This is a genomic window from Leptolyngbya sp. GGD (assembly GCF_026735145.1).
Lineage (GTDB): Bacteria > Cyanobacteriota > Cyanobacteriia > Leptolyngbyales > Leptolyngbyaceae > Leptolyngbya > Leptolyngbya boryana.
This window is the reverse complement of sequence record NZ_JAPQKE010000002.1, coordinates 977,246-1,034,916: the sequence shown is the minus strand read 5'-3', so window position 1 is coordinate 1,034,916 and position 57,671 is coordinate 977,246. Positions and strand designations below refer to the sequence as shown.

Here is a 57,671-nt window from a genome sequence, read left to right as displayed (position 1 = left end):
GGCTGTGGATACTCTGTTCTCAATCCATCAAATTGAAGCTCAACCCTTGGGTATGGTTGGAGAACAAGCATACCATCTCAGTCTGATGGCTCAAAAAGGCTATCCAGTCATCCCAACGGTTGTGATAATTGCAACTCGGTTTCGTAACTTTCTCGAAACCATTCACTGGCTGCAACCGCTCTTTGCCGATTTGCCTTCTTCCTCGCTCCGTCTCAATCTGAAAGACTCTCAGCAACTGCAATCGATCGCTCGTCAAATCCGTCAAACGATTCAACATGCTGAACTGCCGGAGGCTTGGCTCACCGAGCTTCAAAGCGCGATCGCTCAATTTCCAGTGCTCAGCAATCCCCCGGCTGTGATTCTGCGCCCCTCGATTTTTATTCAAGATTTTGAGGCGACAACTGATGAACTATCCCGCCTACTGGAACCCCAAATCTGCTGGACAGATCAACAGAGCTTAGGTGCTGGCTTAAAAGCGCTCTGGGCAGAACTGTTTCGGGCGCGAAACTTAGTCTACTGGCAAAGCGCCAAACTTGAACTGCACCAGATTCAGTTTGCGGTCATGATGCAGCCAATCGGAGACGCGATCGCGTCTGGATCATTGCAGCCGCATTCGATGAATTGGGAACTCACCGCAACTCGCGGGTTAGAAACTGCGATCGCACGAGGCGAAGCATCACCAGAAATCTATCAGATTCAGGGCGATCAAATGCGGCTGCAACAGGCAGGACGGCAAACGGTTTCCTATCAGATTCAAGCGGGCAAAGAAGAACCGTTGGCTCGACTCACCATTCACGAGGCGGCTTCAATCTTACAGCCGCCTCAGCAATTCGCTTTGCTTTCATTAGCTCAAACCTTGCATACTCCTGCTGTTCTGGAGTGGCAATTCTATCCATCACAGCTTTACATCACCCAAGTGCATGACCGTGACCCCATCGTGAATCAACTGCCTTCCCCACAACCTGCTGAAAATACTCTCTCATCTGGGCTTGCTGCCGCTCCTGGAGTCGCGATCGCGCCTGCTTATGTCCTCACCGATCTCCAACTTCCCGAATTTTCGCTGCCTGAGGGATCGATTTTAGTCACTCCTATGATTTTGCCAAGTTGGGTTCCCTGCCTCAAATCTGCGGCGGCTATCGTCTCTGAGCAAGGCGGAATGACCAGTCACGGAGCGATTTTGGCACGCGAATTGGGGATTCCCGCAGTTGTAGGCGCAACTGATGCGACGCAGCGCATTCACACGGGAGACCTAATTTTAGTCAATGGTGATACAGGGGGCGTTGAGCGGGCGACTCAGCCACAAGCAGTAATCAAGCCGATTTCATCGAGGTCACGATGGAATCTCAATGCGACTTCATTAATGTTGAATCTCAGCCAAACGGATTCTATTGAGCGAGCGATCGACCTTGAAATTGACGGGGTAGGACTGTTGCGATCGGAATTGCTGCTCGGCGGAAAGTTGGACGCTCAACTGTCGGATCAGATCCAGCACTTTGCTCGATCGTTTGCGCCACGTCCCGTTTTCTATCGCAGTTTAGATCTGCGATCGCATGAATTTCAGTCTGCGGCTGAAGTCAATCCGATGCTAGGGATGCACGGCACACTCAGCTATCTTCAAAATTCAGAATCATTTGATTTTGAACTCGCTGCGTTAAAACAAGCGGTTGATGCAGGATGTTCTAATTTGCGGTTAATTTTGCCGTTTGTGCGAACCGTGGAAGAATTTATCTTTTGCCGCCGTCGAATTGAGCAAGCGGGTTTGTTTGATCTGCCGACGTGGATTATGGCAGAAGTTCCTTCGGTTCTCTTTTTGCTGCCGGATTATGTCCGAGCAGGGGTGCAGGGAATTTGTATTGGAACGAGCGATCTGACGCAGTTAATGTTGGCAGTCGATCGCGATCACAGTGCAATGGCAAAGAGTTTCGATGAGTCTCATCCTGCTGTGCTGGCTGCGATCGCTCAATTAATCCAAACGGCGCATCAGCTCAACATTCCTTGTACGATTTCAACACAAGCAGCGCTCACGCCTCAATTCGTCGATTGCCTGATCGAGTCGGGAATAGATGCGATTTCGGTCAATCTTTCTGCGGTTGAAACCGCTAATCGTGAGATCGCACGGGCTGAACAGCGATTGATGTTACGAAAAATTCGCGATCGCAAATCAATCTAAGCGCGAGCCGCTCGATTTCATCAACTATTCAACCGAGCAGGTATGATCAGCGAATCAATTTATCGATCGTGTTGCTCATGACTTCGATTCGCCTGCCCCGGTTTCTCAATGCAACAGAACGCCCGTCCCTCTCTCGCCAAATGATGCGAATTGGGGCTGCAATTGTTCTGGTCTTTGTCGCGATCGCGCTGCTTGCACCGATACTACAAGCGATCGGACTGCTGCAAAGCCCAACCGAATTTTTGGATAATCCTCCCCATGCGGCTCCGAGTTCTGCGCATTGGTTTGGAACCTCAAACCTCGGCTATGACGTGTTTTCACGAACGTTATTTGGCACTCAAGCCGCGATTCAAGTCGTGATTTTAGCAACGGCGTTGAGCTTAATTATCGGTGTGCCGTTGGGCATGGTGAGCGGATATCGAGGGGGATGGCTCGATCGCGCTTTATTATTTCTCATGGATACCATCTACACCTTGCCTGGATTGCTCTTATCGGTCACGCTGGCATTTGTAGTTGGGCGAGGCGTATTCAACGCAGCGATCGCGTTAAGTATTGCCTATGTTCCTCAGTATTATCGAGTCGTTCGCAACCAGACGGTCAGCGTCAAGACTGAACTCTTCATCGAAGCAGCACAAGCGATGGGCGCTTCAACCTGGCGTGTGCTCTCTAAATATCTATTTGCCAACGTGATTCAGAGCGTTCCCGTCTTATTTACTTTGAATGCGGCAGATGCGATTCTCACTCTCGGTGGCTTAGGATTTCTGGGATTAGGCTTGCCCGCCGAAGTGCCAGAATGGGGGCATGATTTAAGAGAATCGTTAGATGCTTTAGCCACCGGAGGAATTTGGTGGACTGCCCTATTTCCTGGACTCGCGATGACGATCATGGTCGTGGGACTTTCACTCTTTGGCGAAGGGTTGAATGAATTTGTCGATCGTAAAACGCGCTAAACTCAAAATCCCCCAACTCCTCAGAGCTAGGGGATTTTATGGATGAATCATAAAAATTCAATCGATCTTAAACGTCCGCTGCCCCTTCAGACACGCGGGTATCGCCTTCAGCATTACCATCACTCTCATCGCGGTTTCCATCCCGTCTGCCCCGATTCCCGAAGCGACCTGTATTCGTGCGCTTACGGAACTTCCGCGCGTAAGCTTGGTTACGCAGAGCTTTTTCTTTCTTTTGGTTACGGCGCTTAGCCATTGTTTACCCCTTAACTTGACACGTTCTTAGCTGTAAATTAGACGCAGTTGACGATTATATTGCATTAGGTGAGGCTTTTTCTAGTCCCCTTAACGTTTTCCTAAATCGAAAACGTAATCCAGATTACAGCTTAGCTCGAATCTCGCGATCGCGAAGATGAAAAATTTATAGCAATGTCTGCGCAAAAGCTAATGCTTCTTCACGGTTCGTGATTTTGCCCTCTGCCCGCGCTAACTGCAATGCCGCCAATAATCGACCAATCTGAGGACTCGGCGGAATGCGTAGTCCGGTCATCAAATCTTGACCTGTCAAAATAGGATGCGGATGTGCAACCGGATCAGTCGGATCTAAAAAGCGATCGACCAATCGTCGCACTGTCTCGACCGGAATTCGCATCGCGAGACCGAGCAGTGCGATCGCTGGAAAAACCGCGCCAATCGACTGAAAGAATTGATACTGTTCGGCTCGTGACCAATTGGAAATCTCCGGCGATCGCAAGTGCGGCAACGCCTTCACAACAGTACTGACCGCTTGAATTTCAGCCCGACTGTACTTGAGTCGCCACAACTGCGCTTCGGCGAGCGCGGGATCTTCAGGCAGGAGGCTCGCAAGTTTCGCGATCGTCACCCACGTCCGAACAGAGCCTTTCGCCTCAGAAGCCTGCGGCGTTCCGCGCACGGTTCGGCTCAATTCTGACCAGAATTCTGTCCAATTTTCCTGAATATGAACTGTGACATCATCGATCGCCCCCACCTGCGTTAAATGCTCGATCGTGGCACTCGGCAACCAATCTTGCAGCAATCCATCCTCGCACGCAGTTTTAATCCAGCCCGTTCCCCGCGCTGATCCCAGAAGATAATTAAGCTCAGACTGCACCCGTTCTGCCGCAATTTTGCTCAAATTTGGAGCCAGTTGACGAATTGCCTGTTGCGTCTCCGGTTCCAGTGAAAATCCAAGCTGCGCTGCCTGACGATAAGCTCGCAACAACCGCAGCGGGTCTTCTGCTAAATTCTCGATCGACACCATTCTCAACCGCTTGCGCTGCAAATCCTCATAACCATGCAGCGGATCGAGCAAATCTTTCGTATGCGGGTTATAAGCGATCGCATTCACTGTAAAATCGCGCCGTCGCAAATCATCCTCAAGCGTCGCTCCCACCTGCTGAGCAAAATCAGCTGTGCCTTGTTCAAACACTACTCGGGCGATCTGTCGTTCCGCATCCAGCACCACAAACCCCGCCCGATAATGTCGCGCGATCGCCTGCGCCGTCTCGACCGCACCACTCGGAAGCACAAAATCCAAATCGAGATACTCAGAATGCCGATCCAGCAGCGCATCGCGTACCGTTCCGCCAACCAAACAGGCAGAATCGGGTAGCCACTTGAGACTGAAAGGCCACGTCTCCGGAGAGAGTGCCGAGGAAACCAATGCCACGTTGCGATAATGTTCTAACTGCAAATTCACTGCGTTCAGCCAACCCTAGATCGAAGTCGTAATTTAACAAAAAACCAGTCAGAGAAAACTTTTCAGCTTCCGATGCGCAACATAACTCAACCTAAAATGAGATGAAGAATTGAATGCGCCTGAGTTAGAGTAACAGAAAATCCTGCTCGAAATGCCGTCCACTCTATCCTGAAGCAGAGTTATGTGTATTTGCGTCAATTGCCATTACGTCGATCGCTGCACAACCTACAATGCAGTCGAAACTCAACACGAACAGCCTCATTTAACCGAAACGCCTGATTTTGAAGCAACCGAACCCACGATTAACGTCAATATTCGCGATCGTGGCGATCACATTGAGATGGAATGGGATGTTGTCGGATGTCTCAGTTTCAAAGAAGAAACAGGCAAATGGGCAAAACTTCGACCCGGAGAGTTAATCCCAACTTAATCAAAAGTTCCGTAAATTCCGAATTGCACTGGCAATTTGAATGTAATTTGAACCCTGGTTCGAGGGAATCATAAGTCTAAAGACCTTACTCCGCGAGAACCAGGGTTCAAGCTTATGCGTTTCATTCGTCGTCCTTCATTTCATGTGACTGCTGCAATTGCCGCATTCGGGTTAGTGGCTTGTCCGGCTTTTGCGCAGGACACAAAGCCCGATGTGCCGAAGCCCTCCCCTGAAGTGGCAAAACAGCTTCAGGACGCGCAAAATTTCTTTAGCCAAGGGGAAGGTCGTGCCCGCGATGCCAAATACCGCGAGGCATTGGAGTCATTCAATCAAGCGATTCAAATGAATCCGACTTGGGGCAGTCCCTATGTCAGTCGGGGGGCTGTGAGATCGAAGCTAGGGGATCATCTTGGGGCGTTGCAAGACTTCGATCAAGCTGCCACGCTCAATCCCACGGATGCGATGATTTATGCGCATCGTGGCAGTGCTCGATTTAGCCTCGGAGATACCGCAGCCGCTTTGAATGATTTGGATCAGGCGATTACGTTGAACCCAAATCTAGCTGCTGCTTATGTGAATCGCGGTTATATCCGGACTCAAACTCAAAACTGGGATTCGGCGATCGCAGATTTCGATCAGGCGTTACGGTCTGAACCCAAATTTGTTCCGGCGCTCGTGAACCGTGGTTTTGCAAAATTGCAGAAAGGCGATCGTCAATCCGCCTTGAATGATCTAAATGAAGCGATTAAAATTCAGCCTAATTCAGCAGAAGCATTGATTGCACGCGGCGCGATCAACTACGAAATTGGTGAATCAGAGGCTGCGATCGCCGATTTCTCCCAAGCGATTCGGATTAAACCGACTGCGGCAGAAGCGTTTTATAATCGCGCGCAAGTCAATGCAAAACTAGGCTATCTCGAAGCCGCAGAAGCCGACCTGACGCAAATGGCAAAGCTGACTCCCGATCGCGCAAGTGTATTTCATCAACGGGGTAAAATCCGCGCTGCTTTAGAGAATATTGAAGGAGCGGCGGCTGATTATAATCAAGCCCTCAAACTCGATCCAAACTTTGCAGAAGCCATCAAGAGCCGAGGCGATCTCCGGGCAACGGCGGGTGATAAACAAGGCGCGATCGCCGATTATTCTCAAGCCGTGCAAATGCAGCCAAGCTTTGCAGGTGCATTATCTCAAAGAGCAGTCGTGCGATCGCAACTTGGCGATCGTGCTGGCGCAACTCAAGATCTCACAGCAGCCATTAGCGCTGATAGCAATAATCCTGCTCTTTACGAAGAACGGGGCATGGCACGTATAGAATCGGGCGATTTACAAGGCGCGATCGATGATTTTACCCAAGCGATTCGGCTTGATTCGAGCCGAGCTAATGCGTTTTACCAACGTGCGATTTTAATTGGTGGGCTAGGCGATTTGCAGAGTGCAATCGCTGATTTACAACGTGCATCTGATTTATATCTTCAGAAAGGGGATGCAGAAGGTTATCGCAACACCTTAAGCGAATTAAATCAACTGTAAGGTGCCGTTTTATCGCATTTTCCCAAATCGGGTTTTGGCTTTGCTCAACTTGTACATAGAGACTGTTATCCAATGGGCACGATCGCTAAATTCAATTTAGCGATCGTATTTTTTTACCAATCGACTTGCTTGCGTTCATGTAAAACTCGACCAAACACAGCCTCAGTCTGTTGCGCGAGCTTCGCCCAATCAAATCGCCGCGCTAAATCCTCATACGCATTATTCACCAGCGATCTCGCAAACTCTGGTCGTCTCAATATTTCCAAAATCCCCCACGCGATCGATTCGGGATTATTCACCCAAGTCACAATTCCCGTCCGCCCATGTCGAACCACTTCGGGAAATCCACCCGCATCCGAGACTACAACCGGAACCCGTGCGGCAAAACTCTCTAACGCCACAATTCCAAATGGTTCATACAAACTAGGAAACACCGCGCAATCTGCGATCGTCTGAAATCGATCCAAATCCTGATCGGGCATAAATCCCGCAAAATAACAGCGATCCCAAATGCCGAGCGCTTTTGCCTGCTGCTTCAAATGCTCTGTATGTCCGCCCCCGATAAAAATCAACTTCACCCGCTGATTCATCTCATGCAAAATTTTGGGAGCCGCAGCAATTAAACCTGCAACTCCCTTCTCATGCGTCATCCTGCCTACGTAATAGACAATCTTTTCGTCATCTAAGGCAAATCGCCGCCGAAACTGCCAATAATCAAACTCCGGATCAAGCTTCTTCTTTTCGCGCCGAATGCCGTTATAAACCACATCAATCTTGTCCCATGGCGTATTCAGGGTTTGTTCAACCTCTCGCCGCATAAAATTTGTACAGACAATGACTCGCCAAGCTTCATGAGTCAATACTTTCTCTTTGTCGTGCACATGCTGCTGAACCGCATTAAAAATTCCGCTATGCCGTCCATGTTCCGTCGCATGAATCGTGGCAACCATCGGGGTCTTGAAATGATGTTTCAGCGCGATCGCGGCATCGCTAACGAGCCAATCATGCGCATGAATTACATCAAATCCCCCTTCCTCTAGCATCAACTTACCCCCATGCTGACCCATGCTTTCATTCATCGCCCCGACCCACTGAAAGAAGTCATCATGTTTCGCAACGGCAACCCGATGAACCTGCACCCCATCGACGACTTCAAAATGCGGAGCCTGCCCAAACTCAACCGTAATCAGATGAATCTCATGCCCCAAATTCACCAACTCCGGGTAAAGTTCTGCAACATGGCGAGCGATCCCGCCCACAAGACGCGGTGGAAATTCCCAAGTCAGCACCAAAATCTTCATCTCTCAACGCCCTTTACCGCGTGGTATGTTCCAATTTACTAGCTTTGAGTACCTACGTTCACCCTTGCCGTCAACTCGAAAAATCTTGTATTTTCACGGATAACTTCCTGGATTTCCTCTAGTTAAATGCCATAAAACAGACTCCGTGTGTTACAACATTGACGCGGTTAGTGCTCAAGCAAAGCGTGCTGTCCTATTAATGTACAAAGCATACCGTCTGAAAAACCCAACTTCAGCATTCCCTTGATGAAGGTTTAATCAAAGTGTTCTTCGACACCGAAACTAGGGCAAAATGAGTGCGGGGTTATCTATAAACAATCTGCTGCGATGGAGTTGAAAGAGGCGATATGAGCATTGAAAAGATCGTTGATCAAGCCCTTCAAGATGGCTATTTAACACCGGCAATGGAAGCTGAAGTCGGGCGCATCTGCGATACTGCCTCAGAATTGTCGATCGAAGAATACATGGCACTTGATCGCTTGATGGGCGCATTGCTAACCGGGGAAGTCGTTGCCGTTCCTCGCAAGCAATTCATCAACGTGATGGAAGAACTGGTTTTGACTGAGGCAATTGCGCGGGTAGCAGAAATCGAAGCAACCAGCGATCGCACCTTAGATTTGGGCGATATCGCAGCATATGCGTTGAACCGACTTCCCCCGCTTTACGCTACAACCGAAGAAGGGGCAAATTATCAACGACAGCATGCGAAAGAAGGATTACAAGGCGTAATTTCTCAGCGAGTAGGAGAAGCGATAGCGAAAAACCTTGACAAGCCAGACTTCTTCCCAGAACGGCAAGTGATTGGTAAGAGTTCTAAAGATGAAATTCTGAACCAAGTCAGTACGTTATTACAAGCCTATGCACCGAGCTTTGAGCCAGAAATGCATCACTAAATTACTGAATAGTTACGTTACTTAGTGGAAAGAGGGGCAATTGCCCCTCTTTTTTTATCGTTCTTCCACCCACTCGGGAGTTTGAGAACTTTGAGAAGTCGCAGCCTGGGGGACATAGAAACTTGCAATCAAGGCAATACTCATCCACCACAGGACGCTGACTTCGGGGCGATACAAAACGGTATCGACCGAGCCATGAACGAACATCCCGACCACGGTGGCGATCGCGCCCATCAGCCAAAATCCTTCACGATCTCCCAAATCCCGCACCCGACGCAGTTGGTAATAGCCTTGCGAGAAAATCGTGGTCAACAGCCACAGAAATGCCGTCAATCCGATCAAGCCAGATTCAACCGTAATCTCCAGCAATACAGAATAAGCGCTCAATCCGCTAAATCGCGCCTGCGAATAAAGTGGATAGATTTGCTTAAAGACTAAATCTCCTGGACCAAATCCTAAAATCGGGCGATCGCGAATCATCATGATCACCGCTCTCCAGACATTGAGCCGAAACGCATTACTGCTATCTCTGCTTCCGACAAACATACTCGCGATCCGATAACGGAACGGTGTGACAAACAGATACCCGAGCACTAAAGCACCTGCTAGCCCCCCAAACGCCAGAATTAAGCCCCACTTTCGCCAGAAGTGCGGCAGGATTGGACTCCACCAATACCGGAGCAAGACCAGCATGACCAAAGCCGACACCATCAACCCAACCCACGAGCCTCGGCTCTGCGTCAGGAGCAGACAAGCGGTGTTGATTCCGAACATGACGATCGCTAAAATTTTCGGGACTCGATGCTTCCACATAAAAATGGCGCTAAACGAGAGCCAAATTGCAGGCATCAAATAGCCCGCCAGTAAATTTGGATTGCCGAGGAAGCTATAGACCCGAGTAGATTGTGCCAGAGGAGATTCGGGATCAACCCAGGTCGCCAGAGAATCTGCCCCATAAATTGCCTGATGAATGCCGTAACCACTGACCACGAGAGCAACATGCAGAAAAATCGTGATGCAGAACGATCGCAATTTGGGCGATCGAAACACTCGCGCTGCCAAGATAAAGAACATCAAATACAGCGACAATTTTCCAAATCCTGTGAATGCAGCTCGCTTCAGTGGAGAAAGCGCGGCTGCAGTGGCTGAAATGCTCCAAAATAGCATCACCAGCAAGTGAATCGGAGTCAGCCCTGCCCGTTTATCCGTATCTGAAACCGTGAGCAGAATCCAAAACAAAATACAAGCGCTCAGCAATACCCCGATTAAATTCGTGGCAACGAAGGGTGAGAGCGCAAACACAAGGCTGATCAAAAGAGCAGCGATCGCATCGCCATGCTGCATCAGCCAAGACCCGTTGCGCCAATTTTGCAACGATCCCACAATGCGATAGACGTAACTGACCTGCCGCCACTGCTGAAGCGGGAGTGTCGCCAAGGTTACTTGTTGCCAAACCGAATTCATAAGCGGATTTTCCATGCTTTCAAGCAAAATAGCCCTAGCAAATTTAGGCTAGGGCTATTATCCGCGATATTGGCACTTTGGCAAGACTACTGGGTGAGCCGAGGTAAGGTAATCACATAGCGATATCCAGGCTCAGCAACGCCTTGAATTAAGATCTGTCCACCGTGCATTTCAGCCAGTTGGCGACTGAGCAGCAAGCCGAGATTCTTGCGAACTGCATCAGCATCAGGAATCTCTGCGACTTCGTCGAGGTCAGCAAGTCTGACACTACTCATCGGCATTGCCACAGGGATGAGTCCGGTGCGATTTCCATTCGTGGAATGCTCGTACTCGAACGTTGAGATCGGACTCGTCTGCGGAGTCAACATTTCGTTGTATCCAATCCCATCTCCTAAGCAAGGATGAGATGCCCACACGCTGAGCCTTAATCCACTGCTCTTGTGAGACACATGGAGCCGGACAATACTGCCTGCGTTCGAGGCTTGAATAACGCTAAACATGAGGTGATAAAGCATCTGGCGGATCTTCTCTTTGTCGAGAAGCCAGATGCGATTGCCTGGTTCAACGGAGAGACGAATTTGCTGTTCTCGACGGCTGGCAGCTTGCTCTAATGTGCTAATCGCCTGCTGGCAGAGCATCTCAATATCAATTGAAGCCAGGTTTAGCGCTCGGCTGCTGTCATCAAGCTGTGAAAGCTCTAAAATCTCTTTCACCAGCGACAGCAAATACTGTCCACTGTGATGAATGATGTCGAGATATTCTTTCTGTTTGCTTGTGAGTGGGCCATAAATCTCACGATTTAACACACTTGCCATTCCCATCACAGACGTTAAAGGTGTCCGGAGTTCTTGGGTAAGTTGCGCCAGGAGTTCAAATTTGACCGGATTCGCAGATACCGGTTGGGAGTGAACGACTGGCATCGGTGTGCCGATCGCTTGCGATTTGATCAAATGTAAGCGCTCATACTCGCTCATGCTTAGGCGGGCAGCTAGCATCAAAAATTCTGCATCTCTCTCCGTGAAATTACGGGGTCGAGAATCCATGATGCACAGGGTGCCAATACAGTCACCGCTCACTGTGATTAAAGGCGCACCGAGATACGCACGGATACCGTACTGTTGACACAGTAAGGAATTTGCGAATACAGGATGCTCTAAGGTGTCGTCGATCGCAAGCACTTGCTGACTGTCAACGACATGGACGCAAAAAGCTTCTTCGCGAGGCAATTGGCGCGTCATCGCGAGATCATTCATCAAACCTAAGCGTGACAAACCCTGAGCAGATTTGAACCACTGGCGTGACTGATCCATTAACCCGATTAGGCAGATCGGCGCATCTAGAGAGTGAGCAGCCGTTTGGGTCGTTTCTTCAAAGATCGGTACACTTTCGGAGTCGAGTAAGCCGAGTTCCGTGAGTACCAACATTCGCTGCTGCTCACGGGCAGCAGTCGTTAACCCATCTAATCGACAAAAGAGCCTGTTGTCGGGGATTCCCATTCCAACCCCTATCCTCGATTTAAAGAACTTTTCAGACTGATCCAGCGGTAAAGCCGGCAAGCAGTCTGCAACTATACCAAGATTGCCCTGAGTTGCGATCGGATCAACGTTCTCTCCAACGCGAGATCACGGAAGTTTAAGCGTTCTGTACCGATGGAACCTGGAATATTACGGATAGGAAAGATGTGAGAAATTACAGAATTACTTTGTCCAAGCAGGATGGGCAAATAAAGCGGCGATGACTCTCACACCCCGGAGTTGATTCGAGAGCGGTAGATGACCCTTAGGAGCAGCTAAACTCCATGTAAATCCGTCTGGATAGCGAGTCCAGTTATACCCGGATTTCCAACCAATCTTATCCCAAAGCTTGTCCCATTTTTTCCCAACGCTGAGCCAAATTTGTCGCTGAACTGAAAAACCGTACTGATAATCGGAATGGGCAAGCCAGAGCGCATCAATCGTTTGCAAATCGGAAATCGGAAAATTCTCGACTTCAGTAAAGTAGAGCCATTTGCGGAGAACGGCAGATTCTCCAGCAAGTTCACAGAGTTTTTCGATCGTCAGTTTGTCGGCGGCTTGGAATTTTTGCTCGACCAGCAGCTTTTGGAGTTCGGTGTAGTCGATGTTGCGCTCGGATTTGAGCGGTACGATTCCTGTGGGAAAGTGTTGCTGAAGAAAGTCTAGGACTTTGGTTGCTTGGGTGTTAAAAAGGGTCTGGTAAACTTTAGCTTCGGTTCTGCCGGGCGTGTCGCGACGTTCGAGTAGAAATTCCATCAGTACGGGCAATCCATCTTCGCCAAGCGCGTTGAGGGCATCGATCGCGTTCAACTGATTTTTTTCAGAGTCGGATCGCAGCTTTAACTGGAGCGCCGCGAGGCTATTGGGAAGATCGAGAGCTGAAGAAGTTTCTAAATTAGTCATGTAAACGGGTGGAGATTAGGGAGATTAGGGAGTGTCCCCTTATCTAGAATAAGTCCCAGGGTGTAGTGCTTCAACCCGTTGATCAGCAGTTTTTTGAGAAAAATTACGCACTCTCGTCGGGTAGAACCGTTTCAGGAGTGGGCGGACGATAGCCTTTCTCAAAGGCATAACGAACGAGCTGCGATCGATTTTCGAGGTGCAATTTGCTCAAAATATTGCTGAGATGGGTTTGCACCGTCCGGGGACTGACGAAAAGATGGTCGCCAATTTGCTTGTTGGTATGTCCTTGGATCACTTCCCAAAACACTTTTTCTTCGGCAGGGGTCAGGGGAAGCGGAGTCAGTGCAGGTGCAGCAGGCTCGACGACGGCTCCAGATTGCTGCATTAAGCGCACTATCTCAGAATGCATCCGGCGCGATCGCTCTAATTGGGCTTCGATTTTGGCGAGCAGTTCTCGTGGCTCGAACGGCTTAATCAAATAATCGTCTGCCCCGATTAAGTGTCCTTGGACGCGATCTTCGACTTCGCTCCGACTCGATAGAAAAATAAAGGGGACTAATTGACCCGTTCTCAGCGATCGTAATCGACGGCAAAATTCCAGACCATCCATTTCTGGCATGATCACATCGGAAACGACTAAATCGGGTTGGTCTTCTTCAAATTGAGCCAAGCCTTCTAAACCGGATGCTGCCTGCCGAACCGAATAGCTACGTTTTTCGAGATATCGAATCAGAGCCGTTCTCAGTGCCGTATCATCATCCACAATCAAAATCTTCTTCATACCTGCGTCTCCAGCACCTCAAGACGGTAGATTGCAATCTGGGGGTTCAATATTCTCACATGTAGACTTGCGAACTTGACTAACTGGAAGGCTCACTTCAATAAGGTCAACTTTTTAACCAAAAATTTCCCCTTAACATGGTATCCCAGTGATCGAGAGTTCTGGAGTTTCAGAATTATCTTTATGTCCTAATTTCCTCTGTTTATCTTCTGTTCATGTTGAGTCGCCAAATTTGCAAAGAAATTTGGTAGCCTACTAGCCGTTGCCCAACTTATCCTAACTTGAGAATTGCGGGATCATATGTACGAAAAAATTACCCCTCCGACGACTGGCTCAAAGATCACATTTGCCAATGGAGAACCGATCGTTCCTGATAATCCAATTATTCCGTTTATTCGAGGAGATGGGACGGGAATTGACTTGTGGCCTGCTTCTCAGAAGGTTTTTGATGCCGCAGTTCAAGCTGCGTATGGTGGAAAACGCAAGATCACTTGGTTCAAAATCTATGTCGGTGATGAAGCGTGTGAACAGTACGGAACCTATCAATATTTACCAGAAGATTCACTCGAAGCCATTCGCGAATTTGGGGTAGCAATTAAGGGCCCGTTAACGACCCCGATCGGCGGCGGTATTCGATCGCTGAACGTTGCGCTGCGTCAGATTTTCGATCTCTATGCTTGTGTTCGCCCTTGCAAATACTATACGGGTACGCCTTCACCCCATCGTTATCCCGAAAAGCTGGACGTGATTATCTATCGGGAGAACACCGAGGATATTTATTTGGGAATTGAATGGAAACAAGGCAGTGAAATTGCCGATCGTTTAATCAAATATCTCAATGAAGATCTGATTCCGAGTACGCCTGAGCATGGGAAAAAGCAGTTGCCCCTCGATTCTGGAATTGGTATCAAACCTATTAGCAAAAAAGGATCGCAGCGTCTCGTTCGTCGTGCGATTCAACATGCGTTACGGTTGCCTAAAAACAAGCAAACGGTGACTTTAGTTCATAAGGGCAACATTATGAAATACACCGAAGGCGCGTTTCGAGATTGGGGCTATGAGTTAGCGACGACAGAATTCCGATCCGACTGTGTGACCGAGCGAGAGTCTTGGATTCTCAGTAATAAAGAGAAGAATCCTGATATCTCGATCGAAGAAAACGCCCGTCAGATTGATCCAGGCTATGACTCAATGCCACCGGATAAGCAGGAAAAGATCTGTGCTGAAGTGAAATCTGTACTCGATGCGATTTGGGAAACGCATGGCAATGGCAAGTGGAAAGAGAAAGTCATGGTCAACGATCGCATCGCCGATAGTATTTTCCAGCAAATTCAAACTCGCCCCGATGAGTATTCGATTTTGGCGACGATGAATTTGAACGGCGACTATATTTCCGATGCGGCAGCGGCGATCGCGGGTGGCTTAGGCATGGCTCCGGGTGCCAATATTGGGGATTCGGCGGCAATTTTTGAGGCAACGCATGGCACGGCTCCGAAACATGCAGGACTCGATCGCGTTAATCCCGGATCGGTGATTTTATCCGGGGTGATGATGTTGGAGTATATGGGCTGGCAAGAGGCGGCTGATCTGATTAAAAATGGATTGGCAAAAGCGATCGCGCAACGTGAAGTGACCTACGATTTGGCACGGTTGATGGAACCTCCAGTGGATCCGCCTTTGAAATGTTCTGAATTTGCGGATGCAATTATTCGGAATTTTTAGATTGATGGGGAGATAGGGGATAGGGAGAAGATGAACAATTACTTTCTTGCTCCCTATCTCCCCACTTCTTCCTCAGGGATTTGAAAATGTATTGATATTGCCACCTCCCAAAACACGTCCAGGAATCGATCGGGGTGCTGTGAAGGGTTGTTGATTCAGTTCTGGATTGGATGGAACAGTTCCCAAGTCTGGAGTAGGTTGCTGAGGGAGCGGGGCTGCCGTCACGGTGGGAATCGGTGCATAGGTGGGAGCAGCGGGCGGAGCGATCACTAGAGGAGCCGTCACGACAGGTGGGACTCCAGCTGGAATCGGTTGAGATCCTTCGACTAGGGCTGAGAAAGAATTTGTTGTCGATCGGGGAGCCGCATTAATCGGGGTATCTAGACGTGCTGTTCCTTCAATCAGAGTTTGTGCAACCTGGGGCGATGTCGTTGTAGCTAATTTGGAGATTGCAGCTTGTAACTGATTTGGCGGTAAAGGTGCAGGAGTCGTCGGATCAACGGCTGCGATCGCAGAATTCACACCGAGTTGAGTGGAGAGCGCGCTTCTGAACACACCAAATACGCCTTGGCGATTGAGGGATTCTGCGGGTGCTGGTTGAGAACTTTCTGGAGTCGCAGAGGGGGGAGCAGCAAAAAGGCGATTGGTTGTGGCTTGGGTCGGTGTGGGCTGTTGCGGGGTTGCCTGAATCGAGGTTTGAACCAATTCTGTTTTTGGCAACGCTCTAATGTCACTCATCAACAGGGAGAGAGAATCAATATCGGCTCCAATCGCTTGATCTTCAGCAGAAAGCTCTCCATCTGAAGAAGCAGACCCAAAAGAACTGATGAATTCTTGGCGACTGAAGAACTCCCAGGCAAATAAACCGAGGAGCATCAGCGCGATCGACGGTGCCCAAAAAACAGGACGCGCCAAAGGGCGCAATCGGGCAAGCCAATATCGAGAAGACGATCCGCGCATAATTTTCATTCAGAAACGCCGCTACTATTGTATTCGATCGCACTTTAGAGACTGGAAATCTCTAGAATTCTCGCAGGAAAATACGGAGAGTTCTTAGGGCGGAGAGATGTTGAGACGAGGTTTGTAGTCCCAGTTTAGAAGCGTTGCGATTTGTGGAACAAGCTGCAACGGCTCGAACGGTTTCGCTAAAATACCTGCCACTTGCAATTGCTCAGAGTCACTTTTTACAACAGGATTTGATGTTACGGTCAGCAAGATTACAGGGATTTTCTCAGTCTTTGGATTAGCTCTCAGATGCTCTAGAACTTTCCATCCATCGAGGTCAGCCATCATGATGTCGAGCAAAATTGCATCGGGTAATTCAGTTTCAGCTTTGAGTAAACCGTCTTGTCTAGACTCTGCGATCGAAACACTCCATCCCCCTAATTTTACTAAACAAGTTTGAATGACCAAACTCAGGTATTTTTCATCGTCAATTAACAAAATATGTTTAGAACTCATAACAGTGGACTTGCTACATTGGCAACGGAAAATGTGGAGGAGCTTTCCAGCACCGTAAACAATAAAAGTGTGAAAACAGTGAGTGATTGAAAAAAATTAAGTTTACTCACAGAAATTGGATAAACTGAGATCAATTCTTTAGCCTCAGTGGAAAGTACGATACGATTAGGTTCCTCATGGTGCTGAGGTAGTTGCCGATGCGGTTTTTGCTGATTGAGCATGATTCAATCCTCGCTTCTCAGTTGAGTGAGTTATTGATTGCACAGCGCTATTCTGTGAATTTGACGGAAGACAGTCAGACAGCGCTGCAATTACTTGAAACCTATGGCTATGATTTGGTGATTTTGGATACGACGCGACTCATGTGGGATGCGGAGTCGGACTTGTCGTGGAATAAAGCGCTTGAGTTTTGCCGAAACCTCCGCCTTCAAGGTCATCAGATGCCGATTATGATTTTGAGCGAAACAGATGTAACCGCCGATCGCATTGCAGCCTTGGAGGCGGGAGCAGATGATTTTGTCACACAGCCGATAGATCTCCATGAGCTACTGGTCAGAGTTCGGACATTGCTCCGTCGCGGTAAAGAAACCGTTGAAGAAGTCTTGACCTGGGAGAATTTGAGGTTCAATTGCAGTACGGGAGAGGTGACTTATCACACTCAGATCCTGCACCTTACCCCGAAGGAGTATCGATTACTTGAGCTATTTTTACGGAATCCTAGTAAAGTTTTTAGTCGATCGGCATTACTGGATCGCATTTGGAATCCGGGTGAATTTCCCAGTGAACAAGCGGTCAATACGCAAATTAAAGGATTGCGGCAAAAACTGAAAGCAGTGGGCATTCAATCGGAAGTGATTGAATCCTTGTATGGACTGGGCTATCGGCTCAAGCCTGCTCCGACTCGAGAAACAGAGGTCTTTGATGCGATCGCTCAAATTTGGCAGCAGTTTCAGCCTAAGCTCCAAGAGTATTTTGCGGTGTTTGAACAAGCATTGACCCATCCCTCGTCTGAAGTGCAAAAACAAGCGAGAATGTTCGCACATCAACTCGTGGGTTCTTTAGGGACGTTTGGGTTTGCAGAAGGATCAACGATCGCACGGCAACTTGAACAAGGCTTTCGGTCAGAACCCCTTGATCACAATTTGATCTCTGAACGAATTGAGGCATTGAAAGCGGTACTCAAACATAAACCCGAGAGCCGCAAACTTTCTGAGCAACCAGCTCAACAGTTTCCGTCTGGGACAAGAGTTTTACTGATTGATGATGATATGACTCTGACCGCACAGATGCAGGTGGTGCTATCGGCGAATGGAATTCAAGTAGAGAGCGCTTCAGATTCTGCAACCGCGAGAATGATGCTGGCGCACAATCCACCTCAACTGATTCTTCTCGATTTGATGTTGCCGGATGAAGATGGATTTAAATTGCTTGAGGATCTCAATGCTGAATTTTCAAGCATTCCAGTGCTGATTATGACCAGCCGGGATCAATTGAGCGATCGTGTTGCGGTTGCGCGCCTCGGTGGACGAGCTTTTTTACAGAAACCCGTTGCCCCAGAGCAATTATTTCAAGCCATGATGCAAGTTCTAGAAGTACAGCAGCATTCCGATTATCAAGTGTTGATTGTCGATGACGACCCGCAAATTTGCTCGATCGTGAGAACGCTGCTCGAACCTTGGGGCGTGCGAGTCACAGCTTTATCTGATCCGCGATCGTTTTGGGCAGTTCTAGAGCATTCAGCGCCTGATCTCTTGATTCTTGACATTGAAATGCCAAATTTCAGCGGGCTAGAACTCGCTCAGGTTGTGCGGAATGATATGCGCTGGAGTGGACTTCCGATTCTATTTCTCTCGGCTCATCGCGATACGGAAACAGTTCGCCAAGTCTTTACGGTCGGAGCAGATGACTATGTAAGTAAGCCGATCGTCGATGCAGAACTGATTGCACGAGTCCTGAATCGACTAGAACGCTCTCCCGTTCGTCGTCGGAAAGTATGAAGTCTTGAGTTGCGTTCCGTCAGAGAGCATTTCTGCTGATCAAGGTGCAGCGGCGCGCTGTCTTTGAGTTGAATATTCTGGCGGGATAGATAGTACCCTTGTGTTCCCTGTCCCCAACCCATCTTAACAATCTGTAACTAGCAAACTGTTGTTCCTCACTATTTCCTCACTATTTCGCCATACAGTATGGGTCTAGAAACAATAGTTTTCTACCCTTACTCAGGAGCCTTTCTATTAACGAATTAGCGACATCTTGCCCTAAAGCCATGAACGCGCATCATAACTTGGCAATAGGAAGGCTCTTTTCTCGACATTATTCCAGCACACCCGTATCGTTTGACGCAGAAGGCTCTCACTATGACTTTTACCCATTCGCAGCCCCGCTTCAATGCGCCAGAGTTCTTAAATCCAGAACAAGCGTCATTCGATGCTCGGCTTGAGGAACAGAGACAAGACCGTACTAATTCTTTGCTGTGGACGTGCGATCTCGGGTTTTCGACTCCTCCAGAGATTGAAGTTCGAGAAACTCAGCACGAAATTTTTCTCACAATCAAGATTCCAAACTTGCGCTCTGAAAGTCTCAATATTCAATTGAGCCAGGAAACGATTTTGATCCAAGGCGAACAAGAAATTGATTTGCTCGATACAAGTCTGGATTGGAATGCCTATCCTTTTACGTTCCGCAGCCTAATTCCATTACCTTCTGCAATTCAGGTTCATTCTGCAGTCGCAGATTTGAATCACGATACGATTTCTTTTATCCTCCACAAAGCTTGGAAGATGCGGTATCAGTTTAAGATTGAACCGATCGATCGCAGTTACGATTGATTCCAAACGCTCGGTCATCATTTAAAACTCTAGTTCTGAGTCAGCTAGAGTTTTTTAGTATCAAAAAAAGGCAATAAAAAACCCAGTAGCGCGACACCACTGGGCTGGTAGCTGTGAAAGTTGATACTCTCTAATGAAATGACTTATGTGCTAATAATCGCAGCCCTGCCCTAAATTCTCATCTGTAGATTCACTAGAATGTATTGCCCTTAACACGAAATCCCCCCAAAGATAGAAGCGAGATCTCAGTAGTTATACGGTACATTTTCGTCGTCAATTTGCAGATGATTAAAGACTTTGCGATAAATTGCTGAGAATTGAGGTCTCCGAGTTCTGTGGGAATTCGGAGACCTTCTGGAGTTGGCTAAACGGTTTGTAGCATCGTTGAGTCAAACTTGCCTGTTTGTAGCCAGTGTTCAAGTCCGGCAGGAATTTGAACGCGGCTTAGCTCTTGTCGCAGCGCGTCTCCTTCTAGAACCTCTTGATTCAGCAAAGTCTGAGAAAGTTCTTCAAGGAGTGCTTGGTTTTCTCGCAGAATTGCCAGCGCCATGTGGTGAGCGTTATCGACGATCGCTTTAACTTCTTGATCAATTTCTTCGGTCACTTTGGCACTGATTTGACGGCGAGAAGGTCCATAGCCTTCCATAAATTGCTGCTGCATTTTTTCAAATGCAACGGGACCAAGCTGATCGCTCATGCCATAAATTGTGATCGATCGTTCTGCTAAATCAGTTGCTTTTTGGATATCGTCACTGGCTCCAGTCGAGACTTTGTTGAAGATAATTTCTTCAGCAGATCGCCCGCCTAGTAAGGTTGCAATCCGACCTCGAATTTCGTCTTCTGCCATTAAAAATCGATCTTCTTCAGGCAGTTGTAAGGTATAGCCCAAAGCACCGACTCCGCGAGGAACAATCGAGATTTTTTCAACTTTACCTGCACCCGGCATCAATGCCCCGATTAAAGCATGTCCGACTTCATGGTGAGCGACAATCTTCTTCTCGGTTTCGTTAAGCACTCTAGAGCGCTTTTCTAATCCGGCAATGACTCGTTCGATCGCTTCATTAAAGTCTGCCATTACAACTGCATCCCGATTGTTCCGAGCGGCAAGTAAAGCAGCTTCATTCACTAAGTTTGCTAAATCTGCCCCAGCAAAACCAGGCGTCCGAACTGCAATTTTTGCGAGATCAACATCGTCTGAAAGCTTCACTGCACGAGCATGAACGTTGAGAATCGCTTCACGTCCGATTTTGTCAGGACGATCGACAACGACTTGACGATCGAAGCGACCCGGACGACGTAAGGCTGGATCTAAAACTTCTGGACGGTTCGTTGCTGCTAGCAGAATCACACCTGTGTTGGCATCAAATCCATCCATCTCCGTTAGCAATTGGTTCAACGTCTGTTCGCGTTCGTCATTGCCGCCCATGATGTTGCCTGCGCTGCGAGATTTACCCAATGCGTCTAGCTCATCAATGAACACAATACAAGGCGCTTGCTGTTTCGCTTGTTCAAACAAGTCTCGAACTCGCGATGCCCCGACCCCAACAAACAATTCAATGAATTCAGAACCCGAAATTGAGAAGAATGGCACGCCCGCTTCCCCAGCGATCGCTTTTGCCAACATTGTTTTCCCGGTTCCAGGAGGTCCAACCAGCAGCACACCTTTGGGAATCTTCGCCCCCAGTCGTGCATACTTATCTGCATTTTTCAGAAAGTCCACAATTTCTTGCAGTTCCGCTTTTGCTTCATCTACGCCTGCGACATCGCTGAACTTAACGCCTGTTGTTCCTTCGGAGTAGATGCGTGCTTTACTTTTACCAACTGTTAAAGCTGCGGCTCCTCCCCCTTGGCGATTGACCAAGAAGCTATAAATTCCAAAGAAAATCAGGGGCGGAAGTACCCAACTTAACAAGGTTCCAATCCAGCCATAAGCGCTAGGAGTAGGTGCGCTGAATTCAACATTGTTCTCCCGTAAAATTTTTGGTAAATCTAAGTCGATCGCGACTGGAGTAGTTTCAAATACGCGTGGACGAGTGCCTTCTGGTAAGGGTTCGTTCGATTTCAGCGTAAATTCAATTTTGTCATTGCCGACGATCGCTCGTTCGACATTTCCTGATTTCACTTGTGAAACGAAATCACTATAAGCAATCTGCTGCGTCTGCGATCCAAAGCTGGGAGCGACAAAATTCAGCAATATGAGTAAGGTAAATACAATCAGCAACCCGCCTCCGAACTGCCGAGGGCGCTGAGTGCGCTTGTTGTTTGTGTCTACTGGCATTGCGGATTTATCTCGAAACGTTTTCTTTATTGTAGAAAGTTTCGCTCGATCGCCTGTCTGCAATTCTCAGTCAAAAGGTAAGGATTTCCGTACCGTGTAAGGAATATTTAGCGACTTTGATTTCTCAAAAAAGCTGCAAATGCAATCAATTCAGCACGCACTTGAGAAAATAGATCTGGAACAGCCTCAATTAAGGGTTGAATTTGCTCTGGATCAAATTGCTGAGCATACAAATGACGGACAACATGCCGAAACCTGCGATATTCATCTAGCAGCGCCGAATTTGCTTCAGAAATGACTGCGGGACGAACGTCCTCAATTTCAATCGTCATTTGTTTTAACAAGGTTCGATGCCAATTCTGTCCTTGTGGGCGAGAACGATCGATGATTGCAGCAATTAGCTCAAACAAACGCTCTATGCCGTTGTAGAAACCATGCAGATTGAGGGCTGCACCATCAACGTAGAGGTCATCACCGGACTGCTGAAACCTTTGCCAACTCTGTTGTGCTCGAGCAACAACGGGTTCAATTTCGCACAATTCTGTATCGATCCGAGCTGCAAGGTCTAATAAAATCTCGCTCAAACAATGACTCCTGTTTGCTCGATCGCTTGCTTAACTGAAGGACGACAGGTTCGATTCGTTGGATCAACTAAATCGATTTTGAAGTCTGAACTGGTTTCGTTGAGAGCTTCGAGCGCCTTGCAAAGCTGATTTGGTGCGATTCCCCAAACTGCTAAATCAATGTCCGACCAAGGAGTATAGCGTTTCTTATTCGTCAGTGAGCCAAAAACAGCAACCTGCTCAGCTGCAAACTGTTGCTTGAGAATTGCCACCAATTTAGGAACCAGTTCCCAAGCATTTTGCCAATGTTCATCTGCTGATTGTGTATCAAGTCGCTTGGCAGGGTTATAGCGGCATAATTCTTCTGGAGATAGCTCTAAAGCTGTTTTCGCCATATCTCTACTCATCCTTTGAATTTATTGTGACATATTGAAGAAGATTGGCATTTTAGTCATGACCAGAAGCCTTGATGCAGTTTGATAATTTCAGCTTCGACTTCAGCGATCGGACCCCAAACCTGAATCTGCTTCTGTCCATGCTCAAAGACATATCGACATGGAATCTCTAAAGTCGGATTCTGGTTATGATTTCCGGTTAGCTCTAACAATCGCCGTTCTGAAATTCCATAGACCAAACGCCCGATATTTGCCCAATACTGTGTTCCAGCACACATCACACAAGGTTCAGCGGTCGAGTAAAGTGTACAGTTCCAGAGATAATCCGGCTCGTACTGGGTATAAGCAATCCGAATTAAAGTCGTTTCAGCATGATTGACGGTATCAAGGTTGCCTTGTTCTAGCAGCACTGTCTCTTGATCTGGTGCAACGAGAATCGCTCCAAACGGATGATGACCTTGCTCGATCGCGTGCTGAGCAATCCGATTTGCATGACGTAAATGCTTGAGGATTTGCGCTTGGGTTGGAGTTTGCATTCGTTCAATTTCTGCTCGTTGTTACATCCTATGAATGAAGCACAATCTCACCAGAAAAGTCTTGAATAATTGAAATATCCCTCCTAAACATAGCAATTATGGCGAAAACTGTTGCAGAGGCGATGAGCCGCGCTCCGATTACGGTTCACCCTGAAACCTCAATTACTGAAGTGATTAAAATTCTGGCAGACAAACGGATCAGCGGTTTGCCTGTTCTAGATGACGATCAGCACCTCATCGGCATTATTTCCGAAACGGACTTGATGTGGCGTGAAACGGATGTCACACCACCCGCTTACATTATGCTGCTCGACAGTGTGATCTATTTAGAAAATCCTGGTCGGTATGAAAAAGAGTTACACAAAGCGCTAGGACAAACTGTGGGTGAAGTGATGAGTGCCGTTCCGGTTACCACCACCACTCCGGAAACTCCACTCTCAAAAGCTGCCAAATTGATGCACGATCGTAAAGTGCATCGGCTGCCTGTGATCGATCAATCCGGTCACTTGGTCGGAATCCTCACGCGTGGCGATATCATTCGCACCATGGCAGCCGAACAAACCGAATAATCCTTGTTAATTCATGACTATTACACCAGATTCAGTCCGAGATCTTTTACAATCCCAAGATTTTGGCGATCGCTTACGGGGCATTAATCAATTGCGCCAACTCGATCCGGCGATCGCATTTGAGCTAATTCAAATCCCAGTGGTCGATAGCAATGTGCGAGTGCGATATGCTGCTGTCAGTCAGGTTGCATCCTTGGGAAGTCAAGATCTCAGCACCGCTCTGCAACTGCTCCAAGTCGCCCTTGCAGATTCGGAACCCGATGTTCAGGCTGCCGCCGCAGACTCGATCTGTGCCCTTCAACTGACTGAAGCTTATCCAGATCTTGAAACGCTCTATCGTCACAGTCCAGAATGGCTGGTGCAATTTAGCATCATTGCAGGACTAGGCGAACTGGGTGACCCGCGATCGTTCGATTTGCTCGTTGAAGCGTTGAATTCAGAGAATGTCGTCATCCAACCCGTGGCGATCGGATCACTCGGAGAACTCGGTGATCCTCGTGCCGTAGAATTACTCATTCCCTATGCCACTAACCCTGACTGGCAAGTCCGCCAGCGAGTGGTGCAGGCGTTGGCAAGATTGAATACGCCAGAGGCACGATCAACGATCGAAACACTGACGCACGATGAATCAGAATCAGTCGCGAGTCAAGCAAAACAGGCACTTACAGCCTAGCCTTTTTTCTCTCTAACCATGAGAAACCTGAAAATCACCCGTATCTTCTCTATAGGATACGGGTGATTTTCATAATAAATGTGTCAATAATTACATCGTATTTTCAGTAGCACGGAGTTTCTCATGTTGACAAAATCCTTATATGAACTCGATATATCTCCTTCTTACTTGAAGCTTAAATGAATTCGTACGTACGCATAGGACAATTACGGACGCTCCGTAATAACTTGGATATATCGAAGACGAGCATGAGCCTCTGAACGTAGCAACACTGAATTGTCAAAGCGCACCCCCCGCCTTGAGTCTCGAACCTTCTCTGCAAACCCATTTCTCTGATTTCGTATCGATCTGTTATGAATAAGCAAGTTTCTCTCTCTCTTTTCGCTGGCGTTTTGGCAACGGGTGCGATCGTGGCTTTCCAGCCTTCTGCAAATGCTGCTTCTTTTAGTTTTAGTGCCTCTGATGCAGTCAACGCAGGATGCGTCGGGCAAACGAACTGCAATGTGAATGGCTTCTTCTCTGTCGGTGCGAGTACAACTAGAAACGCGTTTGATCCCGTTCTGACACAAAAAACAGTTGGTGGCGTGCTGGGTATCGGTATCGATAGCAGCAAAGACGCAAATGGGAACCCGGCTGGTGAAACTGTGAACAATCAATCGCTCGGTGAAATTGATATCGACGAAACCTTAAGTGTTGGTTTCAAAAGTGCTGGAGTTTTGAAGGCTTTAGATCTCAGTTTCCTGTACAGACCAGGCGTGTATAACGACGGAGTTTTTGAAGTTGCGCTTGTTCAAGCCGATGGTGGCATTGGGTCAGGAACGCTGCGTGTAACGAGTGCTAACTCTGCTGTTTGGAGTCTAGGCGGGACGGTAACCAATCTGGCTCTCTCCTCAAAAGACGCGGGTGGGTCTTATCGCATCACCAATCCGTTTGGAGATATCAAGATCACAGGATTCAGCTTGAAAGCGCTAGCTCAAACAGCGCCAAATAGCACCACCACACCTGATGGAGCGAAGAACTCTGATTTCACGCTCTCGAGAGTTGAAGTAACAAAAGTCCCCGAACCCACAACGGTTATCGGTCTGGGACTGGTTGGACTTCTCGCTGCTTCTCGTCGTCGTAAGGCAGCAAAAGCAAACTAAGACATTTCAGCACTAACTCTATACTCTATGAACGTGCGATCGCTTCTTCACTGAGCGATCGCTTTTATTATGAAAACTCAACTGACAAGCTCACCGTTGTTGTGAGGGTCGAGTTTGGGGCGATCGACAAAAGATGATCGCCTGTATTCAAAGCATTTCGAGGCGCGCTCCAAGGTTCTAAACAGTAGAAATCCTTGCCTTTTAGTGTCCAAAACACCAAAATTGGAAACTCATCTGCAGCGGTCAAAGTAATCCGCGTATGACGACTGAGATCCGTGACATTCGAGACTTGGCGACTGATGTTCAGAAATGCCCAATCAATTTCGTCTTGGGCAAAATCGAAGGTGTTGAAAAAAGGATGAGTAGCTTGAGTTCTTTGATCGAGGGCTTGATCGGCTGGAATTTCAAATCTCAATTGATGTTTTTCTAAGGCGAGAAAATAGGGATGAAACCCAATCGAAAACGGCATCACTTCATCTGAGAGATTCGCAATCTTCTGCGTGATCAAGAGAGTCTGACCTTGCAGGGCATACGTGAATGCCAGACGAAACGCGAATGGGTAATGTTCTAAAGTTTGTGCATTGCTAGAAAGCCCAATCGTAAAACTCAACTCGCCCTCTGTTTTTTGATCAACCACTTCCCAAGGCAGATCTCGCGCAAATCCGTGCTGCTTTAGCGTGTAAGTCTGACCTTTATAGGTGTAAGTATTCTCGGGAAGATTGCCACAAATCGGAAACAAAATTGGGATGCCGCCTCGGACAGATAGCGCTGGATCAGCGAATCGGGCGGTATCCATATAGAGCAATTCACGCCCTTGAACTTGCCAACTCGTAATAATGCCCCCGCGATCGGGAACAATTTCGAGCTTAGAATTGGAAGCTCGATCGAGCAACACATAAGTATCAAATTGTTGGCGACGACGTTCGATAGAAAACACAGGCAAGTGAAGGAATGATGGTTAAAAATTGAAAGCCGTCTGTGAGTCTGAGCGGTCAGCTTCGGCATAACGACGTTTGATCGGCTCTAAGCTATTCGTCGAAGGCGAACGGGTAGCATCGTCTAAATGGGTATGAGGGTCTTGGGTTGCCTGTGGGCTAGGAGAGGTTTGCTGCGGAACCATCGGAGCCGGAGATTCATTGTTTTGATTGATAAATGAATTGTTGTTCCAAGGCTGTTGAGAAGGCGGTGAACCGGGTTGAGACTCGCTGGATGGAGCTTCAGTCGGTGCAGATTGTTCAGAGTTCGGTGATTCAACAGGGCTAGAGTCAGGAGATGGCTCGATCGCAGGCGCAGATTGCTCAGTCGGTACTGGTGCAGTCGGGGCAAATTCAACAGAAGGAGTGGCTTCTTCTGTGGGTGACTCAGCCGCAGGAGGAGCTTCTCCTTCGGGTACAGATTGCTCAGGCTGAGACTCAGGCTTCGATGGCTCAGAGATAGGCGTTTGAGATTCAATCTGGGTTCCGTCTGGTTTGGTGACCGTATTTGTCCTTGCATCAATGACAAGCGGAGTTTTGAGGGCTTGCGGAAACGAGTCTGAAACCGACTCGATCTGATGTAAGATTTCTGCTGCGCGATCGCCATGAGCGATTCTCGGTTGGAACCCATTGACTTCAACAGGCAGCAGTTCCACTTTCATTTGACGATCTTTGAGTGCAACTCGCAGCATGGCACTGTCATAGGTGCTTTCAGGCTTGCCACCGAAAATGAAATTTCCGAGTGAATAGACGATCGGGCGACCTTGATAGAGTTCTGCACCCTGCAAAATGCTGGAGTGATGTCCGATGACGAGATCTGCACCCTGATCGATCGAGAAATGCGCTAACTCCATCTGGGCATCACTGGGATATTTAGAAATCTCTTCGCCCCAGTGAAAGTTCACAATCACCCAATCGACTTGATCCCGAATCGCTTGAATATCAGCCGCAATCCGATCGTTGTGTTTTCGATTAATTCCGGGCTGATTTGCGGTTGCCGCTTGAGTCTCTGAACCGTAGTAACCGAGATAGGCGACTCGTTGCCCATCGACTTCTAAAATTTCTGGACGACGCGCTTCTTTTTCATCCCGTCCGGCTCCAAAGTGGCGAATTCCAGCTTGTTCGAGCGTTTTCAGGGTGTCATCTAGTCCTGTGCTTCCGTAATCCATGATGCGATTGTTGGCAAGATTCACAACATCAATCCCACCATTTTTGAGCACCTCAACTTGTGCCGGATCGACTTTGAATGGCTCAGCTTGCTTGGAGTCAGTTGCGGTTGTAAAGGGAGCTTCGAGATTGACGATCGACAGGTCTGCGAGCCTTGATTCTTCTAATTCAGCAAACGCCCATTTTGGGTCGTCTTTGACCAACTCAGTGTAATTCTTCGTCAATGCCACATCGCCCCCAAATAGGATCGTTGCCGTTCCATCCATGTCCGCCTGAACCTTGTTCACTTGAACTGGCTCGAGAACGGTTTTGATGGTATCCGGGCGAGTGGTGAGAGTCGAATTGGCAGCAGTTGCGGTTTTTTGCTCATTCGGAGCATCCGAATAGCCTAGCCAGCAACCGATGATAAAAGCCGCTGCGGTTGTTCCTGTCAGCAAAAGCGATCGCAAGGCACGGAATTGAACTTTCTGTCGCGTGACTTGCTGAATTCGAGTTTTGATCTCAGCCGGTGCAGCGGATTGGGGAGCACTTTCTGCAAGTTTGGCTGCAAGTTTGGCGCGGCGGGCTGGAGACACGACTCTGACCGTCTTGCGCCAAAGCATCTGCGGCTTGCCGATAAACCGCGTTACAACTTGAATACCATCGATCACATCAGAATTCAGTTTCCACATGTGATGACAAACGAACCGCATCAAATTTTGTTGAAACTCGGGCGATCGCGCATCGACATCAGGAGAAGGATGGAACTCGATTAAAATTTTGAAACAGCCGGGTTGGGCTGCGGGTTCTGCTTGCGCGAAAAGATTATGAGGTAACAGAAATACATTCAGCCAGTACGCGATCGCCTTGGGATTCCCCGATCGCGCCAGCTCCAAAACGGAAGGCTGAGCCGATTCTGTTGCGTAACTCATAACGTTGAAAACTCCAAATGTATCTTGTCACAGAATACTAATACTGTAATTCTGCGAAGTTGAACGAATTTTATGGCATAAAAGCCGTTTTTTGTCACATCTCAGGAATCTTTTTTCGCAATCAAGCCATAATTTCTAACCTAAGACTGAATCAAACTAACCCACAACTTTATCTGGTAAATAGCAAATAATCCCTAACAAGATACCGATCAGCCTTCTAGGAAGCGAGTAGGATAAAGCTTATTGACTACTTAATTCTGTTTGCTAAGCATGTCTGCTGATCCCAATTTGGCTTCATCCAATTCCCCGAACGGCGAAATTTCAACGATTCCTACCCATGCGGAGATTGCGCGTGAGCGAACCGCTGCTCATCAACGCTCCTTAAACACAGGCTCTCCTCCTCCAAATCCCAACCGATCGATTATTTTGCTCTTGGCACTGGCGATCGTGATCATTGGATTGGTGATCAATCAGTTTTGGCTGATCTTGGCAGGCTCGATCGTGGCGATTTTGCTCTCGGTTCAGATTCTCTTTCCCACCTTGAAGCCGGTCTTGATTGAGCTGGTGACTGAGCAAGATCAGGGCATTTTCTTAGGCACGCTCGGCTTGGTGCTCGGTGTGGTCGGATTAGCTCAGGTATTGGGTCTTGGCAAAAGGCTAGGCGCGTTGTACCAGAAGTTAGATTGGGACGCGATCGGGGCGCTCGGTGAAGTTTTTGGAGCGTTGGGACAGATTCTCATCGCGATTTTGGCGGTTTATATTGCTTGGCGACAGTACGTGATCTCGAAGGATCTGACGATTCAGCAAAATACGATTACCCAACAACAAACAATCGATACCTATTTCCAAGGCATTTCGGATCTGGTGTTAGATGAGGAAGGATTATTAGAAGATTGGCCACAAGAAAGAGCGATCGCAGAAGGGCGAACGGCTGCGATTTTAAGCAGTGTAGACGGTTCAGGAAAAGCCAAAATTATTCGCTTTCTATCTCGTGCCAAGCTATTGTCGCCACTCAAACGGGATCAGCGATTAGGACGAGCAATTTTAGATGGCTCAGGTGGCTATGCTGAAGATCGATTGCATGGAATTCGAGTGATCGATCTAGGTGTGATGCTGGCAGCGGCAGATCTATCAGGAACGGACTTACGATGGGTGGATCTGAGTGAGGCGAATCTGATTCGGGTCAATCTCACAAATTGCGATTTGGTGAAAACGAACTTTACGCGCACTGTTTTGTGTGGAGCAAGTTTGCGAGGTGCGGATTTGAGTGGAACTCGCTTCTTTTACGGCAAGGTTGAAACTGCGTCTCCTCGCAGTCGCACAGAGCCACCCAATTTCAAGACAGGGATGTATACAGGTGCGGTGGTTGAGAATGCTGATTTTACAGGCGTAGAAGATATGTCTGAAGAACAGCGCTATTACTGCTGCGCCTGGGGGGGGACGAGAACGCGAGGAACAATTCCAGGAGGATGCGAAGGGATTCCCAATAAATTAGGGAGATAAATAGAGGGAAAACCAGATCACAAGTTGAAAACGAATCGAGAGAGTTTGGCTGCGCTCAGCCCGCAACGAGTACGGAACATTGAGCGCAATCAAACCGAATCAAGTTATTTCTTGTCGCTAACCACTTTCTCAACAGCTGCTTCTGCTTTTTCAATCAGATTGGCTTGGTCAGGATTTTCTTTCTTAAAGATTTTCAAATCCTTCTGATATTCCTTATCTAATCCATTCGGATCGCTTGCCGCTTCTGTTGCTTTTTCATAAGCTTCTTCCCGGCTAGAATATTGCTCTCCGTCTGGACTGATGACTTCTTCATGTCCCGGTGACTGAGTCGAAACCGCAGCAAACGCAGGTGAAAAGAAGCCTACCCAACTCATAAAACCAACCAATAACACTGCGAATACTGTTCCGATTAGACGTTTCATATATAAAATCCTCGATGAATTGACTCGCAGCTATCCTACGGAATTCACGATCGTATTTCCGTCTACCACAGGATAGAAGCACGGGCATAAACTCATCTGAAAAAACTTATCGATCGTGATAAGTCAGTTGTGGCACGGGCGATCGTCGCAGCACTGCCATATCTTCCGCATCTAATTCAACGGGCGTTCCACTGCGAATCAATTCTGCAAAATCCTCGTTTGGAATCATGATGCAGAGGGCATAAAGTCTTTCTGCTCCAATATTTCGGATTTCATGAATCCCGGTTGGCGGCACCAGTAGACTATCGCCTGCCTGAATCCGTACTTCTTTACCATCGCAGATGGCAATGCCTTCACCTTTCAGCACGAAGAACATTTCGATCGCGAGTTGATGTCGATTGGGAGGAGTCTTGCCACCAATATCGAATATCTCAACACATAGCGTCAGCGAAAAATTCGCGATCGTAGGGTCAAAGACAATCGCGAGCCGATTCGTATCGTGAGGACTAATGCGGTAAGCCTGATACTCAGCGGGAGATTTGATGACCGGAATCACACAAGATTCATCCATCGAACGAGCCTCTACACGAAGGTCTTACCGTAATTTATAGGTCGCAATCTGCATATTTTGTTTGTTTATTACAAAATGCGAATCAGGAAACCCTCACTTTTCGCAAGTGCTGCTGTAATTAGATATCCCATGTGACTCGTAGAAAACCTTTCTAATCATCATCGTTGTCAGATCTTTTTGTCAGATCTTTTCAAAGCCCGATTTGTCTTACTCTGCTTGTCTCGCTTTTGAGTACTTCCTTGCTGAAGTTTTTGCTCGACTTGCTGCCGTAAACTTAACGCATCGGCATAATCAGGGCGAATTTGAATTGCTTTGTCGATCGACGAGATCGCATCATCAGTCCGTCCCACTCCCCACAGTGCTGCCCCCCGGTTGTTCCAAGCTTCGGCGAGTTCTGGCTTGAGCGAGATCGCCCGATCCAATGCCATAATCGCTGCCTCTAAACGACCTAACCGCAAGAGGAGTGTGCCTTTATTGCTCCAGGCTTCAGCAAAGTCTGGCTTGAGTGTAATGGCTTGCTCGTAAAGTGCCAAAGCTGGCTCATATTGTTGCTGCTGCTCTAGGGCATAGCCCTTGCTCCACAGCGCCTCCGGATAATCAGCGCGTGAAGCTAATGCGGCATCACACGCTGCGATCGCAGCTTTACTCTGCTGCAAATAGTTCAAACTATAGCACCGTCCCCAATGTGCTTCAGCAGATTTTGCATCTAGTTCAATGACTTGCTCATAAGTGTCGATCGCACGTTGATATTGTTGAACAGTTCGATATTGATTTGCCTCACTCAAGAGTGCCGCGACGGAATCAACAGACGTTGAAGGAGAGGGAGTAGGAATACTCGTCTGAACAGCAGGAATAGTTTGAGGATGACGAGTTGCATTCCATCCAAACAGAGCGAGGATAACCAGTCCAACCGCAGATAGCGTCATTCGACGATGCGGAATTTTGCTCAAAAGTTCGCGCCCTCTCATAGAGACCTGTTGCTTGAGCGTGTTGCCCTGTGGTAGAGATGTGTTGCTCGAAGATCCTGGCGCTAAAGCAGTAGATTGAGACAAGTTAAGAAAAGGAAGGAAGTTGCGTCTGTGAATCGGTGCGCCAGAGCGGGGAACAGGGTTGACAGCTAGGGTAGCTTGTGTGGCGATCGCAGGAATTTCAGCTGGCTTTGGGGGAATGGGTCGCTGCATTTGAGGTGGCAGCGTGATCTGACTAGAGATCGCCTGAAGTGCTGCTAGAGCTTCTCCAGCAGTCGCATAGCGATCGCGAAAATCAGCACAGACCATTTGCTCTAGCAAGGTCGCGATCGCAAGATTGAGATCGGGCACGCGATCGCGCCACTGAAGCTCTCCCGTATTTGTATCTTGGCTCAATTGATGGACTGAAATCCCAGTCAGCACCTCAATGGCAACAATTCCAACCGCATAAACATCACTGCTAAACCGAGGAGTCCCTGCGATTTGCTCGCAAGGCATATAGCCCGGTGTGCCAATCGCAATGGTCTGGGTGGGAGCCGCATGAGGATGACTCAATCCCGTTCTGACTTGTTTCACTGCCCCAAAATCGATCAGCACAATTTCTCCATCAGAGCAACGACGCATCAGATTGGAGGGTTTAATATCCCGATGAATGACATTCTGTTGATGCACGAAACTGAGAACATTCAGCAGACTTTGCAGCAGATGGGTCACTTGCGCCTCTGACCAAGGCTGACCGCTAACGAATTCTTCGCTCAAAGAATTCCCATCGATCCACTCCTGAACCAAGTAAAACTCCGTACCATCCTGGAAGTGAGCGAGTAAGCGCGGAATCTGATCGTGATGTCCTAAGCGATAAAGAACTTGAGCTTCTGTATCGAAGAGCCTCGCGGCAATTTGTAAACTTCGGGGATGAGTAGACTGAGGTTTCAGTTGTTTGACGACGCAGTGAGGTTGCCCTGGTAGATGTAGGTCTGTGGCGAGAAACGTTTGCCCAAATCCGCCAGATCCTAACTCTTGGATCACTTGATAGCGACCCCCCAGCAATTTTTTGGGCGAATTGAACTGAAATCGTTGCAAGAGACTCACGGATTCCCCCCACTCATGTTTTAATGCTGCCTTTACCCTATCTCTAAGGATCACTACAGCGGTCAGGTAAAATTCTTGACTTCATTCACTACTGAAATGGTTTCAGGCAAGATTTTAACAATGAATGGTAATGCTGAGTCAGTATCGTCATGGTGATCCCATCAGCCCACGATCGTCAAGTTGAATCAGCCCCAAGAGAAAAGAAAGGGGTGTTGTTTGCAATCAAAAGTAACAGGCTGCACTCCTACTACTCCGAAGCAAACAACTCCCGCTCAACTGCTCGAACATCTCTACTGTAGAGAGTTGTCAGCTTAAAATACATTCCCCAGATGGGCACTGTTTCCGATGTGTTTCTTCCCACAGGTTGACGAAGAGTGCGCTCGAATTTCAAAGAATGGAGAGTTATTAGCAAAGTTAGGATAAATTCATGGCAAACCAAGCTCAAACGGCTGATCTCGATGCCACAATCGCACTTTTGAAGAATGACTTAGCAAAAATTGATCCAGAAGCAGCGATCGCCAATATCGAAGCGTGGCAGCAGCAACTCACGGGAACCGAAATTGCAGAAACATTAGGTGAATTAAAGTTAGCGATCGATGGCGGTGTCCGCAGCGGCGAGATCCCAGCAATTCTCTCGGCTCTCGGTCATCAAGTTTCCTCTGCCGTAGGCTCTCAAGAAGGCAGTTCAGCTTCTAAACTTCAAGAACTCGGACAGTTGCTATCTAACATCAGGAAATAAGCTACTGTTCGTGTATTGAATTCCGATTCGCAAGCTTCAAACATGCGATCTGCAATCATTCAGAGCTGAGCACAGGCGGAGTTTGATCAATTCGGATTCTATAGTAGCGGGCAATTTTCTACTTACATCACCCAAGACCAGTGATTGGTTTAGGTGATGTAATGTGTCTTAGTACAGGAAGATGGAGCCGTTTTCTTCAACGCGCATCGTGGGGCTGTCTGTTCCAAGATCAGTGTTCGTTTCTAAAGTCACCTCGATTGTGCCAGGAGCCTTTTGAGATTGCTTTGGAGTCACTTGCAGTAGCCCAGAATCTTGGCGATCGAGGGTCAAAGTTGTCGGAACTCGCAAACCTTGCAGCATCACAGTTCCCCGACCAGGCAAGGTTCTTACCTGGGTATCGCCAACCGCTTGATACGAAATCGCTGCATTTGTTTTGTTAACTAACATAATGTTCACACGATCACCCTTCAGTTCTACTCTCGCTCTTGGAATAAATTGAGCTTCCGGTGCAGGTGTAACAGTGGGTTTAGGTGGATTCTGAGCAGCAGCAGGGGTCATGACACTACTGACTGTGACTAAGGCAGCTAAAATTCCAAATCCGAATGGTTTCAACATCGTTCAGACTCCGTGAAGTTCCAAATTAAACTGACGATTTGCAATATCCTTATGGTTCATTGCAGTATCTTCATCATACCCAACTGCATTTTTAGAGTTGCTTCCACAAAAATGGGTGATCTTGATCAATCACCCATGCCTAAAGTGCTAATTTTATCGATTCTTCTAATATTTCATCCCAGCTAGAGAGGGCGCACTCTTGCTATGTCCATTCTGAGCAAACTTCTCAGCAAGCAACTGTCGATAGACTGCTTCGTAACCATCGACCATCTGCTTCACACCAAACTTTTCTTCTACATGTCTACGGCAAGCAATGCGATCGATTTCATCAATCCGATGCACAGCCTCAATACATTCATCGACGTTTTGGCAGAGGAATCCAGTCTTTTCATGTGCAATGACTTCAGAAGTCGCCCCGAGTTCTAACGCGATCACGGGTGTCCCTGCAACCATAGACTCCACCATGACTAATCCGAACGGTTCACGCCAAGTAATCGGAAATAATGTTGCAATCGCATTGCCCATTAAATGATTTTTCTGAATATGATTTGCTTCGCCTAGATATTGAATTTGTTCGCCATCAATGTGCGGTTTAATCTCTTGCTCAAAATAATCGACATCGACTCGATCGACCTTTCCCGCTATTTTCAGTGGATATCCAGTCCGTTTCGCAATCTCGATCGCATGATGTGGACCTTTCTCAGGTGAAAGCCGCCCTAAGAAAGCCAGGTACTGTAGTTCATCTGGCTGAGAATAAAACTGATGAGTCGCAGGATCGATCCCGTTGTAAACCGTAGCGACATAATTTAACTCTAATTGTGGCTCCCGTTGAGTATCTGAGATACTTACATAAGGCTGAGACTTAGCAAGACTGAATGCTTTCTGATTATCTAAGCTAAATGTTCCATGTAAAGTATGTACAGTCGGCGTTTTCACTAATTGCGCGCAAGCCAATGCAGCAAATCCAATATGGGAATGAATAATGTCAAATTCGTCTGAGTGCTGATAAACCTGACTTAACTGCATTGCTTCATAAGCTGTATGTTCTTTGACAGATGGATCTAATCGCAATGCGCTGGGATGAATCGCTTCAAGATTCGCTTGGGTTCTGGAATCTCCTGTTGCAAACAATGTAACTTCATGACCACGACGAACAAGTTCTTCAGTCAATAAACTCACAACCAGTTCTGCCCCACCATAAGCGGGAGGAGGAACTGTCTCCCACAAAGGAGCAATCTGAGCAATTCGCATTCTTAACCTCCGTTCTGCGTATTAACTCAGACTGTAAGCGGTTTTACTGAATTACTTCATCTAGCCAGAGAGTTACCCTGTCAGACAGATGACTGCTGCTGATGACAGAAGTAGAAGCGGCAAGCCAATCGAAGATTGTTTCTAATTCAGTCAGTGTAATAAAGCCGTACTGCCAAAGCACGATCGGTAAGAGGCTATCGATCTCCTCTGAGTACTGTAGCCCGATTTTTATCGAATCGGATGAGACAGCTAGCTCATCAGTGAGAAATTGAATCAGCGATCGCGTTCTATCAGCCATGGATTTCTTCAATGACCTGAACGCGACCCAATCGGATCGCATAGAGTAGGCGCTCGATTGCTTGCTTTTCTTCGTCAGTTGTTTGCTGATCCAACATTGCCGCTTGAAGCTTTTGACAAGCCAGCGGAGTCATTCTGCCTGTATTGCTGACTTCAGCGAACAAATCGGAAATTGAATCTGTCAGTAAAAGAGAGGATTCCATCGGGAAAACTACAAGAGCGTTGTGATACTAATATCGGCTTTTTGAAGTGGAGCGTGGGTGACAGATCAAGGACTGACCCGTGACTTTTTCCTCTTTAGGAAGTGATATATATCACCGATGCAGTTCTTTTTTCCCCAGAAGGAGTCCCGGTAATGATCACAACTGCGGCTAATTTATATGCGCCGGATGCAGGCGACGTTCAGGCGGCGATGAGTGAGATTGATGCATTTGAGCAATCGCGTGCCACGGGGATTTGGGCGGGTTTGGATAAGGCAACGGTGATTGCAGAGATGCGATCGCGCGTCGCTGATCCGTTCCAAATCAATCAAGGTGGGCAGCCGTTTTGTGGACCCGCCAGTGTGTTGTTTGAACTGGTTCGCAAGCAACCGACTCGTTACGTTCAGATTTGCCAGACTCTATTTGAAAGGGGTGGATTTCAAGGCACAAACCGTTGGATTCAAGCAAGCGCTGCGCTGCGGAGCAATCGAGATCAGAATTTGCGCATGGAGCAAGCAGATTGGATGGTTTTATCAACGTTGCGCGAGTCAGAGAATTCTCTATTTCCGGTAGAACCAAATGCGCCTGATCTGATTCGGAATCTAGCCGGTATGACGAAATCTTGGGAGGTTAAAGGCTGGATTGATGAGCTTTTAGGCTATTCCAAGACTGCCTATCATCAGGCATATCTGTTTAGTGATGTCAAAGCGATGCAGGCGGCGATCGCCGCGATTCAGTCGGGTGGTGTGGCGATGCTGCTCGTCACTGCTGAAGGATTTTTACAAGGCGATCCCCCTCCGGTTCCGTTTCCGAGCCATTGGGTAACGTTGCTCGGTGGATTTGAGATGAATGGCGATCGGGTTGCTTTCGACATTTACACTTGGTCGAAAAAACTCACCGTGAATACAGATATGAATTCATTCAAAAAATACTTTTGGGCGGGTGTCACGGGGACTCGGTAAGGTGGGGAGATGGGGAGTGGGGTAGCGAAAGCTGCATTTTCCCTATCCCCCTATCTTCCTATTCTTCACGAACAGCTTCCAACATACGAGAGAAGTAAAACTTCGTGCTCGTCATTGCAGTTCGCTTGACTTTCAATCCACAGTCTTCTAACACTTTTACGATGTCTTTCTCACGATGCTGATAAGCGCGAGTCGTCTTACTCGGGCCTGGGAAAAACTCACCGATTCGCTTCAAAATCACTAATAAACAGGTCTTCGGGGCAAAGCTGAGAATTAAACGATTTTCCGCCAAACTTGCTAAGTGTTTGATCATATCGGCGGCTTGCTCGGTCGGATAGTGAATCAGCACATCCAGACAAACGACGGTATGATACTTGCCGCTTAGAGTCTCCAAATCTTGTACGACGAAAGTCGGATTATCTTTCAGTCCAAGCGCGATCGCTCTTTCTTTCCCTTCTTCCACCATTTTTTCTGAGATATCACTCGAAAAAACGGTTGCACCTGCTTGTGCCAGCGGAATACTCAAGCTGCCAACTCCACATCCCGCATCGCAGATCGTCAAATCTGCTAGATTTTCATCTGCTTTGAACCAGTCCAGCAAAGTATCGACTGTTTGCTGATGCCCTGTGCGGATATCGAGTTGTACCTTATTTACTTCACCATCGCCGTAGATACGTTTCCAGCGATCGAAGCCCGTGGCATTGAAATACTCACGCACTTCGGTTTTATCATCCACTCCGTTCATATATCCGCTTGTGATCTCGTTGATTCGCCTCAACTATCGTATTACGACGATCGCCCCTGAACCCAGATCAGAGCGAAATTCCGCGAAGAGACTCCCCACTCCCCATCTCCCCACTTCGCAAAATCCATCCACTTGACGACTAGAAAAGATATCGCCTGACTTTGTGGTGCAAGAACTGGTCTTACTTTTGGTCTTATTCGTGGATTGCTAATAATTTGCGTACAAACATGAGGTTCTTATGAAATTTTCATGTAGCCATCACTACGCCTCGGTATTCTCAGGTATTCTACGAGAAGGCAAAACCCCAAATCACTCGGCAGTTGCCCGTAATTTTACAGGTCTGTTGAGGCTGTGAGGGAACTTTTGCTTTGACAAGTCAATCTGAGTATCTTGGGGGCACCTGAACCGTGCCCCGTTTTTTAGGGGTTTTCGGATTTCTCTGAACAGGGATAAGTCTACGGAGGGCAACGAGTTACGCACCACCTGTCCTATATCGAAGTGTAAGAGAGTTTGAGAAAATTTACGGAATTCAGTGAGACAGAATTGTATCTGTCACATAAAATTTGTTTACGAAGCAATATTTGTGGTGAGACGCTGCATTTGGATTTCTTGACCAACTTGGCTCCAGCGTAAAAGACGCGCAGGCTGATATAGATAGGTTGGAAGATGTATTGCAGTGCGGGGAGCAGTCGTCGATAGCGCGATCGCAGTTCCCAGATCACAAAGGTTCCAATTCACCAGATTTTGCACACCTGAAAAGAGCGATCGCGTTGTTCCGGCTAAAGTGCCGTCGAATAATCTTGCGGTTCCATTCGTTACTTCGATTTGTCGAGTGTCCCAAGGATAGCGTCCGTCCGGGAGTCCAAGCGGTGAAAGGGCATCACTGACAAGAAAAATTCCGCGATCGTATTCGCTCGCTTTGAGCAAAATCTCCATCATGATCGGTGAGACATGCTGCCCATCTGCAATTAAGCCACAATAAACGTGAGGATTTGTAATGGCGGCTCCTAGTAGTCCAGGTTCGCGATGGTGCAAACTGGGCATCGCGTTGAAAGCATGTGTGACCATTGAAGCGCCTTGATCAAAGGCTTGTTGGGCTTGGGTTGCGGTTGATTGAGAGTGTCCGAGACTAACGGTAATGCCGAGAGATTTGAGATATTCGATCGTGGCTCCACTGGGATCGAGTTCTGGAGCTAACGTTATGACTTTGACGATCGAGGCATAATCGCCTAAAACCTGTTTAATCGTTTCAATTGTGCAGGGCAGAAGAAATTCTTCAGGATGTGCGCCTCGTTTTTGCGGATTGAGAAACGGACCTTCGAGATGAACGCCTAGAATTTCAGGATGATTGGCTTCAGCGATGATTTGGAGCGATCGCTGAATGTTCTCGATCGAGGTTGTAACAATTGTGGGCAAGAATCCATCGATACCTTGATGCCAAAGAAAGTCACAAATTTTGTCTAACTGGTGGGCGTTATCTGAGTTGAGATCGGGAAAGGCTAAGCCTAATGCCCCGTTAATTTGTAAATCAATGCCGCCTAACGAGATCCAATCTCCTTCAGCATCGATCACAAGGGTCGAAGTTTCGCTGGCTTCGGCTGGGGATTGGATCGAGGGTGCAATCTCAACGATTTTGTCATTCTCGATCAAGATTTGCTGCAAACCGGAGAAACCAGGAACTTGAGCATTGATAATCAGCATGTTTTAGTGTTTGATCTGGATTCGTTTTGGATTTTCGCACATGAGTCAGCCGCTAATTGGGATCATTATGGGAAGCGATTCGGATCTGCCGACGATGCAGGCAGCGATCGCAGTTTGTGAAGAGTTTGGTGTGCCGTGTGAGGTGGAAATTGTCTCGGCACATCGCACGCCAGAGCGGATGGTGCAGTATGCAAAAGAGGCGCATACTCGTGGATTGAAAGTGATTATTGCCGGGGCTGGAGGTGCAGCGCATTTGCCAGGAATGGTGGCATCAATGACGGTGTTGCCTGTGATTGGGGTTCCGGTACAGACGAAGACGCTTCAGGGGGTCGATTCGCTGTATTCGATCGTGCAAATGCCTGCGGGAATTCCAGTGGCGACTGTGGCGATCGGGAATGCCAAAAATGCAGGACTCTTGGCTGTTCAGATTTTGGGCAGTCATGATGCTGAGTTGTTTGCCAAACTGCAAGCGTATCGCCAGAGTTTGACGGAAATGGTGCAGCAAAAGCAAGCCGAGTTAGGGCGCGTTGGATATCAGCAGTATCTTCAACAGATGTAACGTTTCTATAACCGATCGTAATTTGGTTCAAACTCAAATGGGAGACTGGAAATCGCTTGCTCATAAGCTTTTCAGTAATTAGGAGATGAGTGGATGACCTTGCGATCGGTTGAGCCTTCTAAGAAAAAACTTTGGTATGCCGCAATTAAACCGCCGATGTATAGCGTTGCGGTCATGCCAATTTGGGTGGGATCTGCGGTGGCTTTTGCAGAGACTCGATCGTTGAATCTTCTGGTATTTTTTACGTTTCTAATTTCTGCAATTTTGATTCTGGCTTGGGAAAATCTCAGCAATGACGTGTTTGATTCTGAGACAGGAGTCGATGTCAATAAGGCGAATTCGGTCGTGAATTTGACTGGAAATAAGTCGCTGATCTTTTGGATTTCCAATGCTTTTTTGGTAGCGGGATTATCGGGAATTTTGGCGATCGCGCTGATGCAGGGTGACTTTACCGTGATTGGGTTAGTGCTGGCTTGTTGTGCGATCGGTTATATCTATCAAGGACCTCCATTTCGATTGAGCTATCAGGGTTTGGGCGAGCCATTGTGTTTCTTAGCATTTGGACCTTTAGCATTTTCGGCGGCTTATTATAGTCAGACTAAAGCTTGGTCAGGAACGAATTTAGCGGCTTCGATCGGAGTGGGAATTGCGACGAGTTTGATTCTGTTTTGTTCGCATTTTAATCAAGTCGAAGATGATGCAGCGATCGGGAAAAAGTCTCCGGTGGTTCGGCTTGGCGCGAAGCGCTCTGCTCAGCTTCTTCCTTGGATTTGTGGCAGCTTTTATGCGTTGACCATTCTATTTGTCATTTTGAAACTGTTCCCAGTTTGGACGTTGCTCTCGCTGCTGAGTTTTCCAGTTGCGAAAAGGCTATGTCATACAATCGGTTCACAGTATCATCAACCCCATAAACTCTTGCGTTGTCGATTAATTGCGGTTGAATTGCATTTTTGGTTCGGATTGCTATTTGGGTTAGGATTTCTGTTCCTGTAATGCAATTTGAATTTCGACCTTATCAACGACGATTTCGCCAATCTCTCAAAACACATTATGGAGAATGGTCAGTCCGGGAAGGAATTTTAATCCGATTAGATGATCGCTTTGGAGAAATTACGCCGCTGGAGTGGTTTGGCTCAGAATCGATGCAGGACGCGATCGAGCTTTGCCAATCTGCTCCCCATGACATCGATCTCGATTGGATTCAGCAAGTTCCGTTTCCAGCGTGTCAATTTGGATTTGAGTCGGCGCTTAATTCAGGGCAATTCCAAGCAATGCCTCAGAGTGCTTTGATGTCTGATGAATGGCGATCGCTCTGGGATCAGGGCTATCGAACGTTTAAATTGAAAATCGCGATCGCTCCAATCGAAATCGAAATCGCAACAGTCCAAGCCTTACTGGATCAATTACCGGAAAATGCAAACTTAAGACTCGATGCAAACATGGGGTTAACGGAATCTGAAACGCATCAATGGCTCGAATTTTGTGATCAATCCAGAATTGAATTGATCGAGCAGCCGATGCGAACCGATCAGTTTGAAACCATGCTGAAGTTGAGCCAGATGTATCGAACTGCGATCGCATTAGATGAGTCTGTCTCAACTTTGGCTCAATTGAAAGCGTGTTATGAGCGAGGCTGGCGCGGAATTTTTGTGATTAAACCAGCGATCGCGGGCTTTCCTTCTCAACTGCGCCAATTTTGTCGAGAACATCAACTCGATACAGTTTTTTCAACAGTGTTTGAGACTGAGATTGGTCGTCGGGCAGGATTACAACTGGCAGCGGAACTGAGTCAGCGAGCCGTTGGCTACGGGACAACGCATTGGTTTGATGAACTGAATAGCGAAGACTTTGAGGAGTTATGGAACAGCCTTTAAGTCGATTAGCGACATTTGATTTTGTAGAGCGTCGCCGAGTTCAGGAAATTGCTGAACTGCGGTATCGAGAGTTGTTGAAATATGAGCATGCGATGCCTCCGGCACACGCGAGCGTGACCGTGTTTTTATGCGATCGAGATCCAATTCAATGGATGGCAGGATTTATTGCAGCTTGTTCTGTGCCTTGTGAACTGTTTCTTTGCAATCCAGATTGGGGCGAAACCGAATGGAAACAGGTGTTTGAATTGGCTCAACCGACTCTGATTTGGGGAGAACCTAGGTTTGTGGAAGGCTTGGAGAATCGCCCCCTAAATCCCCCAAAATTGGGGGACTTTGAATGTCGAGAATTTCCTGATTTCAAAGTCCCCCAGAATGAGGGATTTAGGGTACTGAAGCCGACTGAAGCTCAGCACGAAGCGCTGCTGATCATGATTCCGACTGGAGGCACTTCTGGCAAAATTCGGTTTGCAATTCACACCTGGGACACTCTCACCGCTTCTGTTCAAGGATTTCGCCAATACTTTGAACTCGATCGCATTAACTCTTTCTGCGTTCTTCCGCTCTATCATGTCAGCGGTTTAATGCAACTGCTGCGATCGCTGCTCACAAACGGCACATTCACGCTTCAATCCTGGAAAAATCTAAACACCGACTTCGATCCGCAAAACTTCTTCATCTCTCTGGTTCCGACTCAACTCCAGCAATTGATGCCTCATGCAGATTGGCTCGCCAAATTCAGAACCATTTTGCTCGGAGGCGCACCCGCTTGGTCAAATCTCCTTGAAGACGCACGATTGAAACATCTTCCGATCGCCCCAACTTACGGGATGACCGAAACTGCTTCTCAGATTGCAACGCTCAAACCTGCTGATTTTCTCAAGGGTGTTCAAGGGTGTGGGCAAGTTTTACCTCATGCAGAAATTACGATCGCTCATCAAAAACTCTTAATCCGCTCAAAATCCTTGATGCTTGGGTATTACCCGAATCTCGATCAGCCTGAAACCTTTGAACCTGACGATTTGGGATACTTTGATGAACAAAACTATCTCCATCTCATCGGTCGTGACAGCAACAAGATCATTAGCGGCGGTGAGAACATTTTCCCGGCAGAAGTGGAATCTGCAATTCGATCAACCAATCTTGTCCGAGATATTCACGTTTTAGGAATTCCGGACGAAATCTGGGGACAGAGCGTGACGGCAATTTATGTTCCTGATGATGAAACGGTTACGTTTGAAGAGATTAAAACTGCCTTAAAATCACACTTAACTTCATTCAAAATTCCTAAACGATGGATCGCTGTCGCTCAGATCCCACGAAGTTTGCAAGGAAAAATCCAGCGCCATCGCATCGAAGCAATTCTGGATTTACATAAAAGATCTGACAGTTGACGAAATCACGTACTACACTTGTATTATAAATCTGACAAACCTATTCCAAAAGGAGACCGTTCATGCATACCTTAACTCGCACCAGCACAACGGAAATGGAAGTGACGAGCATCCGTTTAGAGCGTGAGTTGAAGGAGGAGCTAAAAGCACTTTCTGGCAACCAAGGCTATCAAGCGCTCATTCGCGACATTTTGTGGAACTATGTGCAACAGCGATCGGGCAGCTATTCCCCCTCTCTCTCATCCGCCGATGTGCGTGCCACTCTATCTGCTACCGCTCAAACCGACGATCGCTGCGCCCTTACTGGCAAACCTATCCGCTCCGGCGAGAATATACTCTTGGGACTCACGATCGAAGGCAATCTTATTCCTCTCAGTCTGGGCAGTCTGCCTTAACAGCATTTTGTCGGGATGAGGAGAACAAATTGTTTCCTTTCTCCTTATCCCTGTTATAATATTTCTCATTGCGCGGATGTGGCGGAATTGGTAGACGCGCCAGATTTAGGTTCTGGTTTCGCAAGAAGTGAAGGTTCAAGTCCTTTCATCCGCATTTTTCAATCTATTTCAGGTAGCTTAATCCAACGAAGTTGCGGCAAGATCTTCTCATAGAAGTGAGGAACCGATATGACGCACTCTTCGATCGTTCAAAACTATATCAATGGCGAATGGTCTATTCCCGAAACTGAAACTTATTTAGAAGTCAGAAATCCAGCCACGATCGAAGTTTTAAGTAAAGTTCCGCTCTCGCCTGCGCGTGAAGTCGATCGAGCCGCTCAAGCTGCTCAAACTGCATTTCAAACCTGGCGACGCACGCCCGCGACTGAACGCGTGCAGTATTTATTCAAGCTCAAGACATTGCTCGAGGAGCATTTCGAGGACATTGCCCAGACGATTACACTCGAATGTGGCAAGACGCTTGCAGAATCCAAAGGCGAAATGAGACGCGCGATCGAGAATGTCGAGGTTGCCTGTGGAATTCCCATCTTAATGCAGGGCTATAACTCAGAAGACATTGCGCGTGGCATTGATGAACATATGATTCGCCAACCGCTGGGAGTCACCGCAGTCATTACACCGTTTAACTTTCCAGGTATGATTCCATTTTGGTTTATGCCTTACGCGATCGCATGTGGCAACACCTGCATTATTAAGCCGTCTGAACGGGTGCCTCTGACCATGCAGCGCATCTTTACTTTGCTCGAACAAACAGGCTTACCCAAAGGCGTGGTCAATCTGGTCAATGGAGCGAAAGAAGTGGTCGATGCTTTGCTGGATCATGCCGCAATTCGATCGATTAGCTTTGTCGGATCGACGGGAGTCGCGAAATATGTCTATAGTCGGGCAGCCGCAAATGGGAAAAGGGCACAGTGCCAAGGTGGCGCGAAAAATCCCGTCATTGTGCTACCGGATGCAGATATTGCGATGACAACGAAAATTATGGCAGATAGTGCTTTTGGATGTGCAGGACAACGATGTTTAGCTGCTTCAATTGCCATTACAGTTGGCAGTGCAAAATCTACTTTTACAGATGCGATCGCTGAAGCTGCAACCTCGCGCCAAGTTGGGTTTGGACTAGATTCTGGCGTACAAATGGGACCTGTGATCACTCATCAAAGTAAGACCCGAATTGAAACTATCATTCAACAAGCAGAAACAGAAGGTGCAACTGTTTTAGTCGATGGTCGAGCACCCAAAATTTCTGGATATGAGCAAGGTCACTTTGTTCGACCAACCATTTTGCAGAACATTGATCCGGCAGGTGAAATTGCTAAAACCGAGATTTTTGGGCCAGTGCTGAGCTTGATTCATCTCGATTCAATCGAAGACGCGATCGCCCTGATCAATCAAAGCCAATACGGAAACATGGCTTCCCTGTTTACTTCTAGTGGAGCTGCAGCCCGAAAATTCCGCTACGAAGCTGAAGCGGGGAATATCGGAATTAATATTGGAGTTGCAGCACCGATGGCATTCTTCCCGTTTAGTGGTTGGAAAGAAAGCTTTTTTGGGGATTTGCATGGTCAAGGATGGCAAGCGATCGAATTCTTCACCCAGACGAAAGTGATTGTCGAACGCTGGCATGACTGGACACGACAGTTTTAAGAGATCGATGCAGCCCAAACCCGATGCGAGATTCAGACAGAGTTTTCTTTTTAGGGGCGCTATTGAGGCACGTTGAAGGAGATCTCTTCCTGCAACTCTGAAAAGTCAATAAATTCTCTGTTCCGGGATTCTGCATCATTCAGACGGGCTAATACTTCAGGATGCAGGGCTTCTGACGCGCGTTCTTGCACGCTTGTAAAGAAGAAAAAGCGAGTACTACCGACGCAGAGGCAATCCCCATCCTGAAGTCGCTGGCGCTGTTGAACTCTTGTTCCATTGATGTACGAGCCATTCATACTATTGAGATCAACGAAGTAGAAGCCTTCATTCACAACATAGAGAATCACAGCATGACGACGAGAAAGCTTGCGATCCTGTAGGGGCAACGCTGCCGATCGATTACGTCCGATCGTCCAAACCATTTGCGGTTGTCTAAGACTCATCGATTCGCTTCTCAGCAAATTGGTGACGAGCCATGCCTGTTGACCCGACACAACGCCTTGAATATAGCGAGGTTTCGCTTCTGGAGTGACCGGAGACTCGATCGCGGATTTCGCTTCTTCAAGATCGATCGTCAACGTTGGGCTTTTGGCGATTTGCTGTTCTTCAGGGTTTTCCTCATCTAGCTGTTCTTCCAGTTCTTCCCAGAAGGATGCGAGGGCATCCGGAGATTGATTTGTGACAGCAGAAATCGCAGAATGGCGATCGTCTGGGCTATGAAATGCTTTTATCATGAGGCTTTCCCAAAAACAGGTCAAATCTGAGGTAGGTCTACTGATCTAGATTTCCCCGGATTGGGAAGAGGGAGACGATTTTGAATTTTGGATTTTCAATTGGGAGACCAGAAAAAGAACCTTTCCTGATTGATTCTGCACCTCTGACTGAATTGTAAACGCTGGCGATATGTGAGTCTCGATCGCGAAAATACGCTGATACGCGGGAAAATCACCTTGACAATCTGATCGATCGCAGTAGAATTGCACAAATCCGTTTGATTTTTTGTAGATCAGACGTTCTAAGTGTGCTATCTATTATAGAAATTCCGCTAATTTAGCTCACTTGTTTGATTCCGGGCTACACTAAACACTGTTTTTTACTGACTCCCTGTGTACGTTAAGCGTGTTGAACTAACAAATTTCAAGTCTTTTGGCGGCACAACGCCGATTCCGTTGCTGCCAGGGTTCACCGTGATCTCAGGTCCAAACGGATCAGGGAAGTCAAATCTACTGGATGCATTGCTCTTTTGCTTAGGGCTAGCAGGCTCAAAAGGGATGCGGGCTGAGCGATTGCCTGACCTGGTAAATCATGCACAGGCCACGAAAGGGCGAGCAACCGTCGAAGCGGCAGTGACAACAGTATTTGATCTATCAGATGAATTAGATCTGTTTAATGCTCTCAGCAATCCAGATGAAAGTAATATCGATGTTTCATTGAATGAGCCAAGTCAGAGTTCGGCAAATGGACATCATGAGAATGGTCATGTCTCTGCACCAGATGTCGTTTATGAATTAAACGGTTCTGAAAATGGTAACAGCAACGGTGAAATTAACGCAGAGTGGAAAGTGACTCGTAAATTGCGAGTAACACAGCAGGGAACGTATACGTCAAACTATTTCATCAATGATGAACCCTGTACGTTAACAGAACTGCATGAGCAGTTGAACCGGATGCGGATCTATCCTGAGGGATATAACGTTGTCTTGCAAGGGGACGTAACTCGGATCATTTCGATGAACGGGCGAGAACGTCGTGAAATCATTGATGAATTGGCAGGAGTTGCTTCATTCGATCGCAAAATCAACCAAGCGAAAGACAAGCTCGATGCGGTAAAAGATCAAGAAGATAAATTTCACATTGTCGAGCGTGAATTGATCGAGCAGCGCGATCGCTTAGCTCAAGATCGGATCAAAGCCGAGAAATACAAAAAACTGCGCGCAGAACTTCAAGCGAAAGAACAGTGGGAAGTCGTTATCCGTTACGAACAAGCCGCGCAAGGCGTTCGCAAATTACAAGAGCAAATTCAATCCGATGAAACAGCGATCGCTGATTTGACTGAACAGCTAGCAGCACTGCAACTTGAAATCAATCAAGTGACTGCTGAATTAGAGAAACTGAATGCACATGTGCGATCGCTCGGTGAAGAAGAACAAATCGCAGTGCAATCGACCCTCGCAGCGCGAGAAGCTGAACTGCGCCAGTTAGAACGTCAACAGCAAGACTTGCAGAAATCAAGCCAGGATTTGATTGCGACTTTATCCAAAGCGCAGCAAGACCTCCAAGAAAACATGCAGACCTTGGCAGCACTGACCCGTGAGAAAGAATCCATCGAAACCCAAGAGCTGATTGCGGCAACCCAGAAGCGTGATCAAGCCAAGGCAGTCCTTGAGAAGAAACGCGAACAGGCAAATGCTTCGGCTGCCAATGCAGAGGCTTGGGTGCAAGAACAAACCCAATTGCACCATCACATCGAAACCTTGATCAAAGCTCTGGAGCCGCAACGGGCTGAACAAGCTGGATTGAGAGAAAAAACCAATCAACTCGATCGCCAAGTTCAAGAGCAAACAGAAGCCCTCAGAACAACTACAGCCGAATTGAATCAGCAGCAGATCGCAGCAGCAGATATCACTCAACGATTTGCAGCCGCGACGCAGCAAGTTCAATCGATGGCGCAAGCGCTCGCGGAAGTTGAACAAGAGTTGCAGATTCAACAAGAAACTGAGAAACGATTACTTGCTGAACAACGAGATAAGCAACGCGCCTTAGATAAATTAGAAGCCCAAACGCAAGCAGTGCAAGAAGCACAAGGCACTCAGGCTTCACAAGTCATCATGAAAATGGGACTATCCGGAGTGTGTGGCTTAGTCGCAGAACTCGGACAGGTTACTTCGCGCTATCAGCTTGCCTTAGAAACCGCAGCCGGTGGGCGACTGGCAAATATTGTCGTCGAAGATGATGCGATCGCTGCTGCCGCGATCGATATTCTCAAACAGCGTCGGGCTGGACGAGCCACATTCTTACCGCTCAATAAACTCAAGCCGCCTCATATTCCCAATCGTGCCACGATGCGATCGATGCAGGGCTGCATTGATTATGCGATTAATTTAATCGACTTCGAGGATCGCTATTACGACGTATTTGCTTACATCTTCGGTACAACTGTTGTCTTTGAGACACTCTCTGATGCGCGACGACATATCGGGCAATATCGGATTGTGACCTTAGATGGCGAATTACTCGAATCGAGTGGAGCAATGACCGGGGGAAGTAGCGGCGCTCGATCGTCGTTACGATTTGGCAAAGGTCAAGCCGCAGAATCACCGGAAATCACAGCATTAAAGCGGCGACTGCAAGAAATCGATCAGATTTTGGGACATTGTGAAAGCTCGATCGCGAAAGCAACCATTCTTCAGAAAGACCGCACCAAATTTCTCAGCGATGCGCGTCAACAACACGCAGAATTGAAAGTCAAAGCGGATCAAGCCAAAGTCGAACTCGATCGCCTGGAAAAACAACAAATTCAACTCACCCAGCAGCTTGAAACCAATCAAAAAGAACTGGCAGCAGCGCAAGTTCGCTTACAAGTCTTAGAGTCGGAACTTCCAGTTCAAGAGGCGAATTTAGCCCGGTTAAGAACGACCTTGGCGGAATTAGAGCAATCGCAGTCTCATAGCGAATGGCAGCAAATTCAAGCGGGCATTCGGGAATTAGAAACCGATCTGAACCAGAAAGAGGGAGATTTAAGAGCGATCGAACAACGCTCCCAAGATCTTGAAACTCAGAGAAAACTATTACAGGAAAAAATCGAGCAGGGACAGATCCGAATTCAGGAATCTCGAACCCAGCAAACTCTGCAATTGCAGCAGCAATCAGAAAATACAAATCAACAAACTGCCGTCAATACCCAGATCACCGAACTCAAAGCCACACTTGCTGAACTCGATAAAACCTTAGGCGAAGAACGACACAAACGCGATGCGGTCGATCGACAGCTCCGCGAACTTCAGAATCGCCAGCAGCAGCACATTTGGCAACGTGATCAAACGCTAGAGACTCAGCAATCTCGTCGAGCTAGCCTCGCTGAACAGCAAGCAGCCCTCGAAGCCCAACGCGCCGAACTGCCTGATCCGGTTCCTGAAATTCCCGACAATGCCACTCGCGATCTCGGACAACTTCAGCACGAACTCCGTTCGATGCAAAAACGCCTTCAGGCAATGGAACCTGTGAATATGTTGGCGTTAGAAGAATACGATCGCACTCAAGCCCGTTTAGACGAACTCACCGAAAAACTCGAAACGTTACAAGAAGAACGTACTGAGTTGCTGTTAAGAATTGAAAACTTTACCACGCTGCGACAGCGCGCCTTCATGGAAGCTTATGAAGCGGTTGATTTGAACTTCCAGAAGATCTTTGCCACCTTATCGGATGGCGACGGGCGTTTACAGCTTGAAGATCCAAACGATCCATTTAACGGCGGATTGAACCTGATCGCTCACCCGAAAGGCAAACCTGTGCAACGGCTTGCCTCCATGTCGGGAGGTGAAAAATCTTTGACCGCGCTCAGTTTCATTTTTGCCCTTCAGCGGTATCGTCCCTCCCCGTTCTACGCGTTTGACGAGGTTGATATGTTCCTAGACGGAGCAAACGTCGAGCGATTAGCTAAAATGATTCAGCAGCAGGCGCAACAAGCTCAATTTATTGTCGTGAGTTTGCGTCGTCCGATGATCGAACGCGCTCAGCGAACGATCGGGGTTACTCAAGCACGAGGAGCCTTTACCCAAGTCCTGGGTATCAAACTTCCTCAAAGTGTTTAAGAATCGGATCACGTTCGGCATTCCGTATCGTTTGATCCTTCATATGGTTTGATAATTAGAAAAAAGCGTAAATAGACAGGATTCGGGACTCAATGACAGAAGAATTTCGCCAACGCTCCGACATACTTGGAACTCAGGTGATTACACGCACCACAGGCAAACGGCTTGGCGTGGTGAGTCAGCTTTGGGTGGACATTGACAGCCAAGCGGTTGTTGCCCTCAGTTTGCGCCCGAATCTGTTCTACGGCACTGCTCAACCGATGATGCTCGATAGCATTCGCCAGATTGGGGATGTGATCTTAGTCGATGACGAAGATGTGATCGAAGATGTCGATCTTGAAGGCTACAGCAATTTGATCGGATACGAAGTCATTACTGAAACGGGTGAACTGCTTGGAAAAGTTCGAGGCTTCCGATTTGATATCGATAGCGGCAGATTAGATGCATTAACGATCGCATCAATTGGACTGCCACTCATTCCCGATCAAGTTGTTAGCACCTACGAACTCTCGATCGATGAAATCGTCAGCAGTGGTCCCGATCGCCTCATCGTCGTCGAAGGCTCGGAAGACCGCATGAATCAACTCAGCGTCGGCGTGCTTGAACGTCTCGGCATTGGTCGTGCCCCCTGGGAAAAAGACGAACCGCAATATTTGGCTCCAGCCCGTCCTGAAAATCAGCTTCCTTCGGGTCAGCCTACTCAAGTGAATGTGCAACCGCGCATTCAACAACCCGTTGAAGAAACCTGGAGCGATGACGATTTAGGCTATGACGACGAGCCGCGTTATCGTGAACCGATTCCGATCGAGCGAAATCAAGAACCTCCGCGTCAGCAATATCGCGAAGCGCAAGCCTATCCACCGCCAGAAGCGTACGAAGAAGACGAAGAAGACGAATTGGATAACTGGGGCAGTTTGGCAACCGTCGATGATGAAGAGGATAATCTCGACACCAAATCAACCTGGGTAGACGAAGAGGAAGAAGAAGCGATCGTTGTAGATTACACCCCGGTCGTGGATACAGAACCGGGAACTCAACCTACTCCAGACAGCTTTGAACCCGGCAATCTCGATGAAGATCCTTGGGCAGAACAGCCTCAAGCTGAAGCCGAAGAGGATGAAGACACGCTAGAAGTCCCGGCTGAAGACACAGAGGATGAATCTGAACGGATTCCGCTCAACATTCCTGAGAAGCCGAAACAAAAACAACCCGAATATGAAGAGGAAGGCTACTAAGCTGATCTCTCATGTCTACCGTGGGGTAGGTATCTTGCCCACTCAAATCCAGAGGCAGGCAAAGATGCCTGCCCCACTGTTTATTTCATATGTCAAACAGCTCTGAACTCACTTCTACTTCCACATCTCATCCATTTACTCATGGGCACACTTTTTCCAGCCCCGGTGGACATTTTACCTATCGCGTAATTGGCGCTTGCTGTCGCTTATTCGATCGAGAACAGCTTCCCTACCCCTGCTGCCGAATCGAATGGCGTGGAAAAGAACCCAGTTGGCGCAGAATTGGACGACGGTTTATTGTCGATTTGGCAACTCGCAACAGTCCTTCTTACAGCGTCGAAATCGTCGGACGTGAGGCGCACGAGCCAATCGTCATGACGTTGTATTGGTGCAAACTGCCTCAGCCTCTCAAAGAATGGTGGCATTCCAGCAAACCTGCGACGATCGATTCAACTAATTCTCGACTTGCAGAAGACATCAAAATCGAAGGATAAACGGCACTGCCCCAGCGGGGATGAATCACGGTGAAGCAATTGCCGATCGCTTTTGTTGCATATCCTAATGTCGATCGCACAACCGCCACATCATCGAGCCGCAAAGACCCGGATTCTGACAAAATCGGCAACCCCGTTTTCGGATCAAACAAATCCGCTAAGTGCCCTTGTTGGCGGAGCATTTCTGTCACTTTCAAACCAAAAGAGAGAAACTGCGATCGCAACACTTGCTTTTGATGATCCGCTTCCGGGCAGTGTTCTGTTAACTCGCGATCGGCAGGCTGTAGAACCACCACGATCGAGCGAATTGGGTCAGACCAATCTGGCAATAACTTCTCAGAATGCTGACAAATAAATTCGCTCGGTGGATGGACAGAATATTGCATCACAAAGTAAAAAGAATGAATCGATCGGATATAGTGCTAATGCACCATTTTTCTGTTAGATATGCCGCAGTTTGAATCGGCTATTGATCATCTTAAATCGCTTGATCATACAGTGACCCATTCAGGAAAAGAAATATCATCTCCTAAACTTTTCTACACCCATGATAACGGTCAGCTTTGGCTCGGCGATGCGGTTGAATGGCTGAAATCACTACCTTCTGAGTCGATCGATTTAGTGTTTGCCGATCCGCCTTACAATCTTAAAAAAGCAGAATGGGACAGTTTTGAATCTCAGAAATTGTATCTCGAATGGTCACTGCAATGGATTGAACAAGTCGCCCGAATTCTCAAGCCGACAGGAACGTTTTATATTTGTGGCTTTTCTGAAATATTGGCTGATCTAAAACTACCCGCCTCGCAATTTTTTCAAGGATGCCGTTGGCTGATTTGGCACTACAAAAATAAAGCGAACTTATCAAATGATTGGGGTCGATCGCATGAAAGCATTTTGCATTTTCGCAAATCAAGAAAATTCACCCTATCGATTGAGAACATCCGCACTCGTTACGGTGAACATACCCTGAAATATCCCGAACATCCGCAAGCCGAAACCAGCCAATACGGCAAGGGCAAAAAAGTAACGAAGCTTTGGCAGCCTCACCCAAAAGGCGCAAAACCTCGCGATGTGATTGAAGTGCCAACCACCTGTAATGGCATGAATGAAAAAACACCGCATCCCACTCAAAAACCCGAAGAATTGGTGAGAAAATTCGTCTTAGCTTCTTCTCAACGAGGCGATCGCATTCTCGATCCGTTCCTGGGTTCTGGCACAACTGCAGTCGTTGCCGAACAACTCGGACGGAACTGGCTCGGTTGCGATCGACACGCAGAATACTTAAGTTGGGCGATCCCCAGAATCGAATCGGCTAAAAAACAATCCGATGAAGCATGGTTTTGGGAAGACCGCAATCGCGAAGAACGACGTTCAAAAAATCGCGAAACATCATAATCTTGTATGGCAATATGTTGACGATCGTGCGCGTCACGTATATCTTTTTCTGGCAACGGTACAAGGAGCTTTTGTGGTTATTCTAATTGGCATTCTCGCTGGTCTTGTCGGATTCGTTCTGCTCGTCTTGTTGCTGCTCGAAGCTCAATATTGGCAGCGTCCAAGCAATACACTGGAGATGACCTCGGGCAAATGGGAACTCGCAGTCTACGAACCCCAGCGATACGTTCTAGTCGGTCAGATCGAATTGACCAATTTAACGCGCCGTTTAGAAGTCATGGCTCCTACGGTTCATGCAGAAGTTCAACTCCTTTCTTCGGGGAGCCTAGAGGGGATTCAAGTCAAAACTCGGATCATTCCCCGCTTCCAAGGCGCAGAACCTCGCAATGATGGCTATTGGGAAGCCCACATCATTAAGAGTATGGGACATGACCCAATCGAAGTGATTGTCGAAATCGAAGGCGCCAATCTCAGCGAATTAAAAGTCGCTTGGATTCAACTGCATTACGTTTCCTATGGCTCTCGAGGTCGATTCCCCAAAATTCGCCATGTCATCGTGCCCCTGAAGTTCCCGGCAGTCGAAGACTCAAAACGCTGGCGACCCGCACAAAATGCTGATGTGTTGCCGATTAAGACCCATTTGCTGACGCACTTAGATGATCCCGTGAGTGTCGTGAAACGGTATGTCATGCCTCATGCTCAACCCGGGGATATTGTGACGATCGGTGAATCTCCGATCGCGATTATGCAAGGTCGTTACCGCCATCCCAGCGAGATCAAACCCGGTTGGTTAGCAACTCGGCTGTCTTACATGTTCCATCCGACCTCCAGTTTGGCGACTGCTTGCGGACTGCAATCGCTGATTGATATCGAAGGCGAAGCACGGGTACTGTTTGCATTTATTGTTGGCTCGATCGCGAAAATTTTTGGGGTGAAAGGCATGTTCTACCGCCTCGCAGGTGAACAAGCGCGATTGATCGATGACGTGACTGGAACAATTCCGCCCTATGACCAATTTATCGTCATGGGTCCTGAAAACTCTCAGGAATTATGCGATCGCATTCAACGAGAAACTGGGCTATCTGCGGCAATTGTGGATGTGAACGACTTGAAACGAGTTAAAATATTAGCAGCATCGTCAGGCGTATCTACGTCCTTGCTGCATCAAGCTCTCATCAGCAATCCTGCTGGAAATGCCAACGAACAGACTCCTGTAGTTCTGATTCGTCCGACCGATACCTTTACAGAACGCGCTACTGTTGGGCTGCAATCGGCAAAATAACCTTAAATAAATACCCCTTAAGGTTTACCTAATGCCCTTGCCCAACGCTTAACCTGGGGTTGAATTGCTGCTGATATCCTTATGTCTCGACTTCCTCAGAAGACTGCTTCCGTTGTCATCCGTCCCGTCCAATATCGTGATCTCGATGCGATTGATCAACTTGCTCAGCAATCGCCAGAAATCAACTTGCCCCACTGCTCGACCGTGCGCGAGAAAACGGTATCGCTGCGGAATTGGTACGGAGTTCTGAAGGTGCTCAGCCTGTTTCCCAATCCTTTTCAGTCGCTCTCCTGTGTGCATGTGGCTGAATTGAATCAAAAGATTCAGGGCATGATTCGAGTCTCGCCTTTTAATCGGACAGGCAGCACTTGGAGAGTCGATCGCGTCATGGTCACTCCTGCGATCGTGGAATCTGACCAGGCAGAAGCACAAGTTCTCACGAAAGTCGATGTGGGATCGCTGCTCATTCGATTCTGTCTCGAGCGAATTTGGCAAGCGCGAACTTGGGTTTTAGAAATTGATGTCAACGACAAGTCAGCCTTAGATCTGTATCGCCATAATGGATTTCAACCTTTGGCGAATATGACCTATTGGTCGATTTCGACCGAGCAACTTCAGACGCTAGCTGAGCGTGAGCCAGACTTACCGAATTTGCTGCCCGTCAGTAATGCCGATGCTCAACTGCTGTATCAGTTGGACACAATGGCAATGCCGCCTCTGGTACGGCAGGTGTTCGATCGACATATCCAAGATTTTAAGACCAGTGTATTTGGCAGCTTGGTCGAGTGGGCAAAGCAGATTTTGACGCGCACTGAAGTTGTGAGTGGATATGTGTTTGAGCCGCAGCGCAAAGCGGCAATCGGATATTTCCAACTACGACTCAGCCGCGACGGTTCACAACCGCATACGGCACAGCTCACCGTCAATCCTGCTTACACCTGGCTCTATCCTGAATTGATGGCGCAGATGGCGCGGATTATGCAGGATCTCCCGGCTCAAGAATTGCAAATTGCATCACCGGATTATCAACCCGAGCGTGAGGGCTATTTAGATAGCATTGGCGCAGAGCGGATTGGACATACGCTTTTGATGTCTCGCTCAGTTTGGCACAAAGTTCGAGAAACAAAATCGATCGCAGAAGGATTACAGTTGGCAGAGATGCTGCAAGGCTTGCAGCCTGCCCGAAAGCCGGTGCCAGGACGAATCTCGATGATGAAATCGACGAAAATTACGTCTCCAGATCAGCCAGAACCAAAGTCTGAAACGCCAAAAAATGTGCAAGAACTTCTCAAGATGGCTCAAGACCCGCACCGTGAAGATCCCTGTTGCTAAATGGAAAGAGTTGCAGCCCTTGGACTAGATGTGGGTCAGAAACGCATTGGAGTTGCGGGCTGTGATGGAACAGGATTAATTGCCACAGGGCTAACCACGATTCGGCGCAAATCGTACTCGCAAACGATCGAAGAACTGCGTCAAATTGTGGTTGATCGACAAATTGAAATTCTTGTCATCGGATTGCCTTATTCAATGGATGGAACGCTTGGAAAACAGGCGCTCCATATTCAGAAATTTGCGGCGACCATTTCCAATGCTTTAGCGTTGCCGTATGAATTTATCGATGAGCGATTAACCAGCTTTGAAGCGGAAGAATCGATGAAGGCAGCCAGAATTTCGCTACAAGAAAACAAGGAATTAATCGATCGTAAAGCTGCCGCTATCATTCTTCAGCAATGGCTAGATCAGCGAAGAGCAACTCGCGCTTAATTTTTCTACACTTAACATGAATTGCGGATTTGCAAAAAAATTCTGGGTACGTTGAAAGATACGGACTTACTTTCGTTTCTATTCATGAAATGAATCTTATATGCTTAGGCGCATCAATCTCCAGACGAAATTATTTCTTGCCTTTTTGGTTCCAACGTCGATCTCGTTAATTGGGCTTGCAAGTAGTTCTAATACGATTAATCGGTTGATGCAGAGCACGACTCACCTGAGCCATACGAGCCTGATTAAAGCGAATGGGCTTTGGAAAATGATCGAAGGGCGATCTCAGATTGCAGCCGCACAAAATACTCTACTTCAGCATGAACTTTCTCCCCAGGAGCGCACCATTGCCCTCACTCGAATTGAAACGGCTTGGGAACAAATCAATCAAGGCATGAACCAGGCGTTTCAATCGTCAAAATTTGAAGGCACCCTGAAATTTGAGCAGACCTTTCTCTGGGATTGGCAACGGTGGAAGCAAACCCATCAGAAGTTTTTACTCACGGAGAAAGCATTTTTTCAGTTTAGAATTGCTGACCCACAACAAGAACAGGCAAATTTATCCCTGAAGCCTTTCGATAAGTCCAAAATGCAGAAGATTGCAGCGGCTCTCAAAGCACGTAAGCAGCTCCTTGATGCCAAAGGACAGGAAAGCGCCGACTTTCAAGCAACTGAATATCCACTCGTATCGTTGCTGAACGATAGTCAAAAAATTGCCGCACAGATTCAGCAGGATGCGGCCGAAGAGGTTACCATTGCCCAAGGCTGGGCAGGACTTCTGATGGTTCTGATTCCTGTTACAGCAGGTGCAGTGGCTTGGGTTCTAAGTCGATCG

General features: G+C 47.7%; 54 protein-coding genes and 1 tRNA gene (1 of these 55 cut by a window edge). 29 read left to right on the top strand and 26 right to left on the bottom strand.

Features of this window, described 5'->3' with window-relative positions:
- Nucleotides 1–4 precede the first annotated feature (4 nt).
- Nucleotides 5–2,170: a putative PEP-binding protein gene (locus OU814_RS13670; RefSeq protein WP_268183560.1), complete on the top strand. Its 2,166-nt coding sequence runs from the start codon at nt 5–7 to the stop codon at nt 2,168–2,170.
- Between the two features lie 77 nt (nt 2,171–2,247).
- Nucleotides 2,248–3,120: an ABC transporter permease gene (locus OU814_RS13665; protein ID WP_017286515.1), complete on the top strand. Its 873-nt coding sequence runs from the start codon at nt 2,248–2,250 to the stop codon at nt 3,118–3,120.
- 67 nt (nt 3,121–3,187) lie between these two features.
- On the opposite strand, the gene OU814_RS13660 is transcribed toward OU814_RS13665, so the two are convergent.
- Together OU814_RS13660 and OU814_RS13655 are read right to left on the bottom strand one after the other, a co-directional pair.
- Nucleotides 3,188–3,373, bottom strand: coding sequence for a hypothetical protein (locus OU814_RS13660; RefSeq protein ID WP_017286514.1), 186 nt, complete (start codon nt 3,371–3,373; stop codon nt 3,188–3,190).
- 165 nt (nt 3,374–3,538) lie between these two features.
- Nucleotides 3,539–4,837 (bottom strand): CCA tRNA nucleotidyltransferase, encoded by a 1,299-nt coding sequence (locus tag OU814_RS13655; protein ID WP_268183556.1) that lies wholly within the window; start codon nt 4,835–4,837, stop codon nt 3,539–3,541.
- 181 nt (nt 4,838–5,018) lie between these two features.
- On the opposite strand from OU814_RS13655, the gene OU814_RS13650 reads away from it, so the two are divergent.
- Both OU814_RS13650 and OU814_RS13645 read left to right on the top strand, forming a co-directional pair.
- Entirely contained in the window at nt 5,019–5,267 is a 249-nt protein-coding gene (locus OU814_RS13650; RefSeq protein WP_017286512.1) for a Ycf34 family protein, read from the top strand.
- A gap of 114 nt (nt 5,268–5,381) precedes the next feature.
- The gene (locus OU814_RS13645) at nt 5,382–6,797 is read left to right on the top strand and encodes a tetratricopeptide repeat protein (protein WP_268183552.1); all 1,416 of its coding nucleotides are present in this window, start codon (nt 5,382–5,384) and stop codon (nt 6,795–6,797) included.
- Nucleotides 6,798–6,910: 113 nt separating this feature from the next.
- Here the strand turns inward: OU814_RS13645 and OU814_RS13640 are convergent, their stop codons facing one another.
- Entirely contained in the window at nt 6,911–8,098 is a 1,188-nt protein-coding gene (locus OU814_RS13640; RefSeq protein ID WP_017286510.1) for a glycosyltransferase family 4 protein, read from the bottom strand.
- 347 nt (nt 8,099–8,445) lie between these two features.
- Here OU814_RS13640 and OU814_RS13635 point away from each other — a divergent pair, with 347 nt between their 5' ends.
- A complete protein-coding gene (locus OU814_RS13635) occupies nt 8,446–8,991 on the top strand; it encodes a late competence development ComFB family protein (protein ID WP_017286509.1) in 546 nt (181 codons plus the stop codon).
- A 54-nt stretch (nt 8,992–9,045) separates the two neighbouring features.
- Here the strand turns inward: OU814_RS13635 and OU814_RS13630 are convergent, their stop codons facing one another.
- From OU814_RS13630 to OU814_RS13615, 4 genes are all read right to left on the bottom strand, one after another.
- A complete protein-coding gene (locus OU814_RS13630; RefSeq protein WP_268183548.1) occupies nt 9,046–10,455 on the bottom strand; it encodes an IctB family putative bicarbonate transporter in 1,410 nt (469 codons plus the stop codon).
- Nucleotides 10,456–10,541: 86 nt separating this feature from the next.
- Complete coding sequence (locus tag OU814_RS13625; RefSeq protein WP_017286507.1) at nt 10,542–11,951, bottom strand: GAF domain-containing sensor histidine kinase; 1,410 nt, start codon at nt 11,949–11,951, stop codon at nt 10,542–10,544.
- 201 nt (nt 11,952–12,152) lie between these two features.
- Complete coding sequence (locus OU814_RS13620) at nt 12,153–12,872, bottom strand: GUN4 domain-containing protein (RefSeq protein WP_017286506.1); 720 nt, start codon at nt 12,870–12,872, stop codon at nt 12,153–12,155.
- A gap of 103 nt (nt 12,873–12,975) precedes the next feature.
- A complete protein-coding gene (locus tag OU814_RS13615) occupies nt 12,976–13,653 on the bottom strand; it encodes a response regulator transcription factor (protein WP_017286505.1) in 678 nt (225 codons plus the stop codon).
- 300 nt (nt 13,654–13,953) lie between these two features.
- Between OU814_RS13615 and OU814_RS13610 the strand changes: the two genes are divergently transcribed.
- Nucleotides 13,954–15,375, top strand: a complete 1,422-nt coding sequence (locus tag OU814_RS13610; protein WP_268183545.1) for an NADP-dependent isocitrate dehydrogenase — start codon at nt 13,954–13,956, stop codon at nt 15,373–15,375.
- Nucleotides 15,376–15,447: 72 nt separating this feature from the next.
- Here OU814_RS13610 and OU814_RS13605 read toward each other — a convergent pair whose 3' ends face one another.
- Together OU814_RS13605 and OU814_RS13600 are read right to left on the bottom strand one after the other, a co-directional pair.
- Nucleotides 15,448–16,344 (bottom strand): hypothetical protein, encoded by an 897-nt coding sequence (locus OU814_RS13605; RefSeq protein ID WP_017286503.1) that lies wholly within the window; start codon nt 16,342–16,344, stop codon nt 15,448–15,450.
- A gap of 84 nt (nt 16,345–16,428) precedes the next feature.
- Nucleotides 16,429–16,836, bottom strand: a complete 408-nt coding sequence (locus OU814_RS13600) for a response regulator (protein ID WP_268183541.1) — start codon at nt 16,834–16,836, stop codon at nt 16,429–16,431.
- A gap of 197 nt (nt 16,837–17,033) precedes the next feature.
- Between OU814_RS13600 and OU814_RS13595 the strand changes: the two genes are divergently transcribed.
- Nucleotides 17,034–18,833, top strand: coding sequence for a response regulator (locus OU814_RS13595; RefSeq protein WP_017286501.1), 1,800 nt, complete (start codon nt 17,034–17,036; stop codon nt 18,831–18,833).
- Between the two features lie 357 nt (nt 18,834–19,190).
- Nucleotides 19,191–19,661, top strand: coding sequence for an Hsp20/alpha crystallin family protein (locus OU814_RS13590; protein WP_017286500.1), 471 nt, complete (start codon nt 19,191–19,193; stop codon nt 19,659–19,661).
- A gap of 364 nt (nt 19,662–20,025) precedes the next feature.
- On the opposite strand, the gene ftsH is transcribed toward OU814_RS13590, so the two are convergent.
- The 4 genes from ftsH to OU814_RS13570 all read right to left on the bottom strand — a co-directional run bounded on the left by ftsH (nt 20,026) and on the right by OU814_RS13570 (nt 23,433).
- Nucleotides 20,026–21,939 carry an ATP-dependent zinc metalloprotease FtsH gene (gene ftsH / locus OU814_RS13585; RefSeq protein ID WP_017286499.1) on the bottom strand — a complete coding sequence of 638 codons (1,914 nt, stop codon included), beginning with the start codon at nt 21,937–21,939 and terminating at the stop codon, nt 20,026–20,028.
- Between the two features lie 107 nt (nt 21,940–22,046).
- On the bottom strand, nt 22,047–22,523 hold the full coding sequence (locus OU814_RS13580; protein WP_242044203.1) for a hypothetical protein: 477 nt from the start codon (nt 22,521–22,523) through the stop codon (nt 22,047–22,049).
- The gene (locus tag OU814_RS13575) at nt 22,520–22,897 is read right to left on the bottom strand and encodes a nucleotidyltransferase family protein (RefSeq protein WP_190647261.1); all 378 of its coding nucleotides are present in this window, start codon (nt 22,895–22,897) and stop codon (nt 22,520–22,522) included. The genes OU814_RS13580 and OU814_RS13575 overlap by 4 nt, the downstream gene beginning before the upstream one ends.
- 56 nt (nt 22,898–22,953) lie before the next feature.
- The gene (locus OU814_RS13570) at nt 22,954–23,433 is read right to left on the bottom strand and encodes a nucleoside deaminase (RefSeq protein WP_268183533.1); all 480 of its coding nucleotides are present in this window, start codon (nt 23,431–23,433) and stop codon (nt 22,954–22,956) included.
- Between the two features lie 98 nt (nt 23,434–23,531).
- Between OU814_RS13570 and OU814_RS13565 the strand changes: the two genes are divergently transcribed.
- From OU814_RS13565 to OU814_RS13555, 3 genes are all read left to right on the top strand, one after another.
- The gene (locus tag OU814_RS13565; protein ID WP_017286497.1) at nt 23,532–24,002 is read left to right on the top strand and encodes a CBS domain-containing protein; all 471 of its coding nucleotides are present in this window, start codon (nt 23,532–23,534) and stop codon (nt 24,000–24,002) included.
- Between the two features lie 13 nt (nt 24,003–24,015).
- Nucleotides 24,016–24,675: a phycobilisome degradation protein NblB gene (gene nblB / locus OU814_RS13560; protein WP_190647258.1), complete on the top strand. Its 660-nt coding sequence runs from the start codon at nt 24,016–24,018 to the stop codon at nt 24,673–24,675.
- Nucleotides 24,676–25,028: 353 nt separating this feature from the next.
- On the top strand, nt 25,029–25,817 hold the full coding sequence (locus tag OU814_RS13555; RefSeq protein ID WP_268183529.1) for a PEP-CTERM sorting domain-containing protein: 789 nt from the start codon (nt 25,029–25,031) through the stop codon (nt 25,815–25,817).
- A gap of 67 nt (nt 25,818–25,884) precedes the next feature.
- On the opposite strand, the gene OU814_RS13550 is transcribed toward OU814_RS13555, so the two are convergent.
- The gene (locus tag OU814_RS13550; protein WP_017286494.1) at nt 25,885–26,754 is read right to left on the bottom strand and encodes an aldose epimerase family protein; all 870 of its coding nucleotides are present in this window, start codon (nt 26,752–26,754) and stop codon (nt 25,885–25,887) included.
- A gap of 21 nt (nt 26,755–26,775) precedes the next feature.
- Nucleotides 26,776–28,869, bottom strand: coding sequence for a CapA family protein (locus tag OU814_RS13545; RefSeq protein WP_268183527.1), 2,094 nt, complete (start codon nt 28,867–28,869; stop codon nt 26,776–26,778).
- A 270-nt stretch (nt 28,870–29,139) separates the two neighbouring features.
- Here OU814_RS13545 and OU814_RS13540 point away from each other — a divergent pair, with 270 nt between their 5' ends.
- Nucleotides 29,140–30,372 carry a pentapeptide repeat-containing protein gene (locus tag OU814_RS13540; protein ID WP_268183525.1) on the top strand — a complete coding sequence of 411 codons (1,233 nt, stop codon included), beginning with the start codon at nt 29,140–29,142 and terminating at the stop codon, nt 30,370–30,372.
- A 104-nt stretch (nt 30,373–30,476) separates the two neighbouring features.
- Here the strand turns inward: OU814_RS13540 and OU814_RS13535 are convergent, their stop codons facing one another.
- The 3 genes from OU814_RS13535 to OU814_RS13525 all read right to left on the bottom strand — a co-directional run bounded on the left by OU814_RS13535 (nt 30,477) and on the right by OU814_RS13525 (nt 33,422).
- Nucleotides 30,477–30,794, bottom strand: coding sequence for a hypothetical protein (locus tag OU814_RS13535; RefSeq protein WP_268183522.1), 318 nt, complete (start codon nt 30,792–30,794; stop codon nt 30,477–30,479).
- A 106-nt stretch (nt 30,795–30,900) separates the two neighbouring features.
- Nucleotides 30,901–31,365: a cupin domain-containing protein gene (locus tag OU814_RS13530; protein WP_017286490.1), complete on the bottom strand. Its 465-nt coding sequence runs from the start codon at nt 31,363–31,365 to the stop codon at nt 30,901–30,903.
- Between the two features lie 167 nt (nt 31,366–31,532).
- Complete coding sequence (locus OU814_RS13525) at nt 31,533–33,422, bottom strand: protein kinase domain-containing protein (protein ID WP_268183519.1); 1,890 nt, start codon at nt 33,420–33,422, stop codon at nt 31,533–31,535.
- A gap of 427 nt (nt 33,423–33,849) precedes the next feature.
- Between OU814_RS13525 and OU814_RS13520 the strand changes: the two genes are divergently transcribed.
- Complete coding sequence (locus tag OU814_RS13520; protein ID WP_017286488.1) at nt 33,850–34,161, top strand: hypothetical protein; 312 nt, start codon at nt 33,850–33,852, stop codon at nt 34,159–34,161.
- Between the two features lie 168 nt (nt 34,162–34,329).
- Here the strand turns inward: OU814_RS13520 and OU814_RS13515 are convergent, their stop codons facing one another.
- The 4 genes from OU814_RS13515 to OU814_RS13500 all read right to left on the bottom strand — a co-directional run bounded on the left by OU814_RS13515 (nt 34,330) and on the right by OU814_RS13500 (nt 36,527).
- Nucleotides 34,330–34,776, bottom strand: coding sequence for a hypothetical protein (locus tag OU814_RS13515; protein WP_268183516.1), 447 nt, complete (start codon nt 34,774–34,776; stop codon nt 34,330–34,332).
- A 165-nt stretch (nt 34,777–34,941) separates the two neighbouring features.
- Nucleotides 34,942–36,027 (bottom strand): glycosyltransferase family 4 protein, encoded by a 1,086-nt coding sequence (locus OU814_RS13510; protein WP_017286486.1) that lies wholly within the window; start codon nt 36,025–36,027, stop codon nt 34,942–34,944.
- A 43-nt stretch (nt 36,028–36,070) separates the two neighbouring features.
- Nucleotides 36,071–36,325, bottom strand: coding sequence for a DUF2949 domain-containing protein (locus OU814_RS13505; protein ID WP_017286485.1), 255 nt, complete (start codon nt 36,323–36,325; stop codon nt 36,071–36,073).
- Nucleotides 36,318–36,527, bottom strand: coding sequence for a hypothetical protein (locus OU814_RS13500; protein WP_017286484.1), 210 nt, complete (start codon nt 36,525–36,527; stop codon nt 36,318–36,320). The genes OU814_RS13505 and OU814_RS13500 overlap by 8 nt, the downstream gene beginning before the upstream one ends.
- A gap of 152 nt (nt 36,528–36,679) precedes the next feature.
- Between OU814_RS13500 and OU814_RS13495 the strand changes: the two genes are divergently transcribed.
- A complete protein-coding gene (locus OU814_RS13495; RefSeq protein ID WP_268183512.1) occupies nt 36,680–37,486 on the top strand; it encodes a hypothetical protein in 807 nt (268 codons plus the stop codon).
- Nucleotides 37,487–37,544: 58 nt separating this feature from the next.
- Here the strand turns inward: OU814_RS13495 and bchM are convergent, their stop codons facing one another.
- Both bchM and nagA read right to left on the bottom strand, forming a co-directional pair.
- Nucleotides 37,545–38,231, bottom strand: a complete 687-nt coding sequence (gene bchM, locus OU814_RS13490) for a magnesium protoporphyrin IX methyltransferase (RefSeq protein WP_017286482.1) — start codon at nt 38,229–38,231, stop codon at nt 37,545–37,547.
- A gap of 567 nt (nt 38,232–38,798) precedes the next feature.
- Nucleotides 38,799–39,932: an N-acetylglucosamine-6-phosphate deacetylase gene (nagA, locus tag OU814_RS13485; RefSeq protein ID WP_017286481.1), complete on the bottom strand. Its 1,134-nt coding sequence runs from the start codon at nt 39,930–39,932 to the stop codon at nt 38,799–38,801.
- A 40-nt stretch (nt 39,933–39,972) separates the two neighbouring features.
- On the opposite strand from nagA, the gene purE reads away from it, so the two are divergent.
- The 7 genes from purE to OU814_RS13450 all read left to right on the top strand — a co-directional run bounded on the left by purE (nt 39,973) and on the right by OU814_RS13450 (nt 45,855).
- A complete protein-coding gene (gene purE, locus OU814_RS13480; protein ID WP_268183508.1) occupies nt 39,973–40,491 on the top strand; it encodes a 5-(carboxyamino)imidazole ribonucleotide mutase in 519 nt (172 codons plus the stop codon).
- Nucleotides 40,492–40,584: 93 nt separating this feature from the next.
- On the top strand, nt 40,585–41,484 hold the full coding sequence (menA, locus tag OU814_RS13475) for a 2-carboxy-1,4-naphthoquinone phytyltransferase (protein ID WP_190647239.1): 900 nt from the start codon (nt 40,585–40,587) through the stop codon (nt 41,482–41,484).
- The gene (locus tag OU814_RS13470) at nt 41,484–42,365 is read left to right on the top strand and encodes an o-succinylbenzoate synthase (protein WP_268183505.1); all 882 of its coding nucleotides are present in this window, start codon (nt 41,484–41,486) and stop codon (nt 42,363–42,365) included. Before menA ends, OU814_RS13470 begins: the two co-directional genes overlap by 1 nt.
- Entirely contained in the window at nt 42,350–43,756 is a 1,407-nt protein-coding gene (locus OU814_RS13465) for a 2-succinylbenzoate--CoA ligase (RefSeq protein ID WP_268183503.1), read from the top strand. Before OU814_RS13470 ends, OU814_RS13465 begins: the two co-directional genes overlap by 16 nt.
- Nucleotides 43,757–43,818: 62 nt before the next feature.
- Nucleotides 43,819–44,151, top strand: coding sequence for a hypothetical protein (locus OU814_RS13460; protein WP_017286476.1), 333 nt, complete (start codon nt 43,819–43,821; stop codon nt 44,149–44,151).
- 72 nt (nt 44,152–44,223) lie between these two features.
- Nucleotides 44,224–44,305 (top strand) — tRNA-Leu (locus OU814_RS13455).
- A gap of 74 nt (nt 44,306–44,379) precedes the next feature.
- Entirely contained in the window at nt 44,380–45,855 is a 1,476-nt protein-coding gene (locus OU814_RS13450) for a CoA-acylating methylmalonate-semialdehyde dehydrogenase (RefSeq protein WP_268183498.1), read from the top strand.
- A gap of 59 nt (nt 45,856–45,914) precedes the next feature.
- On the opposite strand, the gene OU814_RS13445 is transcribed toward OU814_RS13450, so the two are convergent.
- Nucleotides 45,915–46,589 (bottom strand): FHA domain-containing protein, encoded by a 675-nt coding sequence (locus OU814_RS13445; protein WP_268183496.1) that lies wholly within the window; start codon nt 46,587–46,589, stop codon nt 45,915–45,917.
- Between the two features lie 372 nt (nt 46,590–46,961).
- On the opposite strand from OU814_RS13445, the gene smc reads away from it, so the two are divergent.
- From smc to OU814_RS13430, 3 genes are all read left to right on the top strand, one after another.
- Nucleotides 46,962–50,666: a chromosome segregation protein SMC gene (smc, locus tag OU814_RS13440; protein WP_268183494.1), complete on the top strand. Its 3,705-nt coding sequence runs from the start codon at nt 46,962–46,964 to the stop codon at nt 50,664–50,666.
- 92 nt (nt 50,667–50,758) lie between these two features.
- Complete coding sequence (locus tag OU814_RS13435; RefSeq protein ID WP_017286471.1) at nt 50,759–51,901, top strand: PRC-barrel domain-containing protein; 1,143 nt, start codon at nt 50,759–50,761, stop codon at nt 51,899–51,901.
- An 89-nt stretch (nt 51,902–51,990) separates the two neighbouring features.
- The gene (locus tag OU814_RS13430; protein WP_071596144.1) at nt 51,991–52,395 is read left to right on the top strand and encodes a hypothetical protein; all 405 of its coding nucleotides are present in this window, start codon (nt 51,991–51,993) and stop codon (nt 52,393–52,395) included.
- Here the strand turns inward: OU814_RS13430 and OU814_RS13425 are convergent.
- On the bottom strand, nt 52,302–52,781 hold the full coding sequence (locus OU814_RS13425; RefSeq protein WP_017286470.1) for a methylmalonic aciduria and homocystinuria type D protein: 480 nt from the start codon (nt 52,779–52,781) through the stop codon (nt 52,302–52,304). The genes OU814_RS13430 and OU814_RS13425 overlap by 94 nt on opposite strands.
- Nucleotides 52,782–52,842: 61 nt before the next feature.
- On the opposite strand from OU814_RS13425, the gene OU814_RS13420 reads away from it, so the two are divergent.
- From OU814_RS13420 to OU814_RS13400, 5 genes are all read left to right on the top strand, one after another.
- The gene (locus tag OU814_RS13420; RefSeq protein WP_017286469.1) at nt 52,843–53,790 is read left to right on the top strand and encodes a DNA-methyltransferase; all 948 of its coding nucleotides are present in this window, start codon (nt 52,843–52,845) and stop codon (nt 53,788–53,790) included.
- Nucleotides 53,723–55,072, top strand: a complete 1,350-nt coding sequence (locus tag OU814_RS13415) for a hypothetical protein (protein ID WP_017286468.1) — start codon at nt 53,723–53,725, stop codon at nt 55,070–55,072. The genes OU814_RS13420 and OU814_RS13415 overlap by 68 nt, the downstream gene beginning before the upstream one ends.
- 81 nt (nt 55,073–55,153) lie before the next feature.
- Nucleotides 55,154–56,404 carry a GNAT family N-acetyltransferase gene (locus OU814_RS13410; RefSeq protein ID WP_190647232.1) on the top strand — a complete coding sequence of 417 codons (1,251 nt, stop codon included), beginning with the start codon at nt 55,154–55,156 and terminating at the stop codon, nt 56,402–56,404.
- Nucleotides 56,405–56,836 (top strand): Holliday junction resolvase RuvX, encoded by a 432-nt coding sequence (gene ruvX / locus OU814_RS13405; protein ID WP_268183486.1) that lies wholly within the window; start codon nt 56,405–56,407, stop codon nt 56,834–56,836.
- 100 nt (nt 56,837–56,936) lie between these two features.
- A protein-coding gene (locus OU814_RS13400; RefSeq protein ID WP_268183484.1) for a sensor histidine kinase crosses the window boundary here: on the top strand, nt 56,937–57,671 show its start. The gene runs 936 nt beyond the window's last position; only the first 735 of its 1,671 coding nucleotides appear in the window; the start codon lies at nt 56,937–56,939; the stop codon falls past the right edge of the window.

Coding starts and splice junctions, on each gene's coding strand:
- OU814_RS13595 (WP_017286501.1), top strand. CDS start 17,034: ATGCGGTTTTTGCTGATTGAGCATGATTCAATCCTCGCTTCTCAGTTG.
- OU814_RS13660 (WP_017286514.1), bottom strand. CDS start 3,373: ATGGCTAAGCGCCGTAACCAAAAGAAAGAAAAAGCTCTGCGTAACCAA.
- OU814_RS13625 (WP_017286507.1), bottom strand. CDS start 11,951: ATGGGAATCCCCGACAACAGGCTCTTTTGTCGATTAGATGGGTTAACG.
- nblB (WP_190647258.1), top strand. CDS start 24,016: ATGACTATTACACCAGATTCAGTCCGAGATCTTTTACAATCCCAAGAT.
- OU814_RS13650 (WP_017286512.1), top strand. CDS start 5,019: ATGTGTATTTGCGTCAATTGCCATTACGTCGATCGCTGCACAACCTAC.
- OU814_RS13635 (WP_017286509.1), top strand. CDS start 8,446: ATGAGCATTGAAAAGATCGTTGATCAAGCCCTTCAAGATGGCTATTTA.
- ruvX (WP_268183486.1), top strand. CDS start 56,405: ATGGAAAGAGTTGCAGCCCTTGGACTAGATGTGGGTCAGAAACGCATT.
- OU814_RS13645 (WP_268183552.1), top strand. CDS start 5,382: ATGCGTTTCATTCGTCGTCCTTCATTTCATGTGACTGCTGCAATTGCC.
- OU814_RS13520 (WP_017286488.1), top strand. CDS start 33,850: ATGGCAAACCAAGCTCAAACGGCTGATCTCGATGCCACAATCGCACTT.
- OU814_RS13615 (WP_017286505.1), bottom strand. CDS start 13,653: ATGAAGAAGATTTTGATTGTGGATGATGATACGGCACTGAGAACGGCT.
- OU814_RS13535 (WP_268183522.1), bottom strand. CDS start 30,794: ATGAAACGTCTAATCGGAACAGTATTCGCAGTGTTATTGGTTGGTTTT.
- OU814_RS13415 (WP_017286468.1), top strand. CDS start 53,723: ATGAAGCATGGTTTTGGGAAGACCGCAATCGCGAAGAACGACGTTCAA.
- OU814_RS13435 (WP_017286471.1), top strand. CDS start 50,759: ATGACAGAAGAATTTCGCCAACGCTCCGACATACTTGGAACTCAGGTG.
- OU814_RS13470 (WP_268183505.1), top strand. CDS start 41,484: ATGCAATTTGAATTTCGACCTTATCAACGACGATTTCGCCAATCTCTC.
- OU814_RS13565 (WP_017286497.1), top strand. CDS start 23,532: ATGGCGAAAACTGTTGCAGAGGCGATGAGCCGCGCTCCGATTACGGTT.
- OU814_RS13570 (WP_268183533.1), bottom strand. CDS start 23,433: ATGCAAACTCCAACCCAAGCGCAAATCCTCAAGCATTTACGTCATGCA.
- OU814_RS13510 (WP_017286486.1), bottom strand. CDS start 36,027: ATGCGAATTGCTCAGATTGCTCCTTTGTGGGAGACAGTTCCTCCTCCC.
- OU814_RS13555 (WP_268183529.1), top strand. CDS start 25,029: ATGAATAAGCAAGTTTCTCTCTCTCTTTTCGCTGGCGTTTTGGCAACG.
- OU814_RS13605 (WP_017286503.1), bottom strand. CDS start 16,344: ATGAAAATTATGCGCGGATCGTCTTCTCGATATTGGCTTGCCCGATTG.
- ftsH (WP_017286499.1), bottom strand. CDS start 21,939: ATGCCAGTAGACACAAACAACAAGCGCACTCAGCGCCCTCGGCAGTTC.
- OU814_RS13495 (WP_268183512.1), top strand. CDS start 36,680: ATGATCACAACTGCGGCTAATTTATATGCGCCGGATGCAGGCGACGTT.
- OU814_RS13410 (WP_190647232.1), top strand. CDS start 55,154: ATGTCTCGACTTCCTCAGAAGACTGCTTCCGTTGTCATCCGTCCCGTC.
- OU814_RS13630 (WP_268183548.1), bottom strand. CDS start 10,455: ATGAATTCGGTTTGGCAACAAGTAACCTTGGCGACACTCCCGCTTCAG.
- OU814_RS13620 (WP_017286506.1), bottom strand. CDS start 12,872: ATGACTAATTTAGAAACTTCTTCAGCTCTCGATCTTCCCAATAGCCTC.
- OU814_RS13515 (WP_268183516.1), bottom strand. CDS start 34,776: ATGTTGAAACCATTCGGATTTGGAATTTTAGCTGCCTTAGTCACAGTC.
- OU814_RS13445 (WP_268183496.1), bottom strand. CDS start 46,589: ATGATAAAAGCATTTCATAGCCCAGACGATCGCCATTCTGCGATTTCT.
- OU814_RS13610 (WP_268183545.1), top strand. CDS start 13,954: ATGTACGAAAAAATTACCCCTCCGACGACTGGCTCAAAGATCACATTT.
- OU814_RS13465 (WP_268183503.1), top strand. CDS start 42,350: ATGGAACAGCCTTTAAGTCGATTAGCGACATTTGATTTTGTAGAGCGT.
- bchM (WP_017286482.1), bottom strand. CDS start 38,231: ATGAACGGAGTGGATGATAAAACCGAAGTGCGTGAGTATTTCAATGCC.
- OU814_RS13420 (WP_017286469.1), top strand. CDS start 52,843: ATGCCGCAGTTTGAATCGGCTATTGATCATCTTAAATCGCTTGATCAT.
- OU814_RS13575 (WP_190647261.1), bottom strand. CDS start 22,897: ATGGCGAAAACAGCTTTAGAGCTATCTCCAGAAGAATTATGCCGCTAT.
- menA (WP_190647239.1), top strand. CDS start 40,585: ATGACCTTGCGATCGGTTGAGCCTTCTAAGAAAAAACTTTGGTATGCC.
- OU814_RS13505 (WP_017286485.1), bottom strand. CDS start 36,325: ATGGCTGATAGAACGCGATCGCTGATTCAATTTCTCACTGATGAGCTA.
- OU814_RS13425 (WP_017286470.1), bottom strand. CDS start 52,781: ATGCAATATTCTGTCCATCCACCGAGCGAATTTATTTGTCAGCATTCT.
- OU814_RS13600 (WP_268183541.1), bottom strand. CDS start 16,836: ATGAGTTCTAAACATATTTTGTTAATTGACGATGAAAAATACCTGAGT.
- OU814_RS13530 (WP_017286490.1), bottom strand. CDS start 31,365: ATGGATGAATCTTGTGTGATTCCGGTCATCAAATCTCCCGCTGAGTAT.
- purE (WP_268183508.1), top strand. CDS start 39,973: ATGAGTCAGCCGCTAATTGGGATCATTATGGGAAGCGATTCGGATCTG.
- OU814_RS13450 (WP_268183498.1), top strand. CDS start 44,380: ATGACGCACTCTTCGATCGTTCAAAACTATATCAATGGCGAATGGTCT.
- nagA (WP_017286481.1), bottom strand. CDS start 39,932: ATGCTGATTATCAATGCTCAAGTTCCTGGTTTCTCCGGTTTGCAGCAA.
- OU814_RS13545 (WP_268183527.1), bottom strand. CDS start 28,869: ATGAGTTACGCAACAGAATCGGCTCAGCCTTCCGTTTTGGAGCTGGCG.
- OU814_RS13540 (WP_268183525.1), top strand. CDS start 29,140: ATGTCTGCTGATCCCAATTTGGCTTCATCCAATTCCCCGAACGGCGAA.
- OU814_RS13500 (WP_017286484.1), bottom strand. CDS start 36,527: ATGGAATCCTCTCTTTTACTGACAGATTCAATTTCCGATTTGTTCGCT.
- OU814_RS13665 (WP_017286515.1), top strand. CDS start 2,248: ATGACTTCGATTCGCCTGCCCCGGTTTCTCAATGCAACAGAACGCCCG.
- OU814_RS13590 (WP_017286500.1), top strand. CDS start 19,191: ATGACTTTTACCCATTCGCAGCCCCGCTTCAATGCGCCAGAGTTCTTA.
- OU814_RS13640 (WP_017286510.1), bottom strand. CDS start 8,098: ATGAAGATTTTGGTGCTGACTTGGGAATTTCCACCGCGTCTTGTGGGC.
- OU814_RS13460 (WP_017286476.1), top strand. CDS start 43,819: ATGCATACCTTAACTCGCACCAGCACAACGGAAATGGAAGTGACGAGC.
- OU814_RS13430 (WP_071596144.1), top strand. CDS start 51,991: ATGTCAAACAGCTCTGAACTCACTTCTACTTCCACATCTCATCCATTT.